Origin of the sequence: Amycolatopsis sp. WGS_07 (genome assembly GCF_045278895.1) — a bacterium.
Taxonomy (GTDB): Bacteria; Actinomycetota; Actinomycetes; order Mycobacteriales; family Pseudonocardiaceae; genus Amycolatopsis.
Map to the genome: position 1 here is coordinate 7677797 of NZ_CP136053.1, position 57671 is coordinate 7735467.

Consider the following 57671-nt stretch of genomic DNA (forward strand, 5'->3'; position numbering starts at 1 on the left):
GGAAGCGTTCCAGGCGGTCGACATCGTCGAGATCGCGCGGCCGGTCACGAAGTGGGCGGTCCAGGTGAAGGAGGCCGCGCAGCTGCCGTGGATCTTCCGCGAGGCGTTCCGTGTCGCGCGGTCCGGCCGGCCTGGCCCGGTCCTGATCGACCTGCCGATCGACGTGCAGAAGCAGCTGATCGAGTGGGATTCGTCGATCGATTCGGCGCTGCCGGTGAGCACGGTCAAACCGTCCCCGGCGCGGGTCGAGCGGGCGCTGGACATGCTGCTCGCCGCCGAACGTCCGCTGATTCTGGCGGGTGGCGGCGTTGTCCTCGGCGAGGCGAGCGACCCGCTGCGGCGGCTGGCGGAACGGCTCGGCGTCCCGGTCGGCGTCACGCTGATGGGCAAGGGCAGCTTCCCCGAGGACCACGAGCTGTTCGCCGGCATGGCGGGCATCCAGACGTCGCAGCGCTGGGCCAATGCCGCGTTCCTGGAGTCCGACCTGGTCTTGGCGCTGGGCGCGCGGTTCGGCGACCGGCACACCGGTGAGATTTCGGTGTATCGCGGCGACCGGAAGTTCATCCACGTCGACATCGAACCCACGCAGCTGGGCAAGGTCTTCGGCCCGGACCTCGGCGTCGTCTCGGACACGCGGGAGTTCCTCGAAGCGCTGCTGGCGGCGCTCGACGCGCGCACCGCTCCGGCGCGGGACCGCGCGTGGGTCAAGCGGCTCGGCGACCTCAAGGCGGAGCTGCCGCGCAAGGAGGACTTCGACTGCACGCCGATCAAGGCACCGCGGGTGTTCAAGGAACTCAACGAGTTCTACGGTCCGGAGACGTATTTCGTCACCGCGATCGGGCTGTACCAGATCTGGTCCGGGCAGTTCCAGCGCGCGCACCTGCCGCGGCACTACCAGGTGTGCGGGCAGGCCGGCCCGCTCGGCTGGGAGATCCCGGCGGCGATCGGGGTCAAGAAGGCGCGTCCGGAGGCGGAGGTCGTCGGCGTGGTCGGCGACTACTCGTTCCAGTTCCTGGTGGAGGAGCTGGCCGTCGCCGCGCAGTACGACGTCGGGTTCGTGCTGGTCATGCTCAACAACGAGTACCTGGGCCTGATCCGCCAGTCCGAGCTGCCGTACGAGATGAACTACCAGGTCGACATCCACTACGACGACCACGGCACGGACAACGTGAAGATCATGGAGGCCTACGGCTGCTCGGGCACCCGCGTCGAGGACCCGGGGGAGATCCGGTCGTCGCTGGAGTGGGCGCGCAAGGAAGCCGAGCGCACCAAGCGGCCGGTGCTGGTCGAGATCATGATCGAACGCGAGGGCAACGCCGCGATGGGCGCCGCGCTGGACGCGGTGCGGGAGTTCGAAGCGGCCGAATGACGGAAACCGGGCCGCCGCGGGATGCGCTGCGGCCCGGTTTTCCGTTGTCAGGAGGCGGAAACGAGGTTCGCCAGCGAAGCGAGCGCCTCGGCGTCGCGGGTGCCCGGTGTCGCGTGGAAGACCACCAGCTGCAGCGAGACCGGGCCGGGGATGTCGAGTTTGTCGCTGTGCAGATCGAGGTTTCCGGCAACCGGATGGCGGAACCGGACGAGGTGGCCGGTGCGCGGTTTGACGTCGTGCCGGGCCCAGAGATCCCGGAACCGTTCGCTGCCGGCGGTGAGGTCGTCGACGAGTTCGGCCGCCGCGTCGAGGTCCGGCCCGAGCGCTGCACGGAGTCCGGCCACGCCGTCGGCCGCCATCTGGTCCCAGTCGCGGCGCAGATCTCGCTCGGCCGGGTCGAGGAAGACCGCGCGGAGCAGGTTTCGGCCGGTCGTGTAGTTCGGCGAAACCGCCGCGGCGATCGGATTCGCGGCCAGGACGTTGGTGAGCCGATCCTGGACGTACGCGGGATTCGTCGGCCAGGTGGAGATCAGCTCGACGATGCTCGCAGGCACGCGTGGCTCGGCTTGTCCAGGCTGGGCCGGTGCGGCGAGCTGGTGCAGGTGCCTTCGCGAGGGTTCGTCCAGGCCGAGCGCCCGGGCCAGCGCGTCGAGCACCTGAGCGGACGGATTCTGGTCGCGGCCCTGCTCCAGCCGGATGTAGTAGTCGCTGCTGATTCCCGCTAGGAGCGCGAGTTCCTCGCGGCGCAGCCCTCGCACGCGACGCCGTCCGCTGTCCGGCAGCCCGACGTCGGCAGGGGAGACCCGTTCTCGCCGGGCGCGGAGGAAGTCGCCGAGGAGGTTGTCCACCGGACCAGTCTATTTGATTCAGTGACTGCTGTACTATTGCGGCTGTGCTGATCTCTGAGACCCGCGAGGCGGCGCTCGCTCGCCTCGGCCGCGCGTTGGCGGATCCGACGCGCTGCCGGATTCTGGTGGCTCTGCTCGACGGTGTCGTATACCCGGCGGAGCTGGCGTCGCGGCTGGAGCTGAGCCGGTCGAACGTCTCGAACCATCTCGCGTGTCTGCGCGGCTGCGGCCTGGTAGTCGCGACTTACGAGGGTCGGCAGGTGCGGTACGCGATCGCCGATCCGCATCTCGCGCGTGCGTTGTCGGAACTGACGCAGGTGGTGCTGGCCGTCGCGTGTGCCGAGGAGGAATCGCGGTGACGGCGGCGGATTCGCCGGGCTGCTGCGGTTCCGCGGTGGATGTCGCTCGCCGGGCCGTCTTGCAGCGACGGGTGCGCTGGCTGGTCGCCGGGACGATCACGTACAACGTGGTCGAGGCGATCGTCGCGGTTTCCGCCGGGACGATCGCGTCCTCGTCCGCGCTGGTCGCGTTCGGACTCGACTCGGTCGCCGAGGTGCTGTCCGCGGTCGCGGTGGCGTGGCAGTTCGCGAGCGCGGATCCAGAGCGCCGGGAACGCACCGCCCTGCGGGTGATCGCGGTGTCGTTCTTCCTGCTGGCCGCCTACGTGACGGCCGATTCGCTGCGTTCGCTCTTCGGCGGCGGCGAAGCCGAGCATTCGACCGCCGGGATCGTGCTCGCCGCGGTGTCCCTCGTGGTGATGCCGGTGCTTTCGGGCGCGCAACGCCGGGCCGGCCGGGAACTCGGCTCCGCGAGCGCGGTCGCCGACTCGAAGCAGACGCTCCTCTGCACTTACCTTTCCGCGGTGTTGCTGGTCGGGCTGCTGGTGAACGCGCTGTTCGGCTGGTACTGGGCGGATCCCGTCGCGGCATTGGTCATCGCCGCGGTCGCTGTCCGCGAAGGGCTCGAGGCCTGGCGGGGCGAGCACTGCTGTTGATCGCGGATCAGGTGCCGCTGGATGGTGCGCAGGGTCATGGCCAGCGCGAGGAATACGCCGATCAGCATCAGCGCGGCAGCTAGGTCGCTCACCTGGGGCCTTTCTCCGGTGTTTCGTTCGGGCCGGATGAGCATGACCGGGCATGCGGGCGGTGCCGTTCGGCGCTCACGCTTCCTTGACTGCGCTCCGGCCGATGTTGATGCCATCCCTTCGGCCCTTTGCGGACACGTGTCCGGTAAGCTAAACGGACACGTGTCCGAATGGATGGTCAGGGGTGTCCTTCATGAACGAAAAAGTCGTCGCGATCACCGGAGCCAGCAGCGGAATCGGCGAGGCGACCGCCCGGCTGCTCGCCGCACAGGGCGCCGTGGTGGTCCTGGGCGCACGACGCGCGGATCGGCTCGACGCAGTGGCGCGGGAGATCCGCGACGAAGGCGGCCGAGCGGTCGCGTGCGTGACTGACGTGACCCGCCGCGCGGACCTGGACCGGCTGGTGCAGCGAGCGGTGGACGAATTCGGCCGGCTAGATGTGTTGGTGGGCAACGCCGGGGTCGCCAAGCTGGGGCCGGTGGCGGATGCCGACGTCGATGGATGGTCGGCGATGATCGACGTGAACGTCCGCGGCGTACTGCACGGGATCGCGGCCGCGCTGCCGGTATTCCGGCGGCAGGGGCGGGGTCATCTGGTGACGACGGTGTCGACGTCCGGGCTGAAGATCGTCCCCACGCAGGCGATTTACGCGGGGACGAAGAACGCGGTGCGCACGATCATGGAGGCACTGCGGCAGGAATCGACGGACGGCGTTCTCCGGACGACCTCGGTGTCGCCGGGTTTTGTCCGCACGGAATTGGCGGATTCGATCGACGATGCCGGACAACGGGAACAGATCCGCCGCCGGACCGAGGAATTAGCCCTCGACCCGGCGGCGGTGGCGCGGGCCATTGCGTTCGCCATCGAGCAGCCGGATGACGTGGAGATCGGGGACATCACGATCCGGCCCACTGTGCAGAATTAAGGGTTCGGTGGAGCGATTTCGTTGCTGTCACGGGGGAACCGGCATTCGTCTTGGTGACTTCGTGCCGAAACCGAAGCGGTGTCTGCGCTCGGTTTGAGACCGGACGCAGACACCGCGAGGGAGGGCCGGTTCAGCGTGGTACGGCCCGAGCCCGGATCACCCGGCGAGACGGCACGAGTCGGGTGACGCGGTTATGCCGGGAAGGGTGTACCAGCCTTGGCCGATGAGCTTGCCGTTGGCGCGGCCGGTGTCGACCCAGGTGTCGCTCGCGGGGAGATACCGGTACCAGAGCAGGCCCCCGCTGTCGGCGGCGTAAGGACTGTAGAGAACGTCGGCTCCGGGCGAGCTGATGTTCTTGAAGGTCTTCCAGCCGGTGCCCGACGGCTTGGCCACCTGGGGCCATTCCCCGGTGGCGGAGTCGTAGACGAAGCGGAACAGGTCCCCGTTGGACGACGCGCGGGCGTAGAGGACGCCGTCGCCCGCGGCGGCGATGAGGTCGTATTTGCCCCAGCCGTCCTTGAGGATGCGATGGTTCCACTTCTTGGTTGCCGGGTCGTAGCTGCGCCAGTGCAGGTTGCCGTCGGGTTCGACGGTGTAGATGTGCCCGCGGGAGTCGGCGGTGATGCGGTTGCGGTACTCGTCGCCGGCGTAGCGGTCCCAGCCGTGGTCGATGACCTCGTAATACGGAGTGGAGCTGCTGTTGAGGTCCCAGCCGTTGCCGTTCCAGCGGAACCGGCGCAGTTCGCCGTTGCTGTTGGCCTGGTAGACGAGGCCGTCGGGCGCGGCGACGGCGCGGCCGGTCTGCCAGCCGCTGCCGATCTGGCGGCCGTTGCCGTTGACCCAGGCGTAGCTGCCGTTGCGGGGGTCGGTGTGCTGGTAGAGCCACAGCGTTCCGTCGGCGCGGGTGGTGAAGATCGGCGCGGCGGGCTTGCAGACGATCGCGAGGTCGGGCACGTTCTGCCGGATCCATCCGCCGACGTTGTCGATGCGGGCTTGCGTCGCGCCCGGCGTCGTCTGCGCTTCGGTCAGGCACCCGTTCTGGGTCGAGGTGTTCGTGAGGCCGACGAGTTCGGCGTTTCCGTCGCGTTCGCGGACGACGGGGCCGCCCGCGTCGCCCTTGCACGGGCCGACGGCGCCGGTGATCTCAACGGACGTGTCGGTGGTCGTGCCTGCGGTGAAGGACGCCGTGTGCGCTTTGGTGGGCACCCAGGTGTCCGCGGTGCGGCCGTAGCCGGTGACCTTCAGCGTCTCCCCGGCGACCGGGGCGGTGGTGCTCAGTGCGACCGGGGTGACGCCGTTGACTGGCGCGGAAAGCTTGGCCAGCACCAGATCGCGGTCGGGATGGGGCACCAGGGTGACCACGTCCACGACAGCGCCGCGGTCGGTCTGCGTGAGATCAGGACGGCCGATGGTGGCGGTCGTCTTCTGCTTGGGCGGTCCGGCGGGGATGGCGAAGCCCTGGCTCGGGTCGTCGGCGAAGCATCGGGCGGCGGTGGCCACCCACTGCGCGGCGATCAGCACGCCGCTGCACGCCCGTCCGTCGACCCCGGCTTGCCCGATGTCGATTTTGGCCGTGTAGGGCGCGGCGTCGACCGGACCGGTGCCGGCGGCCACCGCGCCGGTGGTCTTGATTTCGACGAGGGTGGCGGGGCCGTTGTCGGGGTCGGCGGATTCGCCCAGCTTGGTCCAGGTGTCCTTGCCGATCGGCACGGTCTGGGACTTGCCCTTGTTGGTCAGGGTCATTTCGACGGCGTTTCCGTCGCCCTTGGCCAGGAACGTGGCAGGGATCTCCAGCGAGAGGTAGCCCTTCGGCCCGCGGGACTCGAAACAGAACGTTTCCCTGGCGTTGTCCCGGTTGGACACGACCCTGATGACGTCGGTCCGGTCGCCGCAGACGACCAGCTGGATGTTCCCGTTGCCGGTCTTGAGCCGGATTCCTTGCTCGGCAAGGATTTTGTCGGCGCCGGGGTAGGCGTAGTCCTCGATCGCGGGACTCTGGCCTGCGGTCTCCGCGGCGGCGAGACCGGGATTTCCGGACAGGACCATGCCTGCTGCCGCGCCGAGGGCCGGCAGCTGATAACGCATGCGCAACGGCCAATTCCTCTCTGATTGTGCTCGTTCGCGGCCGTCGTTCCCGGCGGCCGCGCAGGGGCCGGAGTGCGTGTTCGGCTACCGCACTGGCTGGCCCCCCTGCGCGAGCGGATAGCGAAGCGGCCCGCCGATGCGCGCGACGTCGTCCGCTCGATTGCGAGCGGGAGGACGGCGCGCGATCCGGCACCGCGCCGATGGCGCGCGGTGCGACCCCAGGGCGGTCAGCTTCACCGGCAGAATCGCGCAGGCCCGGCGAACGTTACCGATTTTCGGATTTTTGTCCTTGCAGGTCACATTCCTCGCGGTTCCGGCCGGAATCTGATATTCATGATTTTTGTTCGCTGCGGGTGTGTCTGGGGCGCCTGTCGGCTACGCGCATTGAGCGGATCGTGTGCACGACTTGAGGGTTGCCGCTGTTGCGGGGACAAGAGGGGACTTCAAAAGTGAAGCTGGCGCCGAGTGGTGGCGTAAGAACGCGTATCGGTGTGGTGATGGCGACGGTGGCCGTGCTGACGGCGGGGGTGTGCAGCGCGCCGGCGACGGCCGTCGCGGCGCCCGCGGTCGCGGCGGCTGATGTACCGCCTACCGGGATGCCCGCGGGGTATGAGTCGCCGTTGCCGGCGACCGACCGCGCGGGCGTGGTGCGGTTGATGACGGAGGGCGGTCCGGCGACCCGGCGGGCCGCCGAGGCGGCATTGACGGGTACGGACCAGGATCTGCAGGTTTTCCTGTCTGCTGGCCAGAATGCGGCGCTGGACGTGGACGTGACGTTCAACGTCGCGCGGATGATCGGTCTGGGCGGCCGGAAGCTGGGCGAGGCGGTGCAGAAGGCCCTGGACGGGACGGTCGCGCAGCAGCGGGAGTTCCTGAAGTCCGGTTGGCAGGAGCCCTATACCGCCGACCAGCAGCTGAAGATCGGCACGATGCTGGGCAGCGACGGCCGCAATCTGGAGAGTTCGGCGCAGAAAGCGTTGAACGCCAACACATCCGCGGCGTTCCGGGAGTTCCTCGCCAAGGGGCAGTTCACGGCCAGGGAGGCCGATGACTGGATGCGGGTCTCCGGAATGCTGGGCAGCGGAGGCGCGAACCTGGAGCGGGCGGCGCAGGACGCGCTTGACGACGGGACCTGGCCGGTGATCCAGGACTTCCTGAACACCGGGCAGCAGGTGGCCCGTGCCCGGGACAAGGAAGCGGCTGAGATCAGCGAGCTGACCGGGCAGGCGCAGCTGGCGGGCAAGTGGGCGCAGGAGGAGACCAAGGCGGCGAACGAGGCCGCGGATTGGGCTGTTGCGGCGTCCGAGCGCGCGAGGCAGGCGGCCGTGAAGGCGGCGCAGGAGACCGAGGCTGCGGGCCGCAATGCGGTGCAGGCGGGTCTGGCCGCCGGTCGGGCGGCGGACGCGGCGAGCGGTGCGGCCGCGGCGGCGCAAGCCGCGACGTCGGCGGCGAACGACGCGCACGAGGCGTCGCGGGTAGCGGCGTTGGCCGCGTCGCGGGCAGCGTCGGCGTCTGCTGCGGCGGGCACGGCCGCGTCCCGGGCGCATACTGCTGCGGCGGCTGCTGCGCGGGACGGCGGCAACGCCGCTGCGGCGCGCAGGGCTGCCGACACTGCGCTGGTAGCGGCGCAGCGTGCACAGTGGGCGGGGGAAGCGGCGGGTCATGCCGCGGAGGCGTCTGGTCAGGCGAAGTCCGCGGCGCAGTCGGCGAAGTCCGCTGGTGCCAATGCGTCCGCGGCTGCGGGCGAGGCAGAGAAGGCCGGTCGGTTCGCCTCGGCCGCTGGCGCGGACGCGGGTGTCGCGAACAACGCCGCGGGTCAGGCACGTCGCGCCGCTGGTGCCGCGTCTCGTGCGGCGGACAGCGCGGAGAACCTGGCCGGTCAGGCCGCGGTCGCCGCTGGCGAGGCGCGGCAGGCCGCCGATGCGGCGAAGGCGAACGCCGAGGCCGCGGCTCGCGCGGCGCAGGAGGCCGCTGACAGCGCTGGGCAGGCGCATGATGCTGCGCGGTTGGCTCGGGCGCACGCGGACAACGCGATCAAGGCCGCGGAAGCGTCGACGGCGGCGGCGGATCAGGCGAGCCGGGTGGAGGAAACCGCGCGCAAGGCCGAGGCCGACGAGCTGGCGGCCCGTACCCAGCGCGACCGCGAGGCCGCGAAGGCGATGGCGGCGAAGGAGAAGGAACAGCAGGCCCAGGCGACCTGGAACGCCGCCGAGCAGGACCGGCTCGACGCCGACACCCGCAAACTGCTGGACGACGCGGCCGCACCCGGCACGCCCCAGTCTGAAGCCGTGGCGAAGGCCCGCAAGGCGATGGTCCGGCTGATCGCCACCGGCGGCCCCTGGACCCGCGACGCCGCCACGGCCGCGCTCGGAGGCAGCGAAGCCGACGTCGTCGAGTACGTCCGCACCGGCCGCGCATTGGCTGCCGAGGCCGACGACCGCGCCCGCGTCGCACACCTCTCGGCCACCGCCGCGAAACCGGCGATGAAGCAGGCCGCCGACACCGCGCTGGCCGGCGACGGGGAGACGGTGAAGCGGTTCCTGCGCGAGCAGGACTACTCCGGCCGCGACGCCGACAACAGCCTGCGGATCGCGCAGATGCTGGACAAGACCCGCCCGGCTTCGTACCGCGCCGCCCAAGCCGCGTTGGACGGCACGCCCGCGGACCGGCAGGCGTTCCTGGAAACCGGCCAGTACCAGGCCGCGGTGTCCGACGACGTGTTCCAGACCAGCCAGACCCTCGGCTCCGGCGGGGCCGAGCTGGAGGCTGCCGCGCAGACCGCGCTGGAGGGCCCGACCTGGCTGGCCCGCTCGTTCCTGGAGGTCGGCCAGCACCAGGCGCGGCAACGGGACCAGTACACCGAGGCGCACGTCAACGCCATGCACGCCATGCTCGAACAGGCCCACCAGGCCGCCGCCCAGGCGCGCGCGGACGCGGCCAAGGCGGGCGAGTCCGCGGCGCGTGCTCAGGGCGCGGCGCAGGACGCCGACGTCTACGCGGCGTGGGCCGGGCAGTCCGCGGCCAAGGCCGGCGAGTACGCGCAGCAGGCCGAGGGCTCGGCGAACGCGGCGCAGCAGTCGTGCAACCAGGCGGCGCAGTCGGCGAAGACCGCCCGCGCCGCGGCCGCGTCGGCCAGCAAGGACGCGAACAAGGCGGCTGGATCAGCTAGGCAGGCCAACGCTTCCGCCGCTCGCGCCTCCGCCTCGGCCAGCAGCGCCAGCGCTGCTGCGGCGCAGGCTCGCAACAGCGCCCTCGCTGCGGGCAAGGACGCTGCTGCAGCGGCACAGGCCGCGTCCGACGCCTACCGCGCCGCGGCGAGCAAGCCGCAGCAGCCTGCTCCCGGAACCGCCCAGGACAACACCGGCTGGCGCGGGCACGATCCCCAGACGTTGGGCGGCGGCGCCACCAACGACGCCCTCAACACCAGCGGCCGGTTCGGCAACCGCGGTGGAGGCGGAGGGGCCAGCGGAGGCGGTGCGGAGGAGACCGACGGCTGTACCAAATCCCCTGACCGGTACTTCTGGGTCGGGGCGGACTTCGGACCGGCCTGCTACGCCCACGACATGTGCTACAGCAAGGGCAGCAGCACCGACCGGAAGACCTGTGACGAAGCCCTGTTGTCGGACCTCCACAACGCCTGCAACGACGCATACGTATGGTGGAATCCGCACCGTTACATCTGCGGCGGCCCCATGGCCCTGACTTACTACGGATTCGTCCGCCAATTCGGGGAAGACAACTACGAGGGGAGCGGGAGCCGTGAATGAGGCGGCCGCGGCGTCGCGCACCGATGTCAGGTGGCGGGAGGGAACCATGAGAACCGTTGCCAAGCGCTTGACCGTCACCGGGGTCTGGCTGATCGCCGCCGGGGCCGCGTCGCTGGGCGCGGGATTCATCGCCCTGATCACCACGCCGCCTGACACCGGGGCCAACATCGGCGCCGCCGGCTTCTTCACTCTTGGCCTGGGTGCGACCGGGCTGAGCCTGCTGCTCGGCGTGGTGGCGGCACTGGCTCGGCTGCTGGAGATGAGGGGCGATCAGCGTCCCCCCGTCGAACTCATGGCCTGGCAGAAGCGCCTCAAGCGGTTGACCTGGGCCTCGGTCGGCCTGATCACCGTCGGGGCCGTCGTGCTGGGCTGGGGAACTTTCATCTTCGCCAACGGACACGCGGGCAGCGGCCTCAGAAACGCGCATCCGGTGTTTCTGGCCGGCCTCTGCATTGCCGGTGCCGGTTTCCTGGCTGGAATTCCGCCGATACTGTATTGGTGGTCGAAGCGGAGGGCCGGTACCGATCTCTGACGCTGGTGCGCAGGGTGCCGGCGTAACCGGAGGAATGCGGCGAGCCGGTTCGGTGTGCTGGTCGATCGACTGAATGCGGTTCTTCGGCCGGTCGGCGGAACCGCCGCTCGCGATTTGCGCTGGCCTCGCAGATCGCCTGCCGGATCTCGGGAGCCGAACGCCAGGAAGCGCTCCTGCGCGTTGTCCCGCAAATCCGGCGGCGGCCGGGTGCCCCGGACCAGGGAGATTTGGCCAACCGTCGCAGTTGTTTGACCGGTGTCGCACGGGCCGGGACGCTCTCGCGCCCCGGCCCGTGCGGCGTCCTCTTTTCAGCACCCGAGGACGCCGCCGTTCTTCTCGCGGGTTACCGCAAGGACAAAGTGGCGTCGCCCTCCTGGATCTTGGGCGGACAGCCCGGTGAAGACCGTCGAATTACCGGTCCTCCCGGCTATATGCTTCGCCCGCTTTGCCAGTGTCAGTGGAGGTCGTCTCCCGGAACACTTCCGCATGATCGACCTCGGCCAAGTCCGGAGTTGGACAGTCGTAACGTTCAGTGCAGACGTTCGCTGTCGAGCGGTGCCGCGGCGCTCGCTGATCCGGGATCCACGGCGGGTGCGGGACTGGGTCAGCTGGGTCTGTGGCCGAGATTCGCGGCAGCGCGGCCCTGCTGAATAGTGGAGTGTGAGCGGTTGTGCGCATGCCGGTCTGTGCGGTTGGGTTTTGCCGGGTGTCGGCAGCGAGAGTTCAGCGTGGCGGGAAATCAGCGCTGGATCCCCAGTGTCTCCGTGCCTGATCGGCTGGCTATCTCTGGCCCGCACCGGTTTTCGGAGCGCCGGTGCGGGCGACCACTTGGGTTCGGGGCGTTCAGAGGCAGGGCGGCTGGTAGCCGTCGATGAGGAGTTCGCGGAAGTCGAGGGTGTTGGGCGTCTTGCCGACGAAGACGAGGCCGCGGGCTTCGCTCAGTGCGGAGGCGAACGAGTACTGCGGCTGGCCCAGTTCGGGGAGCCAGGTCCAGGAGTCGGAGTCGAAGGGGAAGAACTTCCGGACTAGCTGGCCGCCGGTCGAGGGGATGCGGGTGAGCCATTTGTCGCCGCCGCTCCAGTGGGAGGCGGGGCGCATCTGGACGTAGAGGTCTTCGGTGGCGCTGTAGGTCAGCCAGAACCCGGCGGACTGGCCGAGGTCGGCTTGGGCGTCGAACTGATTGCCCAGCCATACGACGGCGACGTGCCATTCGTTGTTCTGGAAGACGATTTTCGCGGCGTAGCCGTCGCCTTCGGGGACGAGGAGGTTCCCGGTGGCCGGGACGGTGGTGCCTTCTCCGCTGGCCAGCCACTTCTGCAGCCGGTTGATCGACGGGGTGCTGCATTCGTCCTGTCCGGCAGCGGATCTGGCGGCAGCCGCGGGCGCGGCCTGGGCGGCCGGCGCGGAAAGCGGTGCCAGCAGCAGTACGGAAATCGCGGCGAGGACTGGGATTCCGGCCTTGGTCCGGCGAGAGGCGGGCATGAATCGGAAGCTACCAGCGGGAGTCCCGGCCGGTCAGGGCCGATCGTCGGCTTCTGGCGTGCCTGGTTTCGGGTGGTGGCAACCGGTTTGTGCTTTCTGGGCTGGTGGTGTGGACCTTTTCGGGAAAGGACCAGACCACTTGGGCAGGTGGTGCGGTCGAGGGGGCGGACGGCTCGTCTTCTCGACGACAGAGACCCGGCAGGGGTCCGCCGCCGAGGGGCACCGTGCTGTCGGCGGAGATCTCCTACCACGATGGGGCAGCCGTTCGCGCTGGCCGCGGACGGCTGGTGGCGGGGGAGTGAGGGCTGGCCGCTCGGTACGCGGTCGCGCTTCGTCGCAGGACTAAGTCGCCCATGACGAGGGCGACGTGGTGAGCCAGACCGTCGTCTGCCGGATCGGCTGGAGGAGGCGGATCGCCTCTCCTTGCCGAACTCCTGCCTGCCCGGCCGCGCCGTGTGGCGTGCCGGTGGATGGGCGCGATGGCGTCGTGCTCATCCACCGGTTGGGAGGACGTCACTCGTGCCGCAGCCGGCGGCATTCCGTTGGCGTGTCGCTGACCGGGTATCTCCTGGACAGCGACATCATCCGGGTGATCAGAACGGCGGCTCCTCGCTCGCGCCCGCTCCGGCCGGGACGGGTGTGGTGCCCCATGTGTCGGCGCTCGGGGCGCTCGTTTCGCCGTTGCTTCGGCTGACCTTGGTGACCCTGGCGGTGGCATACCGCAGGGACGGGCCGATCTCGTCCACTTGCAGTTCGACGACGGTGCGTTTCTCGCCTTCCTTCGTTTCGAACGACCGTTGCGCGAGGCGGCCCGTCACCAGGACTCGCGCTCCTCGTGTGAGGCTCTCGGCGGCGTTTTCCGCTGCTTGCCGCCAGATGCTGCACCTGAGGAACAGTGGCTCGCCGTCCTTCCATTCGCCCGACTGGCGGTCGAACGTGCGAGGGGTGGACGCGACCGTGAAGTTCGCGACCGCCGCACCGGACGGGGTGAAGCGCAGTTCCGGGTCTGAGGTCAGGTTGCCGACTACGGTGACGACAGTTTCTCCAGCCATGATCAAGCTCCTTGAGATTGTGCCGCCGAGTCCGTGGTGACGGCAGTGATGATCGAATGTTTCTGGGTCAACAGTTTTGCGTGTGCGGTTATTGATCCGGCCAGAAGCGGCCGAATCCGACCTGGCACGTAACCGTTGCTGTGGTCGGATCGGTAACGATGGGCGCAGTTATGGTGAATTGATCGGCGGGTATCGGGGATCGGCCGAGCCGGGTTCTGTGTTCGGGGCCGGTGCGGAACGCATCGGGGAGTGGCGGAACGGGGATTCGGTTGCTCGGCGGTCCGGGATTCCCGGGGTGCTCGCGACGGTTTCTCCGGCCATGGTGGCTCCTCTGCTCGAGCGCGGGCCCAGGGGTGGGCACCGCGTCTGGGTTCAGGAGACCATCCGGGTACGACAGTTTCCGGGGGTTTTCGGTCACTCCATCGGGTGGGACTCGCGGCGGGGGAGGTTCCCGCCGTTTGGCTGTTGTCCGGAGGAGGGGGTGCGGGGAGCATGAGCGGATGGTCGGTGGGAAGTGGGGTCGGGCGGCGGCGGTGGTCGCGGTTGTCGGGATTTCGGTGGTGGGGCAGGGGATGGCCTCGGCGCACGGGGCGAAGGCGGGAAGCAGCGAGGCGAGAGGTGCCGCTCAGAGCGGAGGAGCGCCAGGCCGTGCGGCGGGAGGTGAGCCGGGCGATTGCTGTGGCGGGCCTTCGTCCTGGACAACCGGGGACAAATCGGCGCTCGGGACAGCTGCGGGGACTGCGAGTCCGGTGTGGTTCACCGTTGCGCGGGGTGTCACGTCGGAGGTGTTCTATCCGCGTGCGGACGTCGCCAATATGCAGGACATGCAATTCGTCGTCACGGACGGGAAGTCCTTTGTGGACCTTGAGCGCGACGCGACCGACCACGTCGTGTCGATGCCCGATGAGAAGGCACTCGAATACACGGTCACCAACACCGCCAAGAGCGGGCGGTATCGCATCACCACGACGTACATCACCGACTCTGGGAGGGCGACTCTCGTTACCCGGACACGGTTTCAATCGCTCGACGGCGGTCAGTATCAGGTCTACCTCCTCGCGAATCCGTCGATGGCGGGCGGCGCGGCCAACGACACGGCGGCGTGGGACGGGATCGGACTGACGGCCAGCGGTACGGAGGAGTTGTTCGGCAGTCGGACGACGGTGGCATCCGCGTTGCGGGCCTCGACTGGGTTCGTCGCGCACGACAACGGATATTCCGGCGCCGCGAGCGATTGCCTGGTAGACTTGCGGGCACATAAATCTCTTGCGAATCAGTTCGACTCCACCAGTTATGGCAATGTAGTCCAATGTGGACAGATCCCGGTCGGGCAGGACACGACGTTCTCGGTCGCGCTCGGGTACGGGGCTGACGCACGGAGCGCCGCGGCGGCTGCGGACGGGTCGCTGGGTGGCGGGTTCGACACTCTCGAGCAGGCGTATCGGCGCGGATGGGAGGAGTATGCCGGCGGCCTGAAGGCGGCACCGGCCAGCGTCGCGGGCGACGAGCGGCGGCGGAGGGCGTATTACGTCGCGCTGATGGCGTTGCACGCGGCGGAGGACAAGGCGCATCGCGGCGCGAGCGTCGCGGGGCTGGCGACTCCGTGGGGCGACGTCGTGAACGGCGACGGGCTCAACGACGGGTACCACCGCGTGTGGGGCCGGGATTTGTACCAGCAGGCAACGGGATTGCTCGCGGCGGGCGACGCGGCGCAGGCGAAGCGGATGGCGCAGTTCCTGTGGTCCTCGCAGTGGATCCCAGCGCCTACGCAAGGCGACGGGACGACGTACCCGGCGGGCGCGTTTCCGCGGTACAGCCCGGTCAGCGGGGTCCAAGGGGCGACGCCGCAGCAGCTGGGCTGTTGCGAGCAGCTCGATCAGGACTCCGACGCGATCGTGCTGGCCTGGATGACCGGGTTGACCGACCCGGCGACGTACGCGCGGGTCAAGGTGACCGCGGAGCACATCCGCACCAGCGGGCCGGCGACGACGGAAAGGTGGGAGGAGCAGTACGGGCGGTCGCCGTCGTCGATCGCGGCGGAGATCGCCGGGCTGGTGACGGCCGGGGCGATCGCGCGGGCGAACGGTGACGTCGCGGCGGCGCAGCAGTGGGAGTCCACGGCGGATTCGTGGCGGGCGCAGCTGGACGGCTGGACGCGGACGACGTCCGGGTACTGGGGCGACCACACCTACTACGAAAGGATCGACAAGGGCACCGACCCGAACGACACCGGTCAGATCTGTTTCGACGAGGGCTGTTTCTACGAGCACGACGTCGTCGACTTCGGGTTCCTCGAGCTGGTTCGGCTCGGGGTGCGCGGGGCGGCGGACGCCGAGGTCGCCGCGTCGGTGGTCCCGACGGCGGCGGCTCGCGACGGCAACGCGCCGATGCAGGTCACGACCCCGGGCGGCGACGTCTACTTCCACCGCTATCCGCACGACAACTACGGCGAGAGCACCACGACGTGCGCCGGCTGGCCGGCGAACGGGCCGCAGCGGTTCGGGCGGCTGTGGCCGGTCCTGTCCGGCGAGCGCGGCGAGTACGAGCTGGCCAACGGGCGTTCGGCGGCGGTGTACCTGAAGTCGATGGCGGACTCGGCGAACGACGGCTACTTCATTCCCGAGCAGGTGTGGGATCGCGCCGACGTCGCGTGCTTCGGGCTGGGCCGTCCGACCGGGAGCGCGGCGCCGTTGATGTGGGCGGAAGGCCAGTACCTCCGGCTCGCGCAGAGCATCGACGCGGGGAAGAACCTGGAGACCCCGTCGGTGGTCCGGCAGCGGTACGGGAGCTGACCCGCCGGTTCGCGACGACGGCCGCGACCAGGGCGAGCCCGAGGCCCACGCCGGTCAGCACGGTGAAGGGCTCGCCGAACAGCACGGTGCCCCACACCGAGGTGACTGGCGCGATGAGGAACATCAGGCTGTTCACCGCGGTCACGCCGATGCGTTCGACGAGGAGCCAGTACAGGCCGTAGCCGCCGAAGGTCGCCAGCACGATCAGCCAGGTCAGGGCGAACCAGAAGTGCCCGGACGCGGGCGGAACCGCGCTCCCGGTCGCCAGCGCAAGAGAGGTGAACACGACGGCTGAAGTGCCGCAGTGGATGGCCAGCGCGCGCAGCGGGGAGCGGGGACGCGGGACCGGCGTTCGAGCACCGTCGACGCGACCAGCCCGAGCATGCCGGCGAACGGGATCAGGTACGCCCACGCCGGTGCGTGCGACGCGGCGTCCGACCAGCTGACCAGGACGACGCCGACCAGGCCCAGCGCGAGCCCCGCCCATTGCCGTCCGGTCGCGGCGGCGCCGAGCAGCGGACCGGCGAGCGCGGCAGCGACCAGCGGCTGCACGCCGTCGATGAGCGCTGTCGTGCCGGTGCTGACGCCTTCGCCGATCGCCCAATAGACGGTCAGCAGATAGCCCGACTGCGACAGCAGGCCGATCAGCACGTGCCGGCCGAACTCGCGGGCCGGGGTCCCGCGCGGGCGCAGGAACGGGGCGAGCAGCAGGGCCAGCGGCACGAACCGCCACATCAGGACGGTCGGCACCGCGGCGTCTGCCGCCCCGAGTTTCGCGCCGATGAAGCCCGACGACCAGCACACGACGAACAGGACGGCAAGGCTGACTATACCGATCGGTTTACCCATGGCACCGGACTATACAGATCGGTATACACTGGGGCCATGACGATCGACTGGACGCCGAAGGCGCACGCGGTGCTGACCGCGGCGTCGGAACTGTTCTACGAGCGCGGGATCCACGCGGTCGGCGTCGACGTGATCGCGGCCCGCGCGGGAGTCACGAAGAAGACGCTCTACGACCGGTTCGGCTCGAAGGATCGACTGGTCGTGGAGTATTTGTCCGCCCGCGACGCGCGGTGGCGGGAGTTCCTGGGCGGATCGCTGGAGAAGGCCGGGCCGGACCCGCGGGATCGGCTCGTGGCGGCCTTCGACGCGTCCGAGGCCTGGGCGAAGAAGTACGGCGGCAAGGGCTGCAGCATGATCAACGCGCACGCGGAGATCAGCGATCCCGCGCATCCGGCGTACGCGGTGGTGACCGAGAGCAAACGCTGGATGCTCGGCGTCTTCGTCGAATTGGCCGAGTCGGCCGGCGTTTCGGATCCCGCGAAGACCGGCGAGCAAATCATGTTGCTGCACGAGGGTGCGGTGGTGATGGGGGGAATGCGCGTGGCGGAGAACGTTTTCGCGCGCGCTGCGGAAACGGCGGTGGTGCTGCTGGGCTGAACTGTCAGCGCGTCGAGCGGACTTTCTCGTAATGCCGCGCGGCACGCGCTCGGTTGCCGCAGGCGACGGAGCACCATTCGCGCCGCGGATGCGTCTTCATGAAGTAGAGCACGCAGCCGGGCGCGTAGCAGGCGCGCAGTTTCGCCGCGTCCGGGCCGCCGAGCAGGGCGATCGATTCCCTTGCCACGCGGGCTAATCCGGTGACGACGGCCGACGCGTCGCGCGAGGAGGTTTCCCGCAGTTCGCCGGACACGAGGGTCAGTTGGGGGACCGGCAGGTGGGTCACGAGGTCGTTCAGGTCGGCGAGGGCGGTGTCCAGCGAGACGGTCGCGGGTTGCCGGTCGTCCGCGGTGACTTGGGCGGCGAGGCGGCGGACGGCGGCGCGAAGCCGTCGCGCCAGCGCGAGTTCCGCGGCGGACGAGTGCCGGGCGCCGCGGTCGATGCCGACGGCGTCGAGCCAGGCGTCGAGGTTTTCGCGAGTTTCGAGGTCGTCGTGGAGCCCGCTCGTGTCGGCCCAGACGGTCGCCATCAGGCGGACCGGCACGATCTCGTCCGACAGCATCCACATGAGCGAGACCGTATCACGGGTGGGACGGGTTGCATCCGTGAGAAGCGGCTGCTACAACTTCTCACGGAACAACGCTCAAACACCCGTGAGAAAGGAGGGTTGGATGAGCATGGCTTCGACACCGGCGGCCGCCGCGGGGTTCCACCCGGGCGAGCTGGCGGTCCAGCGCGAGGCGGGGGTCGAACGGCAGGCCGCGCGGCTGTCGCGGATGGCTGAACCCGCTGGGATTTCCGCGGGGATGGCGGGGTTTCTGGCCGAACGGACGTTCCTCGTCGTGACCGGCCGCGACGCCGGCGGGCGGCTGTGGACGTCCCCGGTCGTCGGCCCGCCTGGCTTCCTCGAAACCAGGTCGGCGACGACGCTCGCGGTCCACGGTGCGATCCCGGAGGGCGATCCGTTGCACGGTCTTCCGGCCGGGCAGAAGCTCGGCATGACGAGCATCGAGTTCGCCACCCGCCGCCGCGTCCGGATCAACGGAACCCTCACTGCAGCGGCACAAGACCACCTGATCGTGGAAGTCGAGCAGGCTTACGGCAACTGTCCGCAGTACATCCAGCAACGCGTGCTGGCCGAAGAAACAGCATCGACCGCGCCAGTAGAAAACCGCACCGAATTCAGCCGCACAGACACCGAAATGATCGCGGCGGCCGACACGTTCTTCCTCGGCACCATCAACCCGGAGCACGGCGCGGACGCCTCCCATCGCGGCGGCGCGCCCGGGTTCGTCCGGGTCGAAGGAAATACGCTGTGGTGGCCCGATTATCCAGGAAACAACCTGTTCAACAGCCTCGGCAACCTCGCCGTGGACCCGGAGGCCGCACTGCTCTTCCCGGACTTCGCCAGCGGCCGGATCCTGCAGGTCTCCGGCACCGCCGCGATCGAATGGGGCGAGGCGGGCCGCGCGGGCGACGACGGTTACACCGGCCGGATCGTCCGGTTCGCCGTGGAGCGCGTCGTGTCCGGTCGCCCGATGGCACGGCAGCTCGCGCACACGCCTTACCCGCGCAATCCCGCGCTCATCAAGTGAAAGGACCGTCGTCATGACCGAATCGCGGCCGCCGTTCCCGCCGTTCGACCTGCCCGCCGCGCTGAAGAAGGTCCAAGCCGCCGAGGACGCGTGGAACACGCGGGACCCCGAGAAAGTCTCGCTCGCGTACACGCCGGATTCCGTGTGGCGCAACCGGGATACGCACGTCGTCGGCCGCGCCGCGATCGTCGAGTTTCTCACCGCGAAGTGGGAGCGCGAGCAGGACTACGCGCTGCGCAAGGGACTTTGGGGGTTCCGGGAAAACCGCATCGCCGTCCGGTTCCAGTACGAGAGCCGGGACGCGGACGGCCAGTGGTGGCGCAGCTACGGCAACGAGCTGTGGGAGTTCGCCGAGAACGGGCTGATGAGCCGGCGCGAGGCGTCGATCAACGACCGGCGCATCGAGGAGGCCGAACGGCGCATCTTCGGGCCGCGGCCGGAGGCGGAACACGGGGTCGACTTCCCGTTGTGGTGAACGAAAACCCGGCCGGTCCCTTCGGTGGTACCGGAGGGACCGGCCGGGCCGGGCCGCGTTCGCGGGATGGGGGAACGCGGGTTTCGCTCAGGCGCCGGTGCGCGCCTGCCGTTTGCGGGACACCAGCCGCCAGCCGACGGCGAGCACCACGACGATCGCCGGGATCGAGTAGAACGCGATCTTCTCGGCTCCGTCGGAGAAGCCCATCAGCACCACGACCAGCACGAGGAATCCGAGAGTGGCCCAGCCGGTGTACGGCGCGCCGGGCATGCGGTAGCTCGGCCGTTCCAGTTCGCCGCGCAGGGACGACTGGCGCATGCGCATCTGGGAGAACACCAGGGTCGCCCAGGTGGCGACCACGCCGAGCGAGGCGATCGCGGTGGCGATGTCGAACGCCTCCGAAGGCACGATGTAGTTCAGCACCACGCCGAGCACGTAGGCCACCGACGTGAAGAGAATGCCGCCGTACGGCACGTGCCGCGAGTTCATCTTGCCGACGAACTTCGGCGCTTCGCCCTCGTCGGCGAGCGCGCGGAGGATGCGGCCGGTCGAGTAGAGACCCGAGTTGCACGAGGACAGCGCGGCGGTGAGGACGACGGCGTTCATCACGTCGCCGATGCCGCCGATGCCCAGCCGCGAGAACACCGTGACGAACGGGCTTTCGCCGCCGTTGTAGAACGGCCACGGCAGCAGCATCGCCAGCAGCAGCACCGAACCGACGTAGAAGACGCCGATCCGCCACACGACGCCGTTGATCGCCTTCGGCAGCACCTTGCGCGCGTTCTTGGTCTCGCCCGCCGCGATGCCGACGACCTCGATCGCGGAGTAGGCGAACACGACCGCCTGCAGCGTCATCAGCGCGATGCCGACGCCGGCCGGGAAGAACCCGCCGTGGTTGGTCAGGTTGTGCACGCCCGCGGTCGTGCCGCCGATGTTCGCGCCGGTGAACACGAGCCCGAGCGCGGTCACCAGGAACACGACGATCGCGAGCACCTTGACGACGGAGAACCAGAACTCGAGTTCCCCGAACAGCTTCACGCTCAGCAGGTTGACCGCGATGAGCACGCCGAGCGCGATGAGCGCGGTGATCCACTGCGGCACGTCCGGCAGCCACTTGTGCACGTAGATCGCGACCGCGGTGATCTCCGCGATCCCGGTCATCGCCCAGTTCAGCCAGTACATCCAGCCGGACACGAACCCGGCCCACGGCCCGATGAACTCGCGGGCGTAGGTGACGAAACTGCCGGAGCTGGGCCGGTGCATGACGAGTTCGCCGAGCGCCCGCATCACGAAGTAGGCCGCGATGCCGCACAGCGCGTAGGACAGGACCAGCGACGGCCCCGCTTCGTGGAGCCGCCCGCCCGCGCCGAGGAAGAGCCCGACCCCGATCGCCCCGCCGATCGCGATCATCTGCACCTGGCGATTGCCCAGTGCTTTCGTGTAGTTGTCGCCCTCTTTGGCGACCACTGTGGATTCCATGGTTGCGTGACGCTAGCGGTACCGGTCCGGGTGACGCAGCACACCTAGGCTGGACTTAAGGTGTGCTACAGATCACGGTGGAGGAACCGTTCAAATCGGGCAGAACCCGTTTGAAATCCGGAAATCGCGCTGGAGCAGCGGGGATGTCCACCGTGGACGGTGCGGCCGGAGACTTTCGGGTAGGCCCGGGTGTCCTCCAGGGTAGCGAGGCCCGAAGGCGCGCGCGAGTCACCGGAACGGGCGATGCTGCGGCCAGGCGGCTATTCCACAGTGGACCCAGGTGCTTACGTGGACGCGCCGGGAGCGGCCCGGCGCGGGCGCGCGAGGAGGAGCCGATGACGGCCACGGCGGGGGAGATCCGGGAGGAACCGGCGCCGGCGGCGCTGTCCCGGCGGAAGATCCACGCGGTGTTCGGCGCGGTCGTGCTCGGCATGCTGCTCGCCGCGCTGGACCAGACCATCGTCGGGACCGCGCTGCCCACCATCGTCGGCGACCTCGGCGGGGCCGGGCACCTGTCCTGGGTCGTGACGGCGTATCTGCTGGCCGAGACGATCATGACGGTCGTGGTCGGCAAGCTCGGCGACCTCTTCGGCCGGAAGCTGATGTTCCAGCTGTCGGTCGTCGTGTTCGGCGTCGGCTCGTTCTTCTGCGGGTTCGCCGACAGCATGACCTGGCTGATCGTCTGGCGCGCGGTGCAGGGGCTGGGCGGCGGCGGGCTCATGGTCACCTCGACCGCGCTGATCGCCGACGTCGTCCCGCTGCGCGAGCGCGGCAAGTACCAGGGCGCGCTCGGTTCGGTGTTCGGTGTCGTCACCGTGGCCGGGCCGATGCTGGGCGGGCTGTTCGTCGACCACCTGTCCTGGCGCTGGGCGTTCTACGTCAATATCCCGCTCGCCGTGGTGGTGCTCGCGGTCGCCGCGTCGGCGATGCCGAGCGTGCGCGCCGCGGTCAAACCGGTGATCGACTACCTCGGCATCCTGCTGATCGGCCTCGCCGCGACCGGCCTGACGCTCGTCACGAGCTGGGGCGGCACCACGTACGCGTGGGGTTCGCCGGTGATCATCGGCATGGCCGCGGGCTCGGTGGTGCTGCTGGGCGCGTTCGTCGCGGTCGAGCTGCGCGCGCCGGAGCCGATGCTGCCGATGCGGCTGTTCCGGAACCCGGTGTTCACCGTCGCCGGGATCATGAGCTTCGTCGTCGGGTTCGCGATGCTCGGCGCGCTGTCCTATCTGCCCACCTACATGCAGTATGTCCAGGGCGTCTCGGCGACGTCGTCCGGCGTCCGGCTGCTGCCGATGGTGCTCGCCCTGCTCGTCGCCTCGATTCTGTCCGGCACACTGGTGAGCCGCACCGGGAAGTACAAGATCTATCCGCTCGTCGGGTCCGCGGTGATGACCGTCGGGCTGTATCTGCTGTCGCGGCTCGGCGCGCACACCGGGTTCTGGGAATCCGCGCTCTACATGGCGGTGCTGGGTCTCGGCATCGGCCTCGGCATGCAGGTGCTGACCATCGCGGTGCAGAACACGGTGGACTACAAGGACCTCGGCGTCGCGACGTCCGGGGTGACCTTCCTGCGTTCGATCGGCAGTTCGTTCGGCGCGGCCATTTTCGGCACCATTTACGCGAATCAGCTCGCCCCGAATCTCGCCAAAGCACTCGCCGAACATCCGCTTCCGCCGGGCGTCGATCCGAAGGCCGTCCAGGTTCCGCTGGCTTTGCACCAGCTGCCCGCGACGATTTCGGAACCGGTGATCGGCGCATATGCGGAATCGCTGCACGTCGTGTTCCTTTATGCGGCGCCGGTCGGCTTGGTCGCATTCGTGCTCGCGTTCTTCCTGAAGGAAATGCCATTGCGCGACACCGCCCGCGCGGCCGCGCCGGACCTCGGCGACGGATTCGCGATGCCGGAAGCGCGCGACCACGACCGGGAACTCGAACGGGCCATCGCGACGCTGCTGTTTCGGGAACGCCGCAAAGCCGCGCCCGCGATCGTCGCGCGGGCCGGTTCGGAACTGGACGTCGGCGGATTGTGGTGCGTCCTGCAGGTCCGGCTGCGGCAGCGGGCCGGACGGCCGGCGACGCTCGAAGCGATCGGGGAGGACCACGGCGTCCCGGCGCCGGTGCTCGAACCGGCCTTCGCGCGGCTGGAACTGACCGGGCACCTGAACTACGCGCGCGACACCTGGTCGCTCACCGAAACCGGGGTGCGCGAATGGGACAAGCTCGTCCGCGCGTGGCACGACTGGATCGCCGAACGCCTCGGCGACTGGGGCACCGGGGACCGTTCCGAACTGGACGCCGCGATCACCCGCGTCGCGACCCGGATCCTGGACCAGGGAGCGGACCGGGCGGACGGGCGGCACGCGCTCGTGTGAAACCGAGGGAAATCCGGCCGCGAGCCGGGAAACCGTTGCGAAACCGGTACCGCCGGCCAAGCGGGTCCGGCGGCAGCCGCGTTTCGGACAGCCCGTTAGCATCGCCTTGTCGGAGACCCTCTACTGTTCCGGGATCATGTCGGTGGATGAATCTGTGCTCACGACTTCGGACGACCCGGACGACACTGCCAGCGCGGCCAGCGTCCCGGTCCGGTCCCGCCTCGCCGCCTGGCTGCCGCTGGCCGCCGCGGTGCTCGGCCTGCTCTCGTTCCTGCTCGTGCGCGGGAGCCTCACCGACGACGGGTACATCACCCTGTCCTACGCGAAGAATCTCGCGCTGCACGGCGAATGGGCGCTCGTCCCCGGGTCCGTCGCGAACTCCGCGACCTCGCCGCTGGACGTCCTGCTGCTCGGGTTCCTGACCTTCGTCACCCGGATCAGCGGCTCGGCGCACCCGGTGCTGGCGCTCGGCGCGCTCACCGTGCTCAGCAGCGCCGCGATCGGCTGGGCGTGGGCGCGGCTGACCCGCCGCTTCGGCCTGTCGCCGTGGGTCGGCGCGCTCGGCCTGCTGCTGGTGATCGCCAACCCGTTCCTGCTCTCGGCCACCGGCCTCGAGGTGCTGCTGGTCCCGACCGTCCTGCTGTGGCTCGTGGTGGCCGCGCTGGAGAAGCGGCCGGTGCTGTTCGGCGCGGTCGCCGCGCTGACCGTGCTGACCCGGCTCGACCTGGTCGTGTTCGTGCTCGTGATCGCCTTCTCCACCGCGGCGATCCGGAAGAAGTTCTGGACCGCCGTCGCCACCGCCGTCATCGTGTCCGCTCCGTGGTTCCTCACGAGCTGGTTCGCGCTCGGTTCGTTCATCCCCGACACGCTGGTGATCAAGCAGGACCAGGAAGGCCTCTTCGGCGCCTGGGGCTACTTCAGCGGCCCGATGATGTACTTCCTGTACCTGCCGTTCACGGTGATGGTCGCCTTCGCCTCGGCGCTCGTCGGCGTGACCGTGCTGCTCGGCTGGCTCGCGCTGCGCTTCGCGCGCCGGTGGGACGACTTCCCGCAGCTGGCCCCGGTCGTCGCGCTCGGCGCGGGCGGTGTCATCTACTACATCGTGTACTCGACGCTCGGCGTCGGCCCGTACCACTGGTACTACGTCACCCCGATCGTCAGCACGGCCTCGTTCGCGGTCCTGATGATCGGCGTCTGGCACGCCGAGACGAAGAAGCGGCCGAAGCTCAGCCGGGTCCCGCCGCTCGTCGCGCTCGGCCTCGGCGGCGCGGTCGCGCTCGCCAACGTGGGCGTGGACCTCGCGCAGGGCGTGCCGTGGCCGTCGCCGGTCATCTTCGGCAACTGGGCGAGTTCGACCGACTACGCGCGGGTCGGCAAGGAACTCGGCGCGCGGCTGCAGGGCAAGTCGGTGGCCGGGCCGGGCGAGATCGGCACCCTGGCGTACTACTGCGACTGCCAGATCCTCGACGTCTTCTCCGACCGCAGCCAGGTCACCATGATCGTGAACAAGCGGCTCGCCGAGGACGGTTTCGTCAGCAAGACGATCCTGCGGATCAACTACCACTGGTTCAAGCGGCTTCCGCTGCGGAAACCGGACTACCGGCTGCTCTACGACCCGGGCCCCGGCCACGGTCCGGACCAGTGGACGGTCTACTCCGCGGCCAAGGGCGTCGGGCATTTCACCCTCGTGCCGTTCGACCGCTGACGCGCCGGGCGGTTTCCGGATACGGTCGGTTCCATGGCGAAGGGCGAGGCCGTCGAGCTTGCGGTGGGGGACCGGACGGTCCGGGTGTCCAACCCGGACCGGGTCTACTTCCCGGCGCGCGGCGAGACCAAGCTCGACCTCGTCCGCTACTACCTGTCGGTCGGCGACGGGATCGTGCGCGCGCTGCGCGAGCGGCCGTGCATGCTGCACCGCTTCCCGTCCGGGGTAGCCGGAGAGAAGGTGCACCAGAAGCGGGTGCCGAACGGCGCGCCGCCGTGGCTGGAGACGGTGCGGGTGCAGTTCCCGCGCTACCACCGGCACGCGGACGAGCTGTGCGTGACCGAGCTGGCGCACGTCGCGTGGGCGGTGCAGATGTCCACAGTGGAGTTTCATCCGTGGAACTCGCGGCGCGCGGACACTGAGCGGCCGGACGAATGGCGGATCGACCTCGACCCGATGCCGGAATGCGGGTTCGACACAGTGCGCCGGGTCGCACACGTCGCCGAGGAGGTTCTCGCCGAACTGGACATCCGCGGCTGGCCGAAGACGTCCGGCGGCAGCGGGATGCACATCTACGTCCGGATCGAGCCGCGCTGGGGGTTCGCGGACGTCCGCCGGGCGGCGCTGGCGTTCGCGCGCGAGGTCGAGCGGCGGGCTCCGGACGAGGTCACCACCACCTGGTGGCGCAAGGACCGCGACCCGAAGAAGCTGTTCGTGGACTACAACCAGAACGCCAGGGACCACACGATCGCCAGCGCGTACTCGGTGCGCGGCGTGCCGGAGGCGCTGGTGTCCACGCCGATCCGCTGGGACGAGGTCGACGACGTCGATCCGCGGGACTGCACGATCGCGACCGTGCCCGCGCGGTTCGCCGAACTCGGCGACCTGCACGCGGGCATCGACGACACGGCGTACTCGCTCGAGCCGTTGCTGGAGTGGGCCGACCGGGACGGGTTGGAGGCGGAAGACACCTGAGCGAAGTCATTCGGGCGCGTGGCGTCATGGGGGAGCCTCCGCCGCGTCTCCCCGGCGACGGAGCGGAGGCGAGCACGATGGACAGTGCTGGGGAACGGGATCCTCTTGCCGTGCTCTACCGGCTGCACCACCAGCTGCGCGTGCTGTCGCCGGTGCTCACCGTCGCGCCTGGCCGCCCGGAAACGAAGGCGATGCTCGACGGGCTCGCCGCGACCGTTTCCGAAGCAGAGGGGCTGCTCGCCACCGCCGAACCGGCCGCGCTGGCGGCGTTGCGGCAGGCGTTCGAGTATGCCCGCGAGGGACGGGGCAACGAGGCGAACTCGGAGCTGATCACCGCGTACGGACGGCTGTCGGTGCTGCTGCGGAAGGACACCCCGCGCCGGGACAGCGCGAACGAGCCGACGGTGCGGTGGCGCTCGAAGTTTTGACCCCTGCGGCGCCCGGCGTGCCAGGATGGCGGGCGAGAGCCGGCTGAGCCCGGGTGGTGCGGCAGCAGGAGGACGACGTGGCCGAGCAGATCCTCGTCACCGGCGGGACCGGTCAGCTGGGCCGGGTGGTCGTGGAACGGCTCCGGGCCGCGGAGGCTCCGGTGCGGGCGTTGAGCCGGAAGCGGTGCGCCAGCGATGGCGTCGAGTGGACGTCCGGGGATCTGCGGACCGGGCGGGGCATCGACGTCGCGGTCGCCGGGGTCGGCACGGTGATCCACTGCGCGACGGACTACCGGCACGAGGTCGAGACGGTGCGCACGCTGGTGGAAGCCGCGCGGTGGAGCGGGCAGACGCCGCATCTGGTGTACGTGTCGATCGTCGGCGTCGACCGGATCCCGCTGGGGTACTACCGCGCGAAGCTGGCCGCGGAGAAGCTGATCGCGGGTTCCGGGCTGCCGCACACGATCCTGCGGGCGACCCAGTTCCATGCGCTGGTGCGGAGCCTCCTCGCCGCGGCCGCGCGGTTGCCGGTGGTGCCGGTGCCGAAGTTCCGGTTCCAGCCCGTCGACGTGCGCGACGTCGCGGCGCGGCTGGTCGAGTTGGCTGGGGGCGAACCGCAGGGGCGGGTCGCGGACTTCGGCGGACCGGAGGTGCGGACGACGGCTGACCTGGCGCGTGCCCTGCTCGCCGCGTCCGGGAAGGACAAACGGCTCGTTTCGGTGCCGGTGCCGGGGCGGATCGCCCGGGGTTACGCGGCCGGCGCGAATCTGGCGCCGGAGCACGCCGACGGGGTGGTCACCTTCGAGCAGTATCTGGCGGAGCAGGGCAAGCCCACCACGTTGCGGTATCGCTAGCCGGCGGCGCGGCGGCGGACGGTGCGCTCCAGGATGCCGAGGGTGGCTTTGAGTGCGGATTCGGGGACCACCGGGAAGGTCAGGCGCTGCTTCCACTCCTCGGTGAGTTCCGACCAGTCGTAGTAGGACGTGACGCGGGTGCCGCCGTCGGCGGGTTCGAGCCGGTAGCCGTAGATGTGCCGCACGTGCGGCCGGAAGCTGCCCTCGACGGTCCAGGCGATCTCCTCGTCCGGGACCAGCGTGGTGATGACGACCTCGACGTCGTACTTGCCCAGCGGCCGGTCGCCGAGCGCTTCCCGGTCCATGTGGACCACGAACCGGTCGCCTGCCTCGGTGACTGGCTCGCCCTCGGCGTCCATGAGCATCCCGGACGCGTCGATGTCGACGTGGCCCTGCGGGTCGGTGAGGACTGCGAAGACGGCACTGGCGGGGGCGGGGATGAGCCGGGAGACTTCGATACGTTCGTTCACATCATCGACCATAGCAGAGATAATCGATGATTAGCCGGGTTGGATCAGCTCTGCACGAAGAAGTGCCAGCCGACCCACCACCAGGCCAGCACGAGCGCGATCCGCGTGGACCGCTTGCGCATCAACGCGGAGAGCACACTGGTCAGCGACGGGATCTTCTTCGGGAACAGATGGCTGCCGAGCCACAGCAGGATGGCCGCGGCCACGATCGCGCCGAAGCCGATCTCGGTGATCAGGCGGCTGCTCATGCCGTTCTCCTCGCCGTCGCGGCCGCGCGCAGCATCGCCAGGCCGGCCGCGACCCAGACGCCGATCGCGAGTGCTTGCACGACACGGTTGTCGAGCATCGGGTCGACGAGGTCGCTCATCGTCGGATGCGTCAGCGACAGGCCGCCCGCGGCCTGTTCGTAGATGAACGAGACCAGCTCCCAGAGGCACCAGGAGATCGCCAGGGCGACCCACAGCCAGCCGCGCCGGGGGACCGGCCGCGACGGGAGCGAGGGGTCCCGCCACTCCACGACCAGCGCGCCGATGCCGATCGCCGCGACGGCGAGGAACATCGGCACGGTCTGGCGGCCGAACACGAGCGCCACGAGGGCGACGGCGGCGATCAGCGAAGTGCCGGGCAGCCGGGTGGACGGCACTTCGAGGAGGTCCACGCCGGTGCTGTGGCGCTCGGTGACGACCAGCAGGATCGCGGCGGCGAAGAAGATCACGCCGTCGGCGGGAGCGCCGCGGATCCAGTGCGCCAAGGAGGCGATGAGAAGGGCGGCGATCGGGAGATCGACAGCCAGCCGGTGCGCCGGATAGTCCGCCGCGTGCCGTTCGGGAGTTGCCATGCGACGCCCCCATTCCGTGCCCGTCCTGCTTGAAAGACAACACGAAAGCGGGGGTTTGGCTTCCCTGACGGGCGAAAGAGGGGTCGTGAGCGGCGATGCCGGTTAGAACCGGGATTGCCACTCACGACGCGGGAGAACGCGCAGGCAGGAGCGTTCAGATGGGCCGGGCCTCGGCGACGCTGACGGGAGGATCGGCGGGAATGCCGTGGAGGACTGTGGCGAGGATCTCCGCGCCGCGCACCACGCGGGGGCCGGGGCGGTTGAAGTACGCGGGACCGTCGAGCAGCCAGACCCGGCCGTCGCGGACGGCGGGCAGTCCGGCCCAGCCCGGCCGGGACGTGAGGACGTCGAGTTCGGCTTCGGTGCGGTCCGGCGAGAAACCGCAGGGGAGGACGAGCAGGACGTCCGGGCGGGCGGCGACGACGGCGTCCCAGGTCATCGGTTTGGTGTGCTCGCCCGGTTCGGCGAGCAGGGGCGTGCCGCCCGCGGCGGAGATCTGCTCGGGCACCCAGTGTCCGGCGGGCCAGAGCGGGTCGAGCCATTCCAGCGCGACGACCCGGGGCCGCGGCCGTCCGGCGACCTGGCTGCGGAGAACGGCGAGCCGAGAATGGAGTTCGGCGACTCGGTCGGCGGCGACGTCCGGGACGCCCAGTGCGTCGCCGAGGGTGGTCAGGCAGCCGAGGACTTCGCCGAGGGTGCGCGGTTCGAGGCTGAGCACGCGCGGTCCGGCGTCCAGCATCCGGACCGCCGCCGCGACGCGGGTGTAGGACACCGCGCAGACCTCGCACAGGTCTTGGGTGAGCACGAGGTCGGGCGCGAGTGCGGCTAACTGGCCGACGTCGACGGAGTAGAGCGACGAGCCTTGATGCGCTGATGCGGCGGAGATCTCGCGGCTGGTCAACGCGGCGTCGAGGTCTGCGGAAGTCACCACCGGGACCGACGTGACGTCGGCGGGCCAGTCGCATTCGTGGGTGCGGCCGACGAGGTCGCCCGCCTTGCCGAGCGTGGCGACCAGGTCGGTGGCGGCGGGCAGGAGTGACACGATCCGCATGGAGCCACGGTAGGTCAGGCGGCCTCGTGCAGCGCCGCAAGCAGCGAGGAAGCCCGCTGATCGACGTCCTCGGCCTGGAGTTCGTTCGTCACGAACGAGAACGACAACCCCCGCGTCGGCCAGGCACCGTGGCGGCCGCCGCCTGCGCCGGAGTGGCCGAAGGCGGCTGGGTCGGCGTCAGCGGGGCCGTAGGTGCCGATCGGGTCGGCCAGTTCGTAGCCGAGGCCGAAGCGGAGCGGGCGGTCGTTGATCGCGTCGATGCCTTCGGACCAGGTACGGGTTGCTTGGGCGAGGATGTCGTTCGGGATGAGGGTGCCCGCGCGCACCAGGTCGTACAGGCGGGCCATGGCGGTCGCGGTGCCGACCGCGCCGCCTGCCGCGAGGGTCGCGCCGCGGTATTCGGGGAGTTCATCGAGTCTCCGGAATCGAGCAGGCCGCGGTACATCCGTTCGACGATCCGGCGGCGTTCCTCGTCCTGCAGGAAGGTGCTGATCCGGTAGCCGGGGGCCCGCCGGAGGGTGGCGACCGGGACCGTCGCGGGGGTGCCGAGTCGCAGGTCGAGGCCGTGCGGCTCGGCGAGCAGGGCGCGGACGTGGGTGCCGAGGTCCGCGCCGGTGACGCGCCGGGTCAGTTCGGTGGCTAGGTAGCCGTAGGTGAGTGCGTGGTAGGCGACCTTCGTGCCGGGTGTCCACAGTGGACGCTGGGCGGCCAGTGCGCGAGCGTTCGCCGCGTTGTCCAGCATCGGCAGGTCGGGCTCGACGTAGGGCAGGCCGACGGTGTGCGAGAGCAGCTGCGAAACCCGGACGTCTTCCTTGCCTGCCTCGGCGAACTCCGGCCAGTAGCGGGCGACTCGCTCGTCCGGGTCGAGCAGGCCCCGCGCGGTCAGGATCGCCAGCACGGTCGCGACGACGCCCTTGGTGCCGCTGAACAACACGGCCCGGGTGTCCTCGGTCCATGGCACGCCCTCGGCCGCCGAGCCGCCCCACAGCTCCACCACCGGCGCGCCGTCGCGGAACACGCTGAACGCGGCTCCGCCGGTGGTCGTTTCGAGGATGTCCCCGAACGCTTCGCGCACGCCCTCGTAACCTGGTTTTACCGCACCCTGGATGGTCATCCGGCTCCTCACAGCCTCGGCGTCGTAGCGAGAAGCTCGCTGGTGTACTCGTGCGACGGGGAGTTCAGGACCGATTCGACGGTGCCCTCCTCGACGATCTCGCCGCCGCGCAGGACCGCGATCCGGTCCGCGACCTCCGGGGCGAGGGCGATGTTGTGCGTCACGAACAGCATCGCCATCCCGAGGTCCCGGCGCAGTTCGCCGAGCAGCTCCACGATGGTGGCCTGCACGGACACGTCCAGCGCGGACGTGACCTCGTCGCAGACCAGGACGTCCGGCGTGGTCACGAGGGCGCGGGCGATCGCGGCGCGCTGGCGTTCGCCGCCGCTGAGCTGGTCCGGCAGCCGGTTGGCGAGGTCTTGCCGCAGCCGGACCCGGTCCAGCGTCTCCGCGACCCGCCGGCGGCGTTCGGCGCGGGACAGGGAAGTCAAGCGCACCAACGGGACCTCGATCGACTGGGCGATCGTCTTGCGCGGGTTCAGCGACGAGAACGGGCTTTGGAAGACGTACTGGATCCGGCGCAGTTCGTCCGTGCTGCGCTGCCGGGCCGCCGGGGCCAGCGGGGTGCCTTCGAGCGCGACGGTGCCGGTGAAGCCGCGGTTGAGCCCGGCGATGCACTGCGACAGCGTGGTTTTCCCCGAGCCGGACTCGCCGAGCAGCATCACGCTTTCGCCGCGCGTCACGGCGAGGTCGATGCCGCGCAGCACTTTGTGGTGCCCGTAGGACATCCGGATGTCGCGCGCGGCCAGCACGGCGTCGTCCGGCGGGGGAGCCGCGGCGGGCTCCGCCCCGAGGTCGGGCACGGCGGCGAGAAGCCGCTTCGTGTACGCGTGCTTCGGCCGCCGCAGCACGTCGTCGGCGATGCCGCATTCGACGAGATTTCCTTGGTACATCACGGCTGCCCGGTCGGCGAGCTGGGCCACCACGGCGAGATCGTGCGTGATGTAGAGCGCCGCGACCCCGTGTTCGGACGTCAGCTGCCGGACCGTTTCCAGCACCAGCGCCTGCGTCTTCACGTCCAGCCCGGTGGTCGGCTCGTCCAGCACGACCACGCTCGGACGGCACGCGAACGCCATCGCGATGCCGACCCGCTGCTGCTGCCCGCCGGACAGCTGATGCGGGTATCGCCGCTGGTAGGCCTCGTCGGACGGCAAGCCGACCTCGGCGAGCACCTCGGCCACCCGCTCGTCCGCCGAACCCGGATAGCCGTGCGTTTCCAGCACTTCGGCGATCTGCCTGCCGACCCGCAGCGCCGGGTTCAGCGACAGCGCCGGGTCTTGTGGGATGTACGCGACGGCGCTGCCCCGCAGTTCGCGGCGCGCGGCGTCGTCGAGGGCCAGCACGTCGACCGGCTCTCCGTCACGCGGGTGCAGCACGACCTTGCCGCCGCCGGACACCAGGCCGCGGCGGAAGTGGCCGAGCGCGGCCAGCCCGGCGGTCGTCTTCCCGGAGCCGGATTCCCCGACGAGCGCGAGCACCTCGCCGGGCGCGATCTCGTAGGACACCGAATGCAGCACCGGACGGCCCGCCGCCGTGCGCACGGCCAGCCCGGTCACCTCCAGCGCTTTCGTCATGCGCGCACCTCCCGGGTCCGCCCGGCCGCGGCCGAGGCGAGCGAGTCGGCGACGAGGTTCGTGCCGACGGCCAGCACCGCGATCGCGACCACCGGGAGCAGGACGCCCCACGGCTGCACGACGAGCGCGATCCGGTTCTCGTTGATCATCAGGCCCCAGTCCGCGGCCGGCGGCTGGATGCCGAGCCCGAGGAACGACAGCGAGGCGATGTAGCCGATTGAGTAGGTCAGCCGCAGCCCCAGCTCCACCATCAGCGGGCCGGTGATGTTCGGCAGGATCTCGCGCAGCAGGATCCGGCTGCGCGGGACGGCGTACATCTCGGCCGCGCGGATGTAGTCGTGGTTGCGCACCGAAACTGTGGCCTGCCGGGCGACCCGCGCGGTGCGCGGCGCGTGGGTCAGCCCGATGACCAGCACCAGCAGCCAGCCCTTCGGGCCGATCACCGCGATCGCCAGCAGCGCGATGACCAGCTGCGGGAACGACAGCAGCACGTCGTTGCCGCGCATCAGCAGGCTGTCCAGCCAGCCGCCGCCGTATCCGGCGACCATCCCGAGCAGCGCGCCGAGCACGATGCCCAGCGCGGTGGCGAGCACCGCGTAGAGCAGCAGTGTGGTGCCGCCCGCCAAGAAACGCGTGAGGACGTCGCGGCCCAGACCGTCGGTACCCATGAGCCCGTCGGGTTTGAACGGCTTTCCGGCGAAGTCGGTCGTGGTGTGGCCGGTGAGCACCGGGCCGAGCCAGGGACCGAGCAGCGCGACGAGAATGACGACCCCGGCCAGCACGGTGCCGACCTTGGCCTGCGGGAACGCCCAGGCGGCACGGATCAGCCCGGCCGGGCGCGGCGGGGTCTCCGGGGCCGCGGGCACCCTCTGCTCTTCTTCGACCGCGGTCATCGCACTGCCTCCGTCCGGAGCTTGGGATCGGCGAGGATGCCGATCACGTCGGCCAGCAGGTTCACCACGATGTAGACGGCGGCGATCAGCAGCGTCACGGCCTGGACGACGGCGACGTCGCGTTTGCCGACCGCGTCGATCAGGGCCTGGCCGATGCCGGGGTACCGGAACAGGAATTCGACCACCACGACGCCGCCGGCCAGCCAGGCCAGCTGGATCGCGACGACCTGCGCGACTGGGCCGACCGCATGCGGCAACGCGTGCCGCAGCAGCACCGTCCGCTCGCGCATTCCCTTAAGGCGCGCCATTTCCACGTAGCCGGAATCGAGGACTTCGTTCATCGTCGCGCGCATCATCCGGGTGATGTACGGCGTGACGACCAGCACGAGGGTGAGCACTGGCAGGACTAGCTGACTCGGTTGTGCCCAGACCGCTTCGCCTGGTGGCGTAAGCGTCACTGAGGGCAGGAAGCGGAACACTGTGGTCGCGAAGAGGACGATGAGCGCCACGCCGATCACGAACTCCGGCAGCGCGGCGATCACCAGGCTGACCCCGGACACCACCTGGTCGCTGGCGCGGCCGCGGCGCATCGCGCTCCACGTGCCGAGTGCGAGCCCGAGCGGGGTGGCGATCACGGCGGCGAGCACGAGCAGTACGAGCGAGGCCGACACCCGGTCCGCCAGCAGCGTCGTCACCGGGCCCTGAGTCGACGTCGAGGTGCCGAGGTCGCCGGTGAACAGGCCGCCGAGCCAGGAGAGATAGCGCTGCCAGACCGGTTCGTCGAGGTGCAGCTGGTGCTGCAGCGCGGCGATCCGCTCCGGAGTCGCCTGCTGGCCGAGGATCGCGCGCGCCGGGTCGCCGGGCAGCAGCAGCGTCGCGACGAATACCAGGAGGGTGACCAGCCACAGCACCACGAGGCTGACGAGAAGCCGTTTGACGATCAGCCTGGTCATGCCGCACCTCCTTCCGCCGTGCCGAGCCAGACCTGGCGGAACTGGTAGCCCGACAGGGAAATCCCGGTGCGGTCCGGCACGAGTCCGGCCACATAGGACTGATAGGCGTCGACCTGGTCGACGAAGCCCCACACGATGAGCCCGCCGCGGTCGTACTCGATCCGCTGTGCTTTTTGAAGCAGCTCGGTGCGCGCTTTCGCGTCCACAGTCGCGCTCGCCCGGGTGACGAGATCGGTGAATTCCGGGTCGTTCCAATGGGTTTCGTTGTACGGCGCTTTCGGCAGCGCGCCGGAGGCGACCTGCGGCAGGTAGTTGCGCGTGTACCAGAAGTCCTGCGCGAAATCCCAGGACAGGTAGTTCTCGCCGTAGAACGTGGTGGTGTCGATCTTCCGGATCCGCACGTTCACGCCGGCCGCCTTGGCCTGCTGCTGGAACACCTGCGCCGCCTCGACCGCGCCGGCCTGGATCGGCGCGGTCACCAGTTCGATGTCGAGGTTCGGCTTGCCCGCCTCGGCGAGCAGCCGTTTCGCCTCCGCGATGTTCTGCTTCCGCTGCGGCAGCTGCCGGTTGTAGGCCGGGTCGAAGGGCGCGTAGAGGTCGTTGCCGACCCGGCCCTGGCCGCTGAGCACCTGGTTGATCATCTGCTCGCGGTCGACCACCAGCCGCAGTGCCTGGCGCACCCGGACGTCGTCGAACGGCGGCCGGTCGACGCGCATGGTGAACGGCAGCCAGGTCCCGGTTTCCGACCGCAGCACCTGGATGCGCGGGTCGCTGCGGAGCACGTCCACGAGCGCCACCGGGACCTGGTCGATCGCGTCCACCTGGGACGAGAGGAGAGCGTTGATCCGGGCGTCGTCGTCGGCGAAGTTGATGAGCGAGAGCCGGTCCAGATACGGCTGGCCCGGCCGCCAGTAGTGCTCGTTGCGCACGAAGGTGCTCTGCAGGCCCGCGGTGAACGAGTCGATTTTGAACGGGCCGGTGCCGATCGGGCGCTTGACGTCGAAGTCGGCGGGGACGATGCCGAGGCTGTACTGGCCGAGCAGGTCGTCGAACCCGGAGTTCGGCGAGGTGAGCCGGAATTCGACGGTCCGGTCGCCGGTCGCGACGACCTCGCCGAGCATGGTCAGCCCGGCCGCGCCGCTCTTCGGGTCCTTCGGGTCGGTGATGCGGCGGAAGGTCGCGACGACGTCGGCCGGGGTCACCGGGCGGCCGTCGTGGAAGCGGATGCCCGAGCGCAGCACGGCGGTCCAGGTGCGCGCGTCCGGCGAGGGCTTCAGCGATTCGGCGACCAGCATCTGGAGCCGGTAGTCGTGATCGCGCAGCAGGAGCGGCTCGTAGAGGTTCAGCACCCGGGCGATGTCCGGGTTGGTGGCGGGGATGTGCGGGTCGAGCGTGTCGGACGCGCCTCCGCCGGTGACGCCGACGCGGAGGGCGCCGCCGCGTTTGGGCGGCCCGGAGGGTACGGCCGCGGCGACGGTGGAGCCGCAGGCGGCCAGCAGAGGGGCAGTGCCGGCGAGCGTGGCGCCGGCCAGGGCCGCGGTGAGGATGCGGCGGCGGGAAACGTTGGTCGGTTTACATCGGGCTTCCATGGGTGACTTTCGAGCGGGTGTCGTGAGCGGCAATCCCGCTTAGAACCGGGATTGCCACTCACGACACGGTGGGGAGGGGATCAGGCGATGGCGCGTCCCGCGTAGTCCGGGACCGGGGCGAGATGCGTGTCGAGCGCGGTGGCGACCTCGGCCGGGAACGGCGTCGCCCGGCCACCGGAAACGTGCAGGCACAACAGCTCTTCAGTGGCGACGAGTTCGCCGTCGACGCGCATTTCGTGGCACAGCCGCACCTTTTTCGCGCCGACTGACAGCACGGAGGTCGTCACGGCCAGCTCGGCGTCCGCGCCGACTTCGCGCAGGTACCGCACGTGCGCCTCCACTGTGTACAGCGACGCCCCGGTTCTCTCGCGGTAGCCGGGACCGAGGCCGACGATGTCCATCAGCGCGGTGGTCGCGTCGCCGAAGACGAGCACGTAGTAGGGCTCGGAGAGGTGGCCGTTGTAGTCGATCCACTCCGGACGGACTCGGTCGCGGTACTCAGCCACGACGGGCCTGCCCGACCGCGCGCTGGATCGCGATGACCGCCCGGTCGCGCTCGGCGATCAGGTCGGCGATCGTCCGCCCGTCCGCCTCGTCGTCGCATCCGGCGACCACGGCGTCGCGCAGTTCCTTGGTGAGTTCCGGTGCCTCGAGGCGCGTCCACGGCGACTTCAGCGACGGTCCGAAGTGATCGAGCATGTGCGCCATGCCGCCCTCGCCGCCGGCCAGGTGGAACGTCAGCATCGGGCCTTGGATCGGCCAGCGCAGGCCAGGTCCGTCGGTGATCGCGAGGTCGATCTGCTCGACGGTCGCCTCGCCGTTCGCGACCATGTGCAGGGCTTCGCGCCACAGCGCTTCCTGGAGCCGGTTCGCGATGAAGCCGGGCACCTCGCGGTCCATCGTGATCACGGACTTGCCGACGCGCCGGTAGAACGCGGCGGCCTGCTCGACCGCCCACGGCGCGCTGAGCTTCCCACCCGCGACCTCGACCAGCGGGATCAGATACGGCGGGTTGAACGGATGCCCGACGACGAGCCGTTCCGGAGTCTTCGCGGCGACCTGCATTTCGGTCATGCCGTACCCGGAGGTGGAGGAGGCGATCACGACGTCAGGCGCGGTGACCGCGTCGATGTCGGCGAGCAGTTTCTGCTTGAGCGCCAAGTCTTCCGGCGCGCTTTCCTGCACGAAGCCCACGCCGTCGACGGCTTCCCCGAGGGTCGCGGTGACGGTGAGCCGGTCGCGGCTCGCGCCTGGCTTGAGGCCCAGTTCGGTGAGCGCTGGCCAGGCCGCGCTGACGAGCCGTTCGAGCTTCTCCGCGGCGTCCGGCGCGGGATCCCAGGCCCGGACGTCGAAGCCCTGAGCGAGAAAGTGCGCGACCCAGCCGCCGCCGATGACTCCAGCGCCGATGCAAGCGACAGTGGTTTCAGGCATTCGCGCGCTCCTTAAGCCCGAGGATTTCCCGCGCCTGGCCGGGAGTGGCGATGTTCGCGCCGAGCTTCTGCACGATGTCGACCGCGCGTTCCACGAGCTGGCCGTTGGTGGCCTTGACGCCGCGCGCCAGGTAAAGGTTGTCCTCCAGCCCGACCCGGACGTGCCCGCCCAGCAGCACCGACTGCGCGACCCACGGCATCTGGTCGCGCCCGATGGCGAACGACGCCCACTGCGCGCCCTCCGGCAGCAGGTGCACCATCGCCTGCAGCAGCCCGGGATCCGGCGGTGCGCCGTACGGGATGCCCATGCACAGCTGGAACAGCGGCGGCGGGTCGATCAGGCCTTCTTCGACCATTTTCGTGGCGAACCACAGGTTGCCGGTGTCGAAGATCTCCAGCTCGGGCTTCACGCCCAGCTCCTGGATCCGCTTCGCGCCGGTGCGCAGCATGTCCGGAGTGGACACGTAAAGCTGGTTGCCCTCGCCGAAGTTCAGCGAACCGCAGTCGAGCGTGCAGATGTCCGGCAGCAGTTCCTCGACGTGCGGGAGCCGGTCGTGCGCGTTGACCAGGTCGGTGCCGTCGACCGGCTTGAGCGGGTCCTCGGCGTCGATGACGAGATCGCCGCCCATGCCCGCGGTGAGGTTGACGACAACGTCCACACCGGACTCTTTGACGAGCCGCACCGCCTCGCGATACAGCGCGACATCCCGCGACGGGGCTCCGGTTTCGGGTTCGCGCACGTGGATGTGCACCACGGCCGCGCCGGCGTTCGCGGCCTCGATCGCGCTCTCGGCGATCTGCGCCGGGCTGACCGGGACGTGCGGGCTCCGGCGGGTGGTGTCTCCCGCGCCGGTGAGCGCGCAGGTGACGATGACCTCGTGGTTCATCAGGCTCCTTGGACGATCGAGCGGTCGATGAAGTCGTGCAGGTGCGCGCGCATCGCGCCCACCGTGCTGCCGGGACGCCCGGTCAGCACCTGGATGCCGAGGCCGTCGATCAGCGCGGTGAGCTGGGCGGTGGCGGCCTCGGGGTCGGCCAGGCGGAATACGCCCTGCTCCTGGCCGGTGCGGATGGTCATGAGAATGGTCTGGTACCAGCGGCCGTAGGAATCGGTGTAGAGCGAACGCAGCCGCGGGTCGAGCGCGACCTCGTTCCAGACCTGCAGCCACACCGACCATTCGGCGCGCAGCAGGCCCTCGGTCGGCAGCTGGAGTTCGACGAGCTTCAGCAGCCGGTCGTGCGCGCCGGGCACCGCGTGCAGCTCGGCGACCTGCCGGTCGAAAGCGAGCTTCACGTTGCGCCGCAACGCTTCGTCGAGGACTTCGGTTTTGGTGGGGAAGTGGTAGTGGATGGCCGCGGAGCTGGTGCCGCACGCCTGGGCGATGTCGGCGATGCGGACCCGGTGGTAACCGCGCTCGGCGATGAGCTGCCAGGCGGTTTCGAGGATGCGGCGTCTTGGCTCGGAGTGTGCCAGGTCGTCGGGGTCGCTTGCGGTGCCCGCCGCGGGGGCTGGGACGGCGGTGACGGTTTTCGCGTCGTCGCTGCCGTTGAGCAGCCAGTTCACCGTGACGCCGGAGTATTCGGCTACGCGGACGAGTTCGTGCGGGGAGAAGCGGCGGGCGCCGTTGAGGGCCTTGGAGAGTTTGGTCTGGTCCAGGCCGATGGCGGCGGCGAACTCGCGCTGGGGGACGGGCATGGACTGGATCAGCTGCCGCACTCGTTCTCTCAGCTGGTCTGTTTCGTCCATGGGCTGGGACGGTAGTGCGGGGTTGCGAAAATCGCAACTTCGGTGGGGTTGGACACGTAACGGTTTGAATTTTCTGTTTTGTGTCAAGGAGTTGCGATTTCCTCTTGACTGGCGGATCAGTCGGTGGGCACCCCGAAGCCCCATTGTGCTGACGGTCGGTGGGTGCTTGTCAAGGCGGGAAAGATGCCTTGACAAGCACCCACCGACCGCAGGGAGGCTTCGTATCGGGGTGCGGGGGAGGGGCTGGGTGCACCGATGGTTGGGTGCGTTGGCTGCGGTTGGGTAGGCCGGTCTGGTCGCCGCGCCCGTGTGTGGTTCCACTCGCCGGGACGGCGGCGTCTTCGGGCGGCGGATGATAGGAATGGCCGGTGACCCACACTGACTTGATCGACGCCGCCGCGGACGAGGCTGTCACGCTCACCAGCGAGCTGATCCGCATCGACACCACCAACACCGGCGACCCCGAAACCCTCGTGGGCGAGCGGGTCGCGGCCGAGTACGTCGCGGAGAAGCTGACTGACGCCGGGTACGAGATCACCTACGTCGAGTCCGGCGGCAAGAACCGGCACAACGTCGTCGTGCGGCTGCCGGGGGCCGACCCGAGCCGGGGTGCGCTGCTGATTCACGGGCATCTCGACGTCGTCCCGGCGGATCCGGCCGAGTGGTCGGTGCACCCGTTCTCCGGCGCGGTCCAGGACGGGTACGTGTGGGGGCGCGGCGCGGTCGACATGAAGGACATGGTCGGCATGACGCTCGCGCTGGCCCGGCACTACAAGATCAACAATATCGTCCCGCCGCGCGACCTCGTGTTCTTGTTCGTCGCGGACGAGGAGGCGGGCGGCAAGTACGGCGCGCAGTGGCTGGTCGAGCACCGGCCGGAGTTGTTCGAGGGTGTCACCGAAGCGATCAGCGAGGTCGGCGGCTTCTCGATCACGTTGAAGGACAACGTCCGCGCGTACGTCATCGAGACGGCCGAGAAGGGCATCCGCTGGATGAAGCTGCGCGTGCGCGGCACCGCGGGCCACGGGTCGATGATCCACCGGGACAACGCGGTCACGAAGCTGTCCGAGGCGGTCGCGAAGCTCGGCACGCACCAGTTTCCGTTGGTGCTGACCGATTCCGTGCGCGAGTTCCTCGCCGGCGTCACCGAGATCACCGGCTGGGACTTCCCGGAGGACGACCTCGAGGGCTCGGTCGCGAAGCTCGGCAACATCTCGCGGATGATCGGTGCGACCCTGCGCGACACCGCGAATCCGACGATGCTCACCGCGGGCTACAAGTCGAACGTGATCCCCTCGGTCGCCGAGGCCGCGGTCGACTGCCGGATCCTGCCCGGCCGGATCGAGGCGTTCGACCGGGAGCTGGACGAGCTGCTCGGCCCGGACATCGAGAAGGAGTGGATGGAGCTGCCGCCGGTCGAGACGACGTTCGACGGCGCGCTCGTCGACGCGATGACCGCCGCGGTGCTCGCCGAGGACCCGGGCGCGCGCACCCTGCCGTACATGCTGTCCGGCGGCACCGACGCGAAGTCGTTCCAGCAGCTCGGCATCCGCAACTTCGGCTTCGCGCCGCTCAAGCTGCCCGCCGACCTCGACTTCTCCGGGCTCTTCCACGGCGTGGACGAACGCGTCCCGGTCGACGCGCTGAAGTTCGGCGTCCGCGTGCTGGACCGGTTCCTCCGCTCGTCCTGATGCCCGAGTTCCGGCTGGCCGACGGGACGCCCCTGCACCTCGTGCGCAGGGGCGACCCGGCGGCGGCCGTGACGGTCGTGCTGCTGCACGGCTACGCGCTCGACCAGCGCAGCTGGGGCCGGATCGCCCCGCTGCTGCCGGACGCGGTCGAGCAGCCGCTCGCGGTGCTCAGCTACGACCATCGCGGGCACGGCGAATCCGGCCGGGCGGCGCGCGGCACCGCGACGATGGGCCAGCTCGCCGACGATCTCGCCGAGGTGCTCGAGAAAGAGGTCCCGGACGGGCGCGTCGTGCTCGTCGGGCACGACATGGGCGGGCTCGCGGTGATGTCGCTGACCCAGCGGCATCCGGAGCTGTTCGCCGCGCGCGCCGGCGGGCTGGTGCTGCTGTCGACGTCGTCCGGGCGGATCGCCACCGAGGCGTCCGCGGCGTGGCCCAACGCGCTCGGGAAAGTCGCGCAGGACCTGGAAATGGTGCTGGGCGGGAAGCTGTACGGCCTGGTCCGCGAGCACACCAGCCGCGCGGTGAGCGCCGGGCTGCGCTGGTGGCTGTTCGGCGACGACCCGGACCCGGACCTGGTCGAGCTGACCGTGAAGATGATCCGCGGCAACTGGCCGCACACCATCGCGCAGTTCCGGCCCGCCCTCGACGCCTACGCGCGCGAGGCCGCGCTTTCGCTGGCCGGCGACCTGCCGGTGACGGCGATCGTGGGGGAGCGGGACCGGATCGTCGCGCCGTCGGACGTCGAGCAGTTCGTGCGCGGCCTGGCCCAGGGCTACGCCGTGGTGCTGCCCGGGGTCGGGCACGTCGTCCCGCTGGAGGCCGCCGCGCAGGTCGTCCCGCGCATCGCCGCGGTGGTGCACGAGGTCTACCGACAACAAAACCTGTCTTGACAATCTGAGTTTTCAACCGGACGATGGGACGCATGTTTCCCGTTGCGGTGATCGAGGACGCGGCCGCGGCCGAGGTGTCGCTGGACCCGGTCCGGGCCCGGCTGCTGGCCGAACTGGCGCAGCCGGCGTCGGCGACGATGCTGGCCGCGCGCGTGGACCTGCCGAGGCAGAAGGTCAACTACCACCTGCGCGCGCTGGAGAAGCACGGGCTCGTGGAGCTGGTCGAAGAGCGGCGCAAGGGCAACGTCACCGAGCGGATGATGCGCGCGACCGCGGCGTCGTACGTGATCTCGCCGTCCGCGCTCGCGGCCGTGCAGCCTGATCCGGCGCAGTCGCCGGACCGGTTGTCCGCGCGCTGGCTGCTGGCGGTCGCCGGACGGCTGGTGCGCGATGTCGGAATCCTGATCACCGGTGCGGCGAAAGCGAAGAAACGCGTCGCCACCTTCGCGCTCGACGGCGAAGTGCGGTTCGCTTCGGCAGCGGACCGGGCGGCGTTCGCGGAGGAACTGGCGACCGCGGTGACCGAGCTGGTGGGGAAGTACCACGACGAGAAAGCCGAGAACGGCCGCGCGCACCGCGTGGTGCTGGCGGTGCACCCGAGCGTGCCGATGGGGGAGGAAGACGGGCGTGGGTAAGGAATTCGAGCAGATCGACGTCGCCGAGGTCCCGGTCGAACCGGAGGAGGTCTGGGCGGCGATCGCGACCGGGCCGGGGATCGACTCGTGGTTCATGGGCCGCAACGAGGTCGACGGCGGACTGGGCGGCGCGGTGCGAGGAGCGTTCGCCGCCTACGAGCCGACGCACCCGATCACCGCGTGGGACCCGCCGAACCGGCTGGCCTACGGCGGCGAACCGGAGCCGGACGGACGGCGGATCGCGTACGAATTCCTCGTCGAGGGCCGCGACGGCGGCAGTTCGGTGATCCGCTGCGTCACGAGCGGCTTCCTGCCCGGCGACGACTGGGCGGACGAGTTCGAGGCCATGCAGGCGGGCGGCGCGCTGTTCTTCCGCAACCTGGTGGAGTTCGTGCGGCACTTCCCGGGCCGGACCGCGAAGCCGGTGACGGCGTTCGGGCCTGCGGTTGTCACAGACTGGCCGGCGTTGTGGGCTGCGCTGGCGAAGGAGTTGGGCGTCGAGCAGCTGACTGTCGGCGCGAAGGTCCGGCTGGCCGGTACCGACGGCGTGGTTTACGCGGTGAACGACCAAACCGTCGGGATCCGCACCGATGCGGGGCTTTTCTGTTTCCTGCAAGGCTTCCACGGCCCCCTGGTGGCGACTCACCACGTGGTCGCGCCGGACGTGGACGCGGCGGCCGAGGAAGCGAAGTGGGCGGAGTGGATGGTCGCTGTCGAAAACCGGGCCGCTCATTCGTCACCTGGTCGATAGTGCTTCCGACCATGAGGAGAGATCGTGCAGTACGCGATGCTGATCTGCGGCGACGACCGCGAATGGGCCGCCCTGTCCGCCGCGGACGAGGAGGCCGCGATGACGGGGATCTACGCGTGGTTCGAGCGCTGGCAGCCGACCGGAAAGGTCGGGAACGGCGTCGAACTGCAGCCCCGCGAGACGGCGAAGACGGTGCGCGCCGGGTCGAACGGACAGCCGGTGGTCACTGACGGGCCTTATGTGGAACTGAAGGAGGTCGTCGGCTCGGTCATCGTGCTGGAGTGCGCCGATCTCGACGAGGCGGTGGAGATCGCGGCGAGCTGGCCGCTGGGGCCGGGGGTGAGCGCGGTCGAGGTCCGGCCGATGCTGAGCCGCGAGGAGGGGTGAGGCTTGGTGCGAAAACTCGTTCTGAAGATGTCGATGTCGCTGGACGGCTTCGTCTGCGGACCGGACGGTGAGGCCGGATGGATGCTGCGCTCGCGCGGCGAGGACTCGGCGGCTTGGCTCGTGGAGAACCTTCAGCAGGCGGGCGTGCACGTCGTCGGAAGCCGGACCTACCACGCGATGGCGCGGCATTGGCCGACGTCGCCCGAGCCCGTGGCAGCGCCGATGAACGACATCCCGAAGGTGGTGTTCACCCGGCAGAAACCAGCGGAGGCCGATCTGTCCTCCTACGCGGAAAGCTGGTCGTCGGCCCGGTTCGCGCACGGCGACCTCGCCGACGAGATCCAGCGGCTGAAAGAACAGCCGGGCAAAGACATTTTCGCGCACGGGGGAGCGGGTTTCGCCCGCAGCCTCGTGCGGCTCGGCCTGGTGGACGAGTACCGACTCGTAGTGCATCCGGTCGCGATCGGTGCCGGGCAGGCGCTCTTCGGCGACCTGCCGAAGCCGGTGAACCTGGATCTCGTCAGCACGACCGTCTTCAAGGCGGGCACGATGGCGCAGGTCTACCGTCCGGTCGCCGGTTGACCGGTCGCTTGCTACCCCGCGAACTCGGCCACTCGGCGCGCCATCAACTCCCGTTCGGCCGGGTTCGTGGCCAGCTCGAGCGCCCGTTCCGCGGACACCCGCGCCTCGCCGGGCCGGTCGAGCGCGGCGAGTAGATCGGCGCGGGCAGCGTGCCACCGGTGATAGCCGGACAACCGGTCCTCGAGCGCGTCGACCTCGTCGAGCGCCGGGGCAGGGCCGACGGCGTACCGCGTGGCCACCGCCCGGTTCAGCAACACCACCGGCGACGGATCCAGCGCGTACAACCGGTCGTGCAACGCTCGGATGCCAACCCAGTCAGTGTCCTCGAAACTGGCCGCGACGGCGTGTATCGCGGCGATGCCAGCCCGGGTCTGGTACGGCCCGGGCTGGCCAAGCTGCACCGCCGCGCGCAACCGCAGCACCGCGCGCTGGATCGCCGAACGGTCCCACAGTCGCCGATCCTGGTGTTCCAGCAGCACGATGCGGTCCTGCGCGTCGAACCGTGCCGCGACGCGCGCCTGGTGCAACTCCAGCAATGCGGCCAGCCCGGCGACCTCCGGCTCGCGCGGCAGCATTTCGGCAAGCTGCCGTGCCAGCTCAACCCCTTCCCGCGCCAGCTCCTGCCGCTGCGCCGACGGACCGCTGGACAGGTACCCCTCGTTGAACACCAGGTAGAGCACCGCGAGCACGGCCGGAAGGCGATCGGCGTACTCCTGTGGCGGCTCGAACCCGATGCCGCGCTCCCGCAGCTGCCGTTTGGCCCGCGAAAGCCGCTGCGCCATCGTCGGCAGCGGTACGAGGAACGCGGCCGCGATCTCCGCGGTGGTCAACCCGCCCGCGGCGTAGAGCGTGAGCGCGACCCGCGCGGGCTCGGGCAAATCCGGGTGGCAGCAAGCGAAAATCATCCCCAGCCGGTCGTCGGCCCCCGGCTCCGGCGGAGGCTCCGACGCCGCCCGAGCAGCCTTCTCCCGGCCGACCGCATCCCGCCGGAGCCGGTCGATTGCCTTGTGCCAGCCGGTGGTGACCAGCCATCCGGCGGGATTGGACGGCACTCCTTCCCCGGGCCACCGCTTGAGCGCCTCGGCGATCGCTTCCGACAGCGCTTCCTCGGCCTGGTCGAAGTCGCCGAGCCGACGGCTGAGCGCTCCCAGCATGCTGGGAGCGTCCGTGCGCCAGATCCGTTCGGTCAGTTCGGCGACATCGTTCACCACGCCATCCTGGTTCAGGCGCGGACGTAGCGCAGCAAGGCGACGCCGCTCCCGAACGTCCGGCTGGTAGTCGTCCACCGAGAATCCGGCATCGAACAACGGCACCCTCCGCCGACCAGCCGCACCGGCGGGGCCGGGAACCTCGGGGAGGAAAACGTAGTGCCGCAGGTGGGTATAGGCGTCGGGGACTCCGAGGTCCACGCCCATCCGGCAGGAGACCCCCGTGTCGAAGTGCCGATAGGGAACGTCCGCTGGGCGAACACCACACCCCACCGAGAAATCGCCCCGGTTTCTGGACTGAGCGATCCGCTCGGCCCCCGGGCCGAGCGGATCGGGAGGGAAGAAACCGGATGAAGGCGATTTCTCCGCCGCGACGAAGTCGCGGCAATCAGACCCAGTCGCGGCAATCAGACACAGTCAGGTCGCGAGCCCCGACGTGTGGTCCGCCGCGCTGCGTTTCCGCCGCAGCCACACCCGCCGCGTCCCGTCGGCGTACAGCCGGACCGTCCGCAGTTCCCAGCCCGCGAACTCCGCGTGGATGGAGAGCTGGATCATCGCCGCGCGCCGCGAGATCGCCGGGGGAGGCGCAGGCGGCGATACTCCCAATCCCCTTCGACCACCGCCTCGTCGACTGTCGTCATGGCTGGATCACCTGGGTCCCTTCTCCGGCGGCCGAGCCGACGAACACGCGGCCGCTCTGGTCGTCGACGCCCACCGTGTCCGGCTGGCGCACGGTCGGGAATCGATACTTCTCGACGGGCTCCCCGCCGCGGACGTCGTAGCCGACGACCTCGTTGCGGGCGGTCAGGGTGATCCACGCCAGGCTGCGCTTCGCGTCGTAGGCGATGCCGTACGCGCCGCCCGGCACCGGGTAGCGCTGGCGGAGGATCAGGGGGTTGGTCGAGAACGCGAGGAGTGCGCCCGCGCGGGCGTCGGTGACCAGGACGCGGCCGTAGGAGTCGGCGACCGCGTTGGCCGCGCCGTCGCCCGCGCGCAGGCCCTCGTCCATGGTCCCGGCCTTGACGTCGACACTGAACACGGCGGTGCGGAGCCGGTCGAGGACCACGACGCCGTTGCCGGTGTCGACCACGTCGTCGGCGCTGTAGAGCTGCCCGGTGATCGTTTTCGCCACCGCGCCGTTCGCCAGCACCTCGACGGCCTTGCGGTCGCGGACCGCGACGAGCGTGTCCGGTCCGTCGGCGAGCCCGGCGGCGGGCTGTCCGGCGACCTTCTCGGCGGTCAGCTGGCCGCTCGGCAGCGCGACCCGGGCGAGCACGCCCTTGCCCGGGACACCGGCCAGCGCCTGGCCCCCGGACACGCTGAGCGATTCCGCCGGACCGGGCAGCGCGACGGTCTTCTTCGGCGCGCCGAGCGAGGCGAGATCGTAAATCCGCAGCTCAGGCGGCTGGGAGAGGGCCACGACGAGGGTGTGGCTCTGCTGGTCGGTCCCGATCGCGGACACCACCGGCATGGGCAGCACCTGCCCGGACGGAGGCACCGTGCGGGCGGGGGAGACCGCCGGTTCCGCGGCCGTCGGATTGGCCACGACCTGCAGACTGTCCTTCGGCTGCGCGGACGACGAGCAGGCGGACAGCGCGAGCGCACCGGCCAGCGGGATCGCGATCCGCGAGGCGGCGGTGAGCCGACGCACCTTGAAACCTCCAGCAAAGCTCCGGCGAGCGGGTCCCTCCAGCATCCTCTCCGAACGCCGAACCGTCACGCCCGTGTCACCGACCCGACACCTGCGACTCACCGGGTGCCCCGTTCCGGATAGCCGAAGTCGACGCTGCTGACGTCGTCCAGCGCGCTGCGGATGGCAGGCGGAAGCGTGAGGTCTTCGGCGGCGAGCGACCCGGTGAGCTGGCCGGTGTCGCGCGCGCCGACCACCGGAGCGGCCACGCCGGGCCGGTCCCGCACCCAGGCGAGCGCCACCGCGAGCGGCGACGTGCCGAGCCCTTCGGCGGCGGTCGCGACGGCCTGCACGATCCGCGCGGCCCGTTCAGTGCGGTGGTGTTCGACGTACCCGGCGTACTCGGCGGACGCGCCGCGCGAATCGGCGGGCGTGCCCGTGCGGTACTTGCCGGTGAGGACGCCGCGGCCGAGCGGAGCCCACGGCAGGACGCCGATCCCGTGGTGCGCCGCGGCCGGGACGACTTCGCGTTCGATGCCGCGTTCCAGCAGCGAGTACTCGAACTGCCCGGACACGAGCGGCACCGTGGCGAGCGAGGCGGCGGTCGCGAGCTGCCAGCCCGCGTAGTTGGAGACGCCGACGTAGCGGACCTTGCCGCTCGTCACCGCGTAGTCGAGCGCGGACAGCGTTTCCTCGATCGGCACGCCGGAATCCCACGCGTGCAGCTGCCACAGGTCGATGTGGTCGGTGCGCAGCCGCCGCAGCGAGCCTTCGAGCGCGGACAGCAGCGCGCCGCGCGAGGCCCCGCCGCCGAACGGCCCGTCGGTGCGGCGCGCGACAGTCTTGGTGGCCAGCACGACGTCCTCGCGCGGCACCAGGTCCGACAGCAGCTCGCCGAGCATCCGCTCGGCCTCGCCGCCGGCGTAGAGATCGGCGGTGTCCACGAGCGTGCCGCCCGCGTCGACGAACGCGACCAGCTGGCTGGCCGCCTCGTCCGGATCGGTGTCGCCGCCCCACGTCATGGTGCCGAGGGCCATCCGCGATATCCGCAGTCCCGACCGGCCGAGCTGTCGCTTTTCCACGACCGCCGAGCCTAGTGGGCGCACCCCGCCGAACCCGACCAAGGTGACGCCGTGTCGGACCGGGGCCCTCCCGGGAGTCCTCAGGAGCCACCCGATAGGTTCCCGGCCGTGCGAATCGGACAGCGCCCCGCGCGGGCGGGCGAACCGGCGGGAGCGGCTTGATGGGATGGTTCGAGGCCCTGGTCCTGGGGCTGGTGCAGGGGCTGACGGAGTTCCTGCCGATCTCCTCGAGCGCGCACGTGCGGATCGTCGCGGCCCTGTCGGGCTGGGGCGACCCGGGCGCGGCGTTCACCGCGGTGACCCAGATCGGCACCGAGCTGGCGGTGATCCTCTACTTCGGACCGAAGATCGGCCGGATCCTGCGCGCCTGGTTCTTTTCCCTGTACCGCCCCGACTGGCGGCGCGATCCGGACGCGCGGCTGGGCTGGCTGATCATCGTCGGCTCGCTGCCGATCGTCGTGCTCGGCCTGCTCCTGCAGGACGAGATCGACCGGGCCTTCCGCGACCTGCGGATCACCGCGACGACGCTGATCGTGTTCGGCCTGATCCTGCTGTTCGCCGACCGGACCGCGAAGCAGCAGCGGACGCTGGACCACCTGAACGTGCCGCACGGCCTCGTGTACGGCTTCGCGCAGGCGCTCGCGCTGATCCCGGGCGTTTCGCGCTCGGGCGGCACGACGAGCGCCGGCCTGCTGATGGGCTACACGCGTTCGGAAGCCGCCGAGTACTCGTTCCTGCTGGCCGTTCCCGCGGTGTTCGGTTCCGGGCTGTACAAGCTGACCGACATCGGCAAGAACGGCGAGAACGCCCAGTGGGGGCCGACGATCCTGGCCACGCTGGTCGCGTTCGGCGTGGGCTACCTGGTGATCGCGTGGCTGATGTCCTACATCAAGAAGCGCAGCTTCGTGCCCTTCGTGATCTACCGCGTGGTGCTCGGCGTGCTGCTGTTCGGCCTGGTCTTCGGCGGCGTGCTCGACCCGAACGCGGGACCCGCCGGGAGCTGAACCCGCCGGTCACCGGTTAGGGTGGCGTCGTGAGCACGGTCATCTTGCTGCGGCACGGAAAGTCCACGGCCAACGGTTCGGGCGTCCTCGCCGGGCGCACCCCGAAGGTCGGGCTGGACGACACCGGCCGGGCGCAGGCCGCCGCCCTCGTCGAGCGCTTCGCCGGAGTGCCGGTCGCCGAGCTGGTGGTGTCGCCGATGCTGCGCTGCAAGCAGACCGTCGCGCCGCTGGCCGCCGCGCAGGGCCTGGCGAAGCTCGTCGAGCCCCGGCTGTCCGAAGTGGACTACGGCGAGTGGACCGGCCGGGAGCTGAAGAACCTGGTGAAGGAACCGCTGTGGCGCGTCGTGCAGGCGCATCCGTCGGCGGCGGTCTTCCCCGGCGGGGAGGGACTGGCCGAGATGCAGGCGCGCGCGGTCGCCGCGATCCGCGCGCACGACGCCCGGATCACCGCCGAGCACGGCGACCACGCGGTGTGGGTGGCGTGCAGCCACGGCGACGTGATCAAGTCGATCCTCGCCGACGCGCTGGGCCAGCATCTCGACGCCTTCCAGCGGATCGTCGTGGACCCGGCCGCGGTGTCGGTCGTCCGCTACACCGAGACCCGCCCGTTCGTGCTGCGCGTGAACGAGCACGGCGGCGACCTGGCCGGGATCGTGCCGCCGCCGCCCAAGAAGAAGGGCCGCTCGAAGAAGTCCTCCAGCGACGCCGTCGTGGGCGGAAGCACGGGCCGCTGACGATCGACAGTCCTTCCGTCGGATGCCCGACCCCGTAGGGTGGGCGGAACCACGTGGAGAACCCTGTGGAGAACCAGGAGCGCAAACCCGAATGATTTCCCCGGACAACCCGTTCGCCGCCCCCAGCGACCTGCCGTACGAGCTGCCGCCGTTCGACCGCATCGCCGACGAGCACTACCGGCCCGCCTTCGAGGCCGGGCTCGCCGAGCACGCCGCCGACGTGGAGCGGATCGCCGACGACCCCGCCGAGCCGACCTTCGAGAACACCATCGCGGCGCTCGAGCGGGCCGGAGCGCTGCTGACCCGGGTGTCCGGCACGTTCTTCAACATCTCGGGCTCGAACGCGACCGACGAGGTCCAGGAGATCCAGGCCGAGCTGGCCCCGAAGCTGGCCGCGCACGAGGACGCGATCCACCTGAACCCGCGGCTGTTCGCCCGCATCGACGCGCTGTACCAGAAGCGCGCCGAGCTGGGCCTGACCCCGGAAGAACTGCGGCTGCTGGAGCGCCGCTACACCGACTTCAGCCGCGCCGGCGCCGGGCTGCCCGAGGAGGACCAGGCGAAGCTGCGCGCGCTGAACGAGCAGCTTTCGACGCTGCAGACCCGTTTTTCGCAGAACCTGCTGCGCGACACCAACGATCTCGCGGTGGTGCTCGACGACGCCGCGGAATTGGCCGGTCTCGGCGAAAGCGCGATCGCGGCGGCGGCGCAGACGGCGGCCGAGCGCGGTCTCGAAGGCAAGTACGTGCTGACTCTGACGCTGCCCACCGCGCAGGCGGCCGTGGCTTCGCTGGAGAACCGCGCGGTGCGCGAGCGCGTTTACACCGCTTCGGTGTTGCGTGGCAATCGCGGCAACGCGCACGACAACAACGCGATCGTCGAGGAGATCACGCGGCTGCGCGCCGAGCGGGCCGCGCTGCTGGGCTACCCGAACCACGCTGCGTACGTCATCGCGGACGAGACGGCCAAGACCGTCGAGGCCGCGGGCGGCCTGCTGGAGCGGCTTGCTCCGGTGGCGGTCGCGAACGCGCGCACCGAGGCGGCGGAACTGCAGCAGCTGCTGGAAGCGGACGTGCCCGGCGCGACGCTGCAGCCGTGGGACTGGGCCTTCTACGCGTCGAAGGTGGAACGCGAGCGGTTCCAGCTCGACACCGCCGCGCTGCGGCCGTACTTCGAACTGGACCGGGTGCTGCACGACGGCGTGTTCGTGGCCGCGAACCGGTTGTACGGCTTGAGTTTCACCGAGCGGCACGACCTGCCGAAGTACCACCCGCAGGTGCGGATCTTCGAGGTCTTCGACGCCGACGGCAGCGGGCTCGGCCTGTTCCTGATGGACTACTACACCCGCGACTCCAAGCGCGGCGGCGCGTGGATGAACAACTTCGTGGACCAGTCGCGGCTGCTCGGGCGGCGCACGGTCGTGGTCAACGTGCTGAACGTGACCAAGCCGCGCGAGGGGGAGCCGACGCTGCTCTCGCTCGACGAGGTGCGCACCGCCTTCCACGAGTTCGGGCACGCGCTCCACTCGCTGCTGTCCGGCGTCGAGTTCCCGACCTTCACCGGCACCAACGTGCCGCGCGACTTCGTCGAGTACCCGTCGCAGGTCAACGAGATGTGGATGCTGTGGCCGGAAATCCTGGCCAACTACGCCAAGCACCACGAGACGGGGGAGCCGCTCCCGGCGGGCCAGGTCGAGCTGCTGGAGGCCGCGCAGCAGTACGGCGAGGGCTTCCGCACCACCGAGTACCTCGCCGCCGCGCTGCTCGACCTCGCGTGGCACCGGCTCGGCCCGGACGACCGGGTCGAGGACGTGCAGCGGTTCGAGGCCGAGGCGCTGGAAAAGGCGGGCGTGGCGCTGGAAAGCGTCCCGCCGCGCTACCGGACGACGTACTTCAACCACGTCTTCGCGGGCGGCTACAGCGCCGGGTACTACTCCTACATCTGGAGCGAGGTGCTGGACGCGGACACCGTCGAGTGGTTCACCGAGAACGGCGGCCTGAAGCGGGAGAACGGCGACCACTTCCGGGCGACCCTGCTCGGCCTCGGCGGCAGCGTCGACCCGATGGAGGCGTTCGCGAGCTTCCGCGGCCGCGCGCCGGAAATCGAGCCGCTGCTGAAGCGCCGGGGTCTCGCCGGCGCGTAAGCTGAGTGTATAACGTCCTATACGGCGGGGCTGGGGCGACCGGCTTCGCCGTATAGGGCTTTGTTATGTCCTCCTGCGATTCCCGCCCTGGCTGTGACCAGCGCGGACCCTCCTCTTCGTCGGATCGGCTGAACCCGGGGCCAGACTGTCGGCGGATCCGACGAAGCCGGGGAGGGGGTGCGTGACCGCACAATGCGGCGTCGCCGAATCAAGGAGGATCCGACGGTGAGCATTCCGAGTTCCGCCCCGGTCGTGAAGCGGACCGAACGGACCACGTTGGCGCTGCTGGTCGGCGTCTTCATCATCGACTACATCGACCGCGTCATGATCGCGGTCGCGCTGCCCCTGATCGGCGCCGAGTTCGGGCTGTCGAAGACCACGCAGGGGCTGGTCGTTTCCGCGTTCGCGATCGCCTACCTGGTGGGGCAGATGCCCGGCGGGCTGCTCGCGGACCGCGTCGGCGCGCGGCCGTTGCTGGTGATTTCCCTGGTGGCGTGGTCGATTTTCACTGCCGCCACCGGATTCGCGCCCGGACTCGTCGTGCTGCTCGTGCTGCGCGCCGCGTTCGGGTTCGCGCAGGCGCTGTTCCCCGGCGCGGCGTTCAAGGCGCTCGCCGAGCGCACGACACAGGCGGGCCGCAGCCGCGGCGCGGGCTTGCTCCTGGCGTCCAACTCGGTCGGGGCAGGGCTCGGGCCGCTGCTGGTCGCGCCGCTCGTGGTCGCGGCGGGCTGGCGGCACACGTTCTGGATCGTCGCGGTGGCCGGGCTGGTGGTCGGTCTGGCGCTGTGGCGGCTGCTGCCCGCGCCGCTGCCGCGAGAGCTGACCGAACCGGAAGCGCAGGTCACTCCGGTGAAGGTGCCGGTGTCGCGGGTGCTGCGGAACCGGCTGGTGATCCGCTGCGCGGCGATGTTCGCCTGCTTCAACATGCTGGCCTACGGCATGATCACCTGGGTCCCGTCGTACCTGGTCGAGACGAAGGGCCTGTCGCTGGTCGCGGCCGGGGTCTCGGCGGCGATCCCGCAGCTGGTCAGCGCGGCGGCGGTGCTGCTCGGCGGGTGGCTGATGAGCCGGTACTTCGACCACCGGCCGCGCTGGCTCGTAGTACCCGCGCTCGTCGCGGCGGCCGGGGTGCTCGTGGCGATGCTGCTGTCGGATTCGGCGACCGGGTTCACCGTGCTGCAGACGGTCGCGATGTTCATCAGCGGCCTCGCCTCGATCGGCATCGTCGGCCTGCCGCTGCGCGTGCTGCCGCGCGATCTGGTGGGCGCGGGGATGGGCCTGGTCAACACCGGCGGCCAGCTCGCCGGCGTGCTCGCGCCGCTGGTGATGGGCTGGCTCGCGGACCGGTTCGGATTCGCCGCGGCGTTCGGGTTCCTGGCGGTGTCGACGCTGGCCGCGGCGGCGATTTCGATGACGACGAGGTCGACGAAGCTCGCCCTCGGCGCACCGGCTCCGGCTCGGGAACAGGTCGGCTGATTCGCCGGGGTGGTGAGTGTTCGCGCCGGTTCTCATCGGCATGAACACTCACGACCCTGGGCCGGGCACCGCTGGGCGCGGGCGGAAGGTCGCGAGGGCGATGCCGGTGAGAACCGGCACGAGCGCGCACGAGCCCGGCCCAGCCGGACCGGACCACCGGCCCCCGGTGGCGCCCGACGATCCGACCCGGCCGTTCGGCCGCATTAGTGGTCTAGACCTTGACGGGTGACTGGTCCAGTCCAATTCTGAGAAGGTTCCGGCCGTGCGCCGCCGCCGCACGGTCCCTTCCGGCACTGGAGCCCGCATGCGACGAAGAAGTCACTTGTCCAGATTGTCCGCTCTCCTGGCCGCCGCCGTGGCTCCGCTCGGCGTGCTGGCCGCCACCGCGGGGGCGGCGCACGCCGCCACGCCGCTGCCGAACCACGTGTTCGCGCCCTACTTCGAGTCCTGGAACGGCCAGAGCCCGGCCGCGATGGCGCAGGAGGCGGGCGTCAAGCATCTGACGATGGCGTTCCTGCAGACCGCGTCCACGGGTTCGTGCACCGTCCTCTGGAACGGCGACGCCGGCATGCCGGTGGCGGATTCGACGTTCGGCGCGGACTTCCGCACCATCCGCTCGCGCGGCGGGGACGTGATCGCGTCGTTCGGCGGCTACACCGCGACCCACAACGCCACCGAGATCGCCGACAGCTGCACCGACGTCGACAAGATCGCCGCCGCGTACAAATCGCTGATTACCACCTATGACATCCCGCGCCTGGACATGGACATCGAGGACAACTCGCTGACCAACTCCGCGGGCATCGACCGCCGGAACAAGGCGATCAAGAAGGTGCAGGACTGGGCCGCCTCCGAAGGCCGCCAGCTGCAGATCTCCTACACGCTGCCGACCACCACGAGCGGTCTCGCCAGCGCGCTGGACGTGCTGCGGAACGCGGTCTCCAACGGAACCAAGGTCGACGTGGTCAACCTGATGACCTTCGACTACTACGACAACGCCACGCACAACATGGCCCAGGACACCCAGACCGCCGCGGCCGGGCTGGTGTCGCAGCTGGGGCAGCTCTACCCGGGCAAGACGCAGGAGCAGCTGTGGGGGATGGTCGGCGTCACCGAGATGCCGGGCATCGACGACTTCGGCGCGGCTGAAACGTTCACCACGGCCGACGCGGTCAGCGTCTACAACTGGGCCGTGTCCAAGGGCATCAACCTGCTGTCGTTCTGGGCGCTGCAACGGGACAACGGCAACTGCCCGGGCACCGGCGCGCGCGACGACTGCTCCGGCATCGCGCAGGACAAGTGGTACTTCAGCCACACGTTCGCCCCGTTCACCGGCGGAACTCCGGTGCCGGGCAACGACTTCTCGGTGACGGCGAGCCCCGGCTCAGTCTCGGTCGACCCCGGCGGTTCGGCGACCGGGAAGGTGGTCACGAAGGTGACTTCCGGTACGGCACAACAGGTTTCGCTCTCCGTGAGCGGCGCTCCGGGCGGCGTGACCGCGTCGGTCAGCCCGGCGACCGTCACGGCGGGGGACACCGCCAACCTGTCGATCACGACGACCGCGGCGACGCAGCCGGGCGTCTACCCGTTGACCGTCACCGGCTCGGCGCCGGGCGGCAACACTCACACGGCCACGTACACGTTGACGGTCAACGGAACCAGCCCGACCGGTAGCGTCATCAACGGCAACCTGGAAACCGGCGCGATCAGCCCGTGGTCGGGTGGGACCGTCGTGTCGTCGCCGGTGCACTCCGGCAGCCACGCGCTCCAGGTTTCGCCGACCGCGTCGACCACTGGGGAAGCGGCGCAGAACCTCACGCTCGCGCCGAACCACGCGTACACGCTGACGGCCTGGGTGCAGGGCGGCTACGCCTACGCCGGAGTCCGCGGGGGAGCGACGGCCAGCTCGTGGACGTCCAACACCGGCTGGACCAAGCTGACGGTCCCGTTCACGACCGGATCCTCCGGCGCGGTGACGGTGTACATCCACGGCTGGTACGGCCAGAGCCCGATCTACGCGGACGACATCGCGGTCAGTTGATTACTGTATAACGACCTATACGGCTGGGCATCGGGCGAAAATCCGTCCGGTGCCCAGCTTCTGTTCAACACTCAAAAGCGCCAGGAGCAAAAACGACCGGCTCTTCGCTGCCGAGGGCGGCGTCGAAGAGCGCGGCATTCCATGGGCCCCACGCGATGGACACGGCGGGCAGTCCGACTGCGTGACGGTGTGCGGCCAGGGCGTCGAGAAACCGGTTGGCTGCGGCGTCGTTAGCTTGTCCGGCTACGCCGAAGGTGCCGGCGACGGACGAGAAAAGCACGAACGCCGACAGCGGCAGGTGTTTGGTCGCCTCGTGAAGGATCCAGGCCGAATCCGCTTTGGCACGCAGGACCGTGTCGAGACCTTCAGCGGTCTCGTCGAATTCCGCCGCGCAGTGCAGGACGGCGGTCAGCGGCGGGTGGCAGGACGCGATGAGGCTTTCGCCCAGGTCCCGGTCGGCGACGTCGATGGCGGCGATGCGGACGTCCGCGTCGAGTTCGGCCTGGAGGTATTCCGCGGTGGCGGCTGCCGGACCGCTTCGGCTCGCCAGGACCAGATGCCGGACCCCGTGCCGAGCGACGAGGTGCTCGGCCAGCAGTGTCCCGATTCCGCCGGTGCCGCCGGTGATCAGGACGGTGCCGGACGGATCGATCGGCCGGGCGGGGGAGGCGGTCGCGCGGGCGATCCGGAAGGCGTGCGGGACGCCGTCGCGGAGGGCGAGCTGGGGTTCGGTGCTGCCGCCGACGAGGTCGAGGATGCGTCCGGCGGAGGTTGGCGTGTCGAGGTCGACGGCGGTGATCTTGGCCGGGTATTCGGCGGCCGCCGCGCTGACCAGGCCCCAGACCGCGGCGCTCGCGAGGTCCGGGTCGGGTCCGGTGGCGTTGGTGGTGACGACGATGAGCCGGCCTTCGCGGTGCTCCTGAAGCGAGTGCAACGCGAACGCGGTGAGCGCGTGGAGTTCGCCGTCGGTGGGGATTTCGAGGATCTCGGCTTCGCCGGGCCTAGCCCGGATGGGCAGCCACTCGGGCCGGTAGAGCAAGCCGTGCAGTTCGACCCGGCGGGCGCCGCTGCCGCGGAAGACCGCGTTCCAGTCGACGGGGATGCCTGCCGTGTGCAGCCGGGCGACCTCGGCGAGGAGGTCGCGAACGGAGATCGGGCTGAGGTCGAGGACCAGGCCGCCGGGGCAGTCGGCGGCGCGGGCGACGACGTCCGGCCGGATGCCCCAGGATTCGAGCAGCTGGCACAGTGCGGCATGGAAAGCGAAGAGACGGTCTTGGTAATCGTCGTACATCGCGGTGAAGGTGGCTGCGAAGAGCGGAAACCGTTGGGTGAACTCGGTTTCCCGGCCGTCCGGAAGTTCGGTGCCCCGGGAGAGAAAGGTCAGCTGGGGACAGTCCGGCACGGTTTGGCCGGGTGTTTCGCCGTTCGCGACTGCTTTGAGCGCGGCTCGGTCGCCCGCTGGCACCAGGACGCGGTGGGCCTGTGGGGTGCGGGTGGCGAGGGTGTAGGCGAGGTTGAGGTCGGGAGCCGGGTTGTCGAGAAGGGCTGCGGCGACGGTGCGCAGTGCGGTGCTGTCCGCGGCGCTGAGCAGCCAGGGCGGCGCGGGAAAGTCGGGGCGAGGTTCCGCGGTCCGCACGGCGAACAGCGGCCGGACGGCGGCTCTGTGTCCTGGCACTCCACGACATATACCGCGCTCAGGCCGGGCTGGGCGGCGGGTTACCCGTTTGGTCCCCGTTCCGTGCACGCCGTACCTCCGCCGGTGCGCGGCGGGCAACGATTTCCGCGACCCTCGCGCACGTTTCGTCCGGGTTGAGGTGTTCGGTGTCCAGGACTGTGCACTGTGGACGGAGCGGGAGATACTCCGCGACGTGGTCGTGGATCCGGTCGAGTAGGACCGGGCCGCCCAGTTCGGCCATCGCGTCGGTGGCCGCGTGGTCGCCGCGCCCGTTGAACCGGGCCTTGGCTTGCGGCCGGGGCGCGGCGAGCATGATCTCGACGTACTCGCCGCCTCCCGCGCGGGCTGCTTCCTCGAAGCGTTCGGCTTGGTCGACGCGCGCGACCAGTTGCGGCATCACCACGTCGTAACCGGCTCGCAGATGCGTTTCCGCCATGACGAGCGCGAGCCGCCGGGCGAGGGGCAAGGTGTCCCAGAACGCCGCCCGCCAGCCGCCGATCATCGTGACGACCTGGTCGGCTTCCAGGTCGAGTACGCCAGGGTGCAGATCGGCGTAGCGCCGCGCGACGGTGGACTTTCCGACGCCGGACGGGCCGTTGAGGTGGATCAGGCGGGCCATCCGCCCGACCCTAGCGTTCGAGCGGATTCCAGCGTCCGTCGCGGACGGTCCCGAAGACCGCGCCGGAGAAGTGGTTCCCGAAGCCGATGGTCCTGGGCTCGGCGAGTTCGGCGACGAGTTGCTTGCGGTGCACGGCGGCCTGGACCGGGTCGTGGTCGTACACGCAGGACCATTCGGGGTGTTCGATCTGCAG

The 57671-nt window shown here is 70.1% G+C and carries 51 protein-coding genes and 3 pseudogenes (2 of these 54 running past the window's edge); 26 read left to right on the forward strand and 28 right to left on the reverse strand.

Annotation, left to right across the window (positions count from 1 at the left end; translation table 11 throughout):
- Positions 1-1369: the 3' portion of a glyoxylate carboligase gene (gene gcl / locus RPX00_RS36005; protein WP_406632106.1), read on the forward strand. It extends 326 nt beyond the left edge of the window; 1369 of the gene's 1695 nt are visible here — the last part of the coding sequence; the start codon falls outside the window, past its left edge; the stop codon is at positions 1367-1369.
- A gap of 47 nt (positions 1370-1416) precedes the next feature.
- Here gcl and RPX00_RS36010 read toward each other — a convergent pair whose 3' ends face one another.
- Complete coding sequence (locus RPX00_RS36010; RefSeq protein ID WP_406632108.1) at positions 1417-2217, reverse strand: helix-turn-helix transcriptional regulator; 801 nt, start codon at positions 2215-2217, stop codon at positions 1417-1419.
- Between the two features lie 44 nt (positions 2218-2261).
- Here RPX00_RS36010 and RPX00_RS36015 point away from each other — a divergent pair, with 44 nt between their 5' ends.
- The 3 genes from RPX00_RS36015 (at position 2262) to RPX00_RS36025 (ending at position 4226) form a co-directional block, all read left to right on the forward strand.
- On the forward strand, positions 2262-2576 hold the full coding sequence (locus RPX00_RS36015) for an ArsR/SmtB family transcription factor (RefSeq protein WP_406632110.1): 315 nt from the start codon (positions 2262-2264) through the stop codon (positions 2574-2576).
- Positions 2573-3211 (forward strand): cation transporter, encoded by a 639-nt coding sequence (locus tag RPX00_RS36020; protein ID WP_406632112.1) that lies wholly within the window; start codon positions 2573-2575, stop codon positions 3209-3211. Before RPX00_RS36015 ends, RPX00_RS36020 begins: the two co-directional genes overlap by 4 nt.
- 283 nt (positions 3212-3494) lie before the next feature.
- Entirely contained in the window at positions 3495-4226 is a 732-nt protein-coding gene (locus tag RPX00_RS36025; RefSeq protein ID WP_406632114.1) for an SDR family oxidoreductase, read from the forward strand.
- A 156-nt stretch (positions 4227-4382) separates the two neighbouring features.
- Here RPX00_RS36025 and RPX00_RS36030 read toward each other — a convergent pair whose 3' ends face one another.
- Entirely contained in the window at positions 4383-6311 is a 1929-nt protein-coding gene (locus tag RPX00_RS36030; RefSeq protein ID WP_406632115.1) for a tachylectin-related carbohydrate-binding protein, read from the reverse strand.
- Between the two features lie 497 nt (positions 6312-6808).
- Between RPX00_RS36030 and RPX00_RS36035 the strand changes: the two genes are divergently transcribed.
- Both RPX00_RS36035 and RPX00_RS36040 read left to right on the forward strand, forming a co-directional pair.
- On the forward strand, positions 6809-10078 hold the full coding sequence (locus RPX00_RS36035; RefSeq protein WP_406632117.1) for a phospholipase A2: 3270 nt from the start codon (positions 6809-6811) through the stop codon (positions 10076-10078).
- Positions 10071-10610 carry a hypothetical protein gene (locus RPX00_RS36040; protein ID WP_406632119.1) on the forward strand — a complete coding sequence of 180 codons (540 nt, stop codon included), beginning with the start codon at positions 10071-10073 and terminating at the stop codon, positions 10608-10610. Before RPX00_RS36035 ends, RPX00_RS36040 begins: the two co-directional genes overlap by 8 nt.
- Positions 10611-11453: 843 nt before the next feature.
- On the opposite strand, the gene RPX00_RS36045 is transcribed toward RPX00_RS36040, so the two are convergent.
- Both RPX00_RS36045 and RPX00_RS36050 read right to left on the reverse strand, forming a co-directional pair.
- Positions 11454-12092 (reverse strand): hypothetical protein, encoded by a 639-nt coding sequence (locus RPX00_RS36045; protein ID WP_406632121.1) that lies wholly within the window; start codon positions 12090-12092, stop codon positions 11454-11456.
- Between the two features lie 593 nt (positions 12093-12685).
- On the reverse strand, positions 12686-13144 hold the full coding sequence (locus tag RPX00_RS36050; RefSeq protein WP_406632123.1) for a single-stranded DNA-binding protein: 459 nt from the start codon (positions 13142-13144) through the stop codon (positions 12686-12688).
- Between the two features lie 572 nt (positions 13145-13716).
- Here RPX00_RS36050 and RPX00_RS36055 point away from each other — a divergent pair.
- Entirely contained in the window at positions 13717-15936 is a 2220-nt protein-coding gene (locus tag RPX00_RS36055; RefSeq protein WP_406643214.1) for a glycoside hydrolase family 15 protein, read from the forward strand.
- Between the two features lie 67 nt (positions 15937-16003).
- On the opposite strand, the pseudogene RPX00_RS36060 reads toward RPX00_RS36055, so the two are convergent.
- Positions 16004-16222 (reverse strand): annotated as a pseudogene (locus RPX00_RS36060) (EamA family transporter); the annotation flags it as partial.
- Positions 16150-16785, reverse strand: coding sequence for a DMT family transporter (locus RPX00_RS36065; RefSeq protein WP_406632125.1), 636 nt, complete (start codon positions 16783-16785; stop codon positions 16150-16152). The gene RPX00_RS36065 and the pseudogene RPX00_RS36060, both read right to left, overlap by 73 nt.
- 36 nt (positions 16786-16821) lie before the next feature.
- Here RPX00_RS36065 and RPX00_RS36070 point away from each other — a divergent pair, with 36 nt between their 5' ends.
- A complete protein-coding gene (locus RPX00_RS36070) occupies positions 16822-17382 on the forward strand; it encodes a TetR/AcrR family transcriptional regulator (protein WP_406632127.1) in 561 nt (186 codons plus the stop codon).
- A 4-nt stretch (positions 17383-17386) separates the two neighbouring features.
- On the opposite strand, the gene RPX00_RS36075 is transcribed toward RPX00_RS36070, so the two are convergent.
- Complete coding sequence (locus tag RPX00_RS36075) at positions 17387-17950, reverse strand: CGNR zinc finger domain-containing protein (protein WP_406632129.1); 564 nt, start codon at positions 17948-17950, stop codon at positions 17387-17389.
- A 103-nt stretch (positions 17951-18053) separates the two neighbouring features.
- Here RPX00_RS36075 and RPX00_RS36080 point away from each other — a divergent pair, with 103 nt between their 5' ends.
- Together RPX00_RS36080 and RPX00_RS36085 are read left to right on the forward strand one after the other, a co-directional pair.
- Positions 18054-18977, forward strand: a complete 924-nt coding sequence (locus tag RPX00_RS36080) for a pyridoxamine 5'-phosphate oxidase family protein (RefSeq protein WP_406632131.1) — start codon at positions 18054-18056, stop codon at positions 18975-18977.
- A 13-nt stretch (positions 18978-18990) separates the two neighbouring features.
- On the forward strand, positions 18991-19452 hold the full coding sequence (locus RPX00_RS36085; protein ID WP_406632133.1) for a nuclear transport factor 2 family protein: 462 nt from the start codon (positions 18991-18993) through the stop codon (positions 19450-19452).
- An 87-nt stretch (positions 19453-19539) separates the two neighbouring features.
- On the opposite strand, the gene RPX00_RS36090 is transcribed toward RPX00_RS36085, so the two are convergent.
- Positions 19540-20931 carry an amino acid permease gene (locus RPX00_RS36090; protein WP_406632135.1) on the reverse strand — a complete coding sequence of 464 codons (1392 nt, stop codon included), beginning with the start codon at positions 20929-20931 and terminating at the stop codon, positions 19540-19542.
- A gap of 335 nt (positions 20932-21266) precedes the next feature.
- Here RPX00_RS36090 and RPX00_RS36095 point away from each other — a divergent pair, with 335 nt between their 5' ends.
- The 5 genes from RPX00_RS36095 to RPX00_RS36115 all read left to right on the forward strand — a co-directional run bounded on the left by RPX00_RS36095 (position 21267) and on the right by RPX00_RS36115 (position 27268).
- Entirely contained in the window at positions 21267-23306 is a 2040-nt protein-coding gene (locus RPX00_RS36095) for an MDR family MFS transporter (RefSeq protein ID WP_406632137.1), read from the forward strand.
- A 154-nt stretch (positions 23307-23460) separates the two neighbouring features.
- Entirely contained in the window at positions 23461-25011 is a 1551-nt protein-coding gene (locus tag RPX00_RS36100) for a hypothetical protein (protein ID WP_406643216.1), read from the forward strand.
- Positions 25012-25044: 33 nt separating this feature from the next.
- On the forward strand, positions 25045-25986 hold the full coding sequence (gene ligD / locus RPX00_RS36105) for a non-homologous end-joining DNA ligase (RefSeq protein ID WP_406632139.1): 942 nt from the start codon (positions 25045-25047) through the stop codon (positions 25984-25986).
- Between the two features lie 26 nt (positions 25987-26012).
- Entirely contained in the window at positions 26013-26414 is a 402-nt protein-coding gene (locus RPX00_RS36110; protein WP_406632141.1) for a hypothetical protein, read from the forward strand.
- 77 nt (positions 26415-26491) lie between these two features.
- Complete coding sequence (locus tag RPX00_RS36115; protein WP_406632143.1) at positions 26492-27268, forward strand: SDR family oxidoreductase; 777 nt, start codon at positions 26492-26494, stop codon at positions 27266-27268.
- On the opposite strand, the gene RPX00_RS36120 is transcribed toward RPX00_RS36115, so the two are convergent.
- The 13 genes and pseudogenes from RPX00_RS36120 to RPX00_RS36180 form a co-directional block, all read right to left on the reverse strand.
- On the reverse strand, positions 27265-27738 hold the full coding sequence (locus RPX00_RS36120) for an SRPBCC family protein (protein ID WP_406632145.1): 474 nt from the start codon (positions 27736-27738) through the stop codon (positions 27265-27267). The two genes, RPX00_RS36115 and RPX00_RS36120, sit on opposite strands and share 4 nt — an antisense overlap.
- A 44-nt stretch (positions 27739-27782) precedes the next feature.
- On the reverse strand, positions 27783-27986 hold the full coding sequence (locus RPX00_RS36125) for a DUF6186 family protein (protein ID WP_406632147.1): 204 nt from the start codon (positions 27984-27986) through the stop codon (positions 27783-27785).
- Entirely contained in the window at positions 27983-28576 is a 594-nt protein-coding gene (locus tag RPX00_RS36130; RefSeq protein ID WP_406632149.1) for a hypothetical protein, read from the reverse strand. The genes RPX00_RS36125 and RPX00_RS36130 overlap by 4 nt, the downstream gene beginning before the upstream one ends.
- 154 nt (positions 28577-28730) lie before the next feature.
- Positions 28731-29627 (reverse strand): cobalamin-binding protein, encoded by an 897-nt coding sequence (locus RPX00_RS36135; protein ID WP_406632150.1) that lies wholly within the window; start codon positions 29625-29627, stop codon positions 28731-28733.
- 14 nt (positions 29628-29641) lie between these two features.
- Positions 29642-30741: pseudogene (locus RPX00_RS36140) on the reverse strand (serine hydrolase domain-containing protein).
- An 8-nt stretch (positions 30742-30749) separates the two neighbouring features.
- On the reverse strand, positions 30750-32315 hold the full coding sequence (locus tag RPX00_RS36145) for an ABC transporter ATP-binding protein (protein ID WP_406632152.1): 1566 nt from the start codon (positions 32313-32315) through the stop codon (positions 30750-30752).
- Complete coding sequence (locus RPX00_RS36150; protein ID WP_406632154.1) at positions 32312-33208, reverse strand: ABC transporter permease; 897 nt, start codon at positions 33206-33208, stop codon at positions 32312-32314. Before RPX00_RS36150 ends, RPX00_RS36145 begins: the two co-directional genes overlap by 4 nt.
- Entirely contained in the window at positions 33205-34161 is a 957-nt protein-coding gene (locus RPX00_RS36155) for an ABC transporter permease (RefSeq protein WP_406632156.1), read from the reverse strand. The genes RPX00_RS36150 and RPX00_RS36155 overlap by 4 nt, the downstream gene beginning before the upstream one ends.
- A complete protein-coding gene (locus RPX00_RS36160; protein WP_406632158.1) occupies positions 34158-35750 on the reverse strand; it encodes an ABC transporter substrate-binding protein in 1593 nt (530 codons plus the stop codon). The genes RPX00_RS36155 and RPX00_RS36160 overlap by 4 nt, the downstream gene beginning before the upstream one ends.
- Positions 35751-35830: 80 nt before the next feature.
- Positions 35831-36256, reverse strand: a complete 426-nt coding sequence (locus tag RPX00_RS36165; RefSeq protein WP_406632160.1) for a thioesterase family protein — start codon at positions 36254-36256, stop codon at positions 35831-35833.
- Positions 36249-37181: a 3-hydroxyacyl-CoA dehydrogenase NAD-binding domain-containing protein gene (locus RPX00_RS36170; RefSeq protein WP_406632162.1), complete on the reverse strand. Its 933-nt coding sequence runs from the start codon at positions 37179-37181 to the stop codon at positions 36249-36251. Before RPX00_RS36170 ends, RPX00_RS36165 begins: the two co-directional genes overlap by 8 nt.
- Positions 37174-38067 (reverse strand): 3-keto-5-aminohexanoate cleavage protein, encoded by an 894-nt coding sequence (locus tag RPX00_RS36175; protein ID WP_406632164.1) that lies wholly within the window; start codon positions 38065-38067, stop codon positions 37174-37176. Before RPX00_RS36175 ends, RPX00_RS36170 begins: the two co-directional genes overlap by 8 nt.
- Positions 38067-38927 (reverse strand): TetR family transcriptional regulator C-terminal domain-containing protein, encoded by an 861-nt coding sequence (locus RPX00_RS36180; protein ID WP_406632166.1) that lies wholly within the window; start codon positions 38925-38927, stop codon positions 38067-38069. Before RPX00_RS36180 ends, RPX00_RS36175 begins: the two co-directional genes overlap by 1 nt.
- A gap of 368 nt (positions 38928-39295) precedes the next feature.
- On the opposite strand from RPX00_RS36180, the gene RPX00_RS36185 reads away from it, so the two are divergent.
- From RPX00_RS36185 to RPX00_RS36210, 6 genes are read left to right on the forward strand one after another with little or no spacing between them, the layout of a single operon-like run.
- Positions 39296-40618: a M20/M25/M40 family metallo-hydrolase gene (locus tag RPX00_RS36185; protein WP_406632168.1), complete on the forward strand. Its 1323-nt coding sequence runs from the start codon at positions 39296-39298 to the stop codon at positions 40616-40618.
- Positions 40618-41511, forward strand: coding sequence for an alpha/beta fold hydrolase (locus RPX00_RS36190; RefSeq protein WP_406632170.1), 894 nt, complete (start codon positions 40618-40620; stop codon positions 41509-41511). The genes RPX00_RS36185 and RPX00_RS36190 overlap by 1 nt, the downstream gene beginning before the upstream one ends.
- Before the next feature lie 32 nt (positions 41512-41543).
- A complete protein-coding gene (locus RPX00_RS36195; RefSeq protein ID WP_406632172.1) occupies positions 41544-42146 on the forward strand; it encodes an ArsR/SmtB family transcription factor in 603 nt (200 codons plus the stop codon).
- The gene (locus RPX00_RS36200) at positions 42139-42897 is read left to right on the forward strand and encodes an SRPBCC domain-containing protein (RefSeq protein WP_406632174.1); all 759 of its coding nucleotides are present in this window, start codon (positions 42139-42141) and stop codon (positions 42895-42897) included. The genes RPX00_RS36195 and RPX00_RS36200 overlap by 8 nt, the downstream gene beginning before the upstream one ends.
- Positions 42898-42921: 24 nt before the next feature.
- On the forward strand, positions 42922-43284 hold the full coding sequence (locus RPX00_RS36205) for a YciI family protein (RefSeq protein WP_406632176.1): 363 nt from the start codon (positions 42922-42924) through the stop codon (positions 43282-43284).
- 6 nt (positions 43285-43290) lie between these two features.
- Positions 43291-43866, forward strand: a complete 576-nt coding sequence (locus RPX00_RS36210) for a dihydrofolate reductase family protein (RefSeq protein WP_406632178.1) — start codon at positions 43291-43293, stop codon at positions 43864-43866.
- An 11-nt stretch (positions 43867-43877) separates the two neighbouring features.
- Here the strand turns inward: RPX00_RS36210 and RPX00_RS36215 are convergent, their stop codons facing one another.
- The 4 genes and pseudogenes from RPX00_RS36215 to RPX00_RS36230 form a co-directional block, all read right to left on the reverse strand.
- The gene (locus RPX00_RS36215) at positions 43878-45281 is read right to left on the reverse strand and encodes an RNA polymerase sigma factor (protein ID WP_406632180.1); all 1404 of its coding nucleotides are present in this window, start codon (positions 45279-45281) and stop codon (positions 43878-43880) included.
- 210 nt (positions 45282-45491) lie between these two features.
- Positions 45492-45715, reverse strand: a pseudogene (locus RPX00_RS36220) (DUF5703 family protein).
- Positions 45712-46725, reverse strand: coding sequence for a YncE family protein (locus RPX00_RS36225; RefSeq protein ID WP_406632182.1), 1014 nt, complete (start codon positions 46723-46725; stop codon positions 45712-45714). Before RPX00_RS36225 ends, RPX00_RS36220 begins: the two are co-directional and overlap by 4 nt.
- 98 nt (positions 46726-46823) lie before the next feature.
- Complete coding sequence (locus tag RPX00_RS36230; RefSeq protein ID WP_406632183.1) at positions 46824-47786, reverse strand: aldo/keto reductase; 963 nt, start codon at positions 47784-47786, stop codon at positions 46824-46826.
- Between the two features lie 161 nt (positions 47787-47947).
- On the opposite strand from RPX00_RS36230, the gene RPX00_RS36235 reads away from it, so the two are divergent.
- From RPX00_RS36235 to RPX00_RS36255, 5 genes are all read left to right on the forward strand, one after another.
- Complete coding sequence (locus RPX00_RS36235; RefSeq protein WP_406632185.1) at positions 47948-48790, forward strand: undecaprenyl-diphosphate phosphatase; 843 nt, start codon at positions 47948-47950, stop codon at positions 48788-48790.
- 29 nt (positions 48791-48819) lie between these two features.
- Positions 48820-49524 (forward strand): histidine phosphatase family protein, encoded by a 705-nt coding sequence (locus RPX00_RS36240; protein ID WP_378309725.1) that lies wholly within the window; start codon positions 48820-48822, stop codon positions 49522-49524.
- A gap of 91 nt (positions 49525-49615) precedes the next feature.
- Positions 49616-51667 (forward strand): M3 family metallopeptidase, encoded by a 2052-nt coding sequence (locus RPX00_RS36245; RefSeq protein WP_406632187.1) that lies wholly within the window; start codon positions 49616-49618, stop codon positions 51665-51667.
- A 225-nt stretch (positions 51668-51892) separates the two neighbouring features.
- Positions 51893-53143, forward strand: coding sequence for an MFS transporter (locus tag RPX00_RS36250; protein ID WP_406632189.1), 1251 nt, complete (start codon positions 51893-51895; stop codon positions 53141-53143).
- Positions 53144-53465: 322 nt separating this feature from the next.
- A complete protein-coding gene (locus tag RPX00_RS36255) occupies positions 53466-55184 on the forward strand; it encodes a glycosyl hydrolase family 18 protein (RefSeq protein WP_406632191.1) in 1719 nt (572 codons plus the stop codon).
- 64 nt (positions 55185-55248) lie between these two features.
- On the opposite strand, the gene RPX00_RS36260 is transcribed toward RPX00_RS36255, so the two are convergent.
- The 3 genes in view from RPX00_RS36260 to RPX00_RS36270 are tightly spaced (at most 19 nt apart) and all read right to left on the reverse strand, a layout consistent with a single transcriptional unit that may run on beyond the window.
- The gene (locus RPX00_RS36260; RefSeq protein ID WP_406632193.1) at positions 55249-56859 is read right to left on the reverse strand and encodes an SDR family NAD(P)-dependent oxidoreductase; all 1611 of its coding nucleotides are present in this window, start codon (positions 56857-56859) and stop codon (positions 55249-55251) included.
- Positions 56860-56878: 19 nt separating this feature from the next.
- The gene (locus tag RPX00_RS36265) at positions 56879-57478 is read right to left on the reverse strand and encodes an AAA family ATPase (RefSeq protein ID WP_406632195.1); all 600 of its coding nucleotides are present in this window, start codon (positions 57476-57478) and stop codon (positions 56879-56881) included.
- A 10-nt stretch (positions 57479-57488) separates the two neighbouring features.
- A protein-coding gene (locus RPX00_RS36270) for an MBL fold metallo-hydrolase (protein ID WP_406632197.1) crosses the window boundary here: on the reverse strand, positions 57489-57671 show its end. 612 nt of this gene lie beyond the right edge of the window; only the last 183 of its 795 coding nucleotides appear in the window; its start codon lies beyond the right edge, outside the window; its stop codon occupies positions 57489-57491.

Coding starts and splice junctions, on each gene's coding strand:
- RPX00_RS36025 (WP_406632114.1), top strand. CDS start 3,495: ATGAACGAAAAAGTCGTCGCGATCACCGGAGCCAGCAGCGGAATCGGC.
- RPX00_RS36030 (WP_406632115.1), bottom strand. CDS start 6,311: ATGCGTTATCAGCTGCCGGCCCTCGGCGCGGCAGCAGGCATGGTCCTG.
- RPX00_RS36035 (WP_406632117.1), top strand. CDS start 6,809: ATGGCGACGGTGGCCGTGCTGACGGCGGGGGTGTGCAGCGCGCCGGCG.
- RPX00_RS36045 (WP_406632121.1), bottom strand. CDS start 12,092: ATGCCCGCCTCTCGCCGGACCAAGGCCGGAATCCCAGTCCTCGCCGCG.
- RPX00_RS36050 (WP_406632123.1), bottom strand. CDS start 13,144: ATGGCTGGAGAAACTGTCGTCACCGTAGTCGGCAACCTGACCTCAGAC.
- RPX00_RS36055 (WP_406643214.1), top strand. CDS start 13,717: ATGGCCTCGGCGCACGGGGCGAAGGCGGGAAGCAGCGAGGCGAGAGGT.
- RPX00_RS36065 (WP_406632125.1), bottom strand. CDS start 16,785: ATGGGTAAACCGATCGGTATAGTCAGCCTTGCCGTCCTGTTCGTCGTG.
- RPX00_RS36070 (WP_406632127.1), top strand. CDS start 16,822: ATGACGATCGACTGGACGCCGAAGGCGCACGCGGTGCTGACCGCGGCG.
- RPX00_RS36075 (WP_406632129.1), bottom strand. CDS start 17,950: ATGTGGATGCTGTCGGACGAGATCGTGCCGGTCCGCCTGATGGCGACC.
- RPX00_RS36080 (WP_406632131.1), top strand. CDS start 18,054: ATGAGCATGGCTTCGACACCGGCGGCCGCCGCGGGGTTCCACCCGGGC.
- RPX00_RS36085 (WP_406632133.1), top strand. CDS start 18,991: ATGACCGAATCGCGGCCGCCGTTCCCGCCGTTCGACCTGCCCGCCGCG.
- RPX00_RS36090 (WP_406632135.1), bottom strand. CDS start 20,931: ATGGAATCCACAGTGGTCGCCAAAGAGGGCGACAACTACACGAAAGCA.
- RPX00_RS36095 (WP_406632137.1), top strand. CDS start 21,267: ATGACGGCCACGGCGGGGGAGATCCGGGAGGAACCGGCGCCGGCGGCG.
- ligD (WP_406632139.1), top strand. CDS start 25,045: ATGGCGAAGGGCGAGGCCGTCGAGCTTGCGGTGGGGGACCGGACGGTC.
- RPX00_RS36110 (WP_406632141.1), top strand. CDS start 26,013: ATGGGGGAGCCTCCGCCGCGTCTCCCCGGCGACGGAGCGGAGGCGAGC.
- RPX00_RS36125 (WP_406632147.1), bottom strand. CDS start 27,986: ATGAGCAGCCGCCTGATCACCGAGATCGGCTTCGGCGCGATCGTGGCC.
- RPX00_RS36130 (WP_406632149.1), bottom strand. CDS start 28,576: ATGGCAACTCCCGAACGGCACGCGGCGGACTATCCGGCGCACCGGCTG.
- RPX00_RS36135 (WP_406632150.1), bottom strand. CDS start 29,627: ATGCGGATCGTGTCACTCCTGCCCGCCGCCACCGACCTGGTCGCCACG.
- RPX00_RS36145 (WP_406632152.1), bottom strand. CDS start 32,315: ATGACGAAAGCGCTGGAGGTGACCGGGCTGGCCGTGCGCACGGCGGCG.
- RPX00_RS36150 (WP_406632154.1), bottom strand. CDS start 33,208: ATGACCGCGGTCGAAGAAGAGCAGAGGGTGCCCGCGGCCCCGGAGACC.
- RPX00_RS36155 (WP_406632156.1), bottom strand. CDS start 34,161: ATGACCAGGCTGATCGTCAAACGGCTTCTCGTCAGCCTCGTGGTGCTG.
- RPX00_RS36160 (WP_406632158.1), bottom strand. CDS start 35,750: ATGGAAGCCCGATGTAAACCGACCAACGTTTCCCGCCGCCGCATCCTC.
- RPX00_RS36170 (WP_406632162.1), bottom strand. CDS start 37,181: ATGCCTGAAACCACTGTCGCTTGCATCGGCGCTGGAGTCATCGGCGGC.
- RPX00_RS36175 (WP_406632164.1), bottom strand. CDS start 38,067: ATGAACCACGAGGTCATCGTCACCTGCGCGCTCACCGGCGCGGGAGAC.
- RPX00_RS36180 (WP_406632166.1), bottom strand. CDS start 38,927: ATGGACGAAACAGACCAGCTGAGAGAACGAGTGCGGCAGCTGATCCAG.
- RPX00_RS36190 (WP_406632170.1), top strand. CDS start 40,618: ATGCCCGAGTTCCGGCTGGCCGACGGGACGCCCCTGCACCTCGTGCGC.
- RPX00_RS36195 (WP_406632172.1), top strand. CDS start 41,544: ATGTTTCCCGTTGCGGTGATCGAGGACGCGGCCGCGGCCGAGGTGTCG.
- RPX00_RS36215 (WP_406632180.1), bottom strand. CDS start 45,281: ATGGGCGTGGACCTCGGAGTCCCCGACGCCTATACCCACCTGCGGCAC.
- RPX00_RS36235 (WP_406632185.1), top strand. CDS start 47,948: ATGGGATGGTTCGAGGCCCTGGTCCTGGGGCTGGTGCAGGGGCTGACG.
- RPX00_RS36245 (WP_406632187.1), top strand. CDS start 49,616: ATGATTTCCCCGGACAACCCGTTCGCCGCCCCCAGCGACCTGCCGTAC.
- RPX00_RS36265 (WP_406632195.1), bottom strand. CDS start 57,478: ATGGCCCGCCTGATCCACCTCAACGGCCCGTCCGGCGTCGGAAAGTCC.